General features: G+C 34.5%; 52 protein-coding genes and 2 pseudogenes (1 of these 54 running past the window's edge). 53 read left to right on the plus strand and 1 reads right to left on the minus strand.

Annotation, left to right across the window (positions count from 1 at the left end; translation table 11 throughout):
- The 31 genes and pseudogenes from NiCM35_RS05740 to NiCM35_RS05890 form a co-directional block, all read left to right on the plus strand.
- Positions 1-1,997, plus strand: a pseudogene (locus NiCM35_RS05740) (hypothetical protein); the annotation flags it as partial.
- The gene (locus NiCM35_RS05745) at positions 1,994-2,290 is read left to right on the plus strand and encodes an EscU/YscU/HrcU family type III secretion system export apparatus switch protein (protein WP_047944767.1); all 297 of its coding nucleotides are present in this window, start codon (positions 1,994-1,996) and stop codon (positions 2,288-2,290) included. The pseudogene NiCM35_RS05740 and the gene NiCM35_RS05745, both read left to right, overlap by 4 nt.
- Before the next feature lie 55 nt (positions 2,291-2,345).
- Entirely contained in the window at positions 2,346-2,777 is a 432-nt protein-coding gene (fliS, locus tag NiCM35_RS05750; RefSeq protein WP_095330263.1) for a flagellar export chaperone FliS, read from the plus strand.
- Positions 2,778-2,797: 20 nt separating this feature from the next.
- Positions 2,798-4,207 carry a flagellin N-terminal helical domain-containing protein gene (locus tag NiCM35_RS05755; protein WP_095330264.1) on the plus strand — a complete coding sequence of 470 codons (1,410 nt, stop codon included), beginning with the start codon at positions 2,798-2,800 and terminating at the stop codon, positions 4,205-4,207.
- Between the two features lie 165 nt (positions 4,208-4,372).
- Positions 4,373-4,810, plus strand: a complete 438-nt coding sequence (locus tag NiCM35_RS05760; protein ID WP_095330265.1) for a YaaR family protein — start codon at positions 4,373-4,375, stop codon at positions 4,808-4,810.
- Positions 4,811-5,089: 279 nt separating this feature from the next.
- Positions 5,090-5,344 carry a flagellar biosynthesis anti-sigma factor FlgM gene (gene flgM, locus NiCM35_RS05765; protein ID WP_095330266.1) on the plus strand — a complete coding sequence of 85 codons (255 nt, stop codon included), beginning with the start codon at positions 5,090-5,092 and terminating at the stop codon, positions 5,342-5,344.
- 21 nt (positions 5,345-5,365) lie between these two features.
- Positions 5,366-5,851, plus strand: a complete 486-nt coding sequence (locus NiCM35_RS05770; RefSeq protein ID WP_123260560.1) for a flagellar protein FlgN — start codon at positions 5,366-5,368, stop codon at positions 5,849-5,851.
- Between the two features lie 11 nt (positions 5,852-5,862).
- A complete protein-coding gene (gene flgK, locus NiCM35_RS05775; protein ID WP_095330268.1) occupies positions 5,863-7,512 on the plus strand; it encodes a flagellar hook-associated protein FlgK in 1,650 nt (549 codons plus the stop codon).
- Positions 7,513-7,557: 45 nt separating this feature from the next.
- Positions 7,558-8,703 (plus strand): flagellar hook-associated protein FlgL, encoded by a 1,146-nt coding sequence (gene flgL, locus NiCM35_RS05780; RefSeq protein WP_095330269.1) that lies wholly within the window; start codon positions 7,558-7,560, stop codon positions 8,701-8,703.
- 120 nt (positions 8,704-8,823) lie between these two features.
- Positions 8,824-9,273, plus strand: a complete 450-nt coding sequence (fliW, locus tag NiCM35_RS05785) for a flagellar assembly protein FliW (protein WP_095330270.1) — start codon at positions 8,824-8,826, stop codon at positions 9,271-9,273.
- The gene (csrA, locus tag NiCM35_RS05790) at positions 9,273-9,506 is read left to right on the plus strand and encodes a carbon storage regulator CsrA (protein WP_095330271.1); all 234 of its coding nucleotides are present in this window, start codon (positions 9,273-9,275) and stop codon (positions 9,504-9,506) included. Before fliW ends, csrA begins: the two co-directional genes overlap by 1 nt.
- Positions 9,507-9,652: 146 nt before the next feature.
- Positions 9,653-10,768: a flagellin N-terminal helical domain-containing protein gene (locus tag NiCM35_RS05795; RefSeq protein WP_433778905.1), complete on the plus strand. Its 1,116-nt coding sequence runs from the start codon at positions 9,653-9,655 to the stop codon at positions 10,766-10,768.
- 152 nt (positions 10,769-10,920) lie between these two features.
- Positions 10,921-11,511 (plus strand): DUF8042 domain-containing protein, encoded by a 591-nt coding sequence (locus NiCM35_RS05800; RefSeq protein ID WP_433778907.1) that lies wholly within the window; start codon positions 10,921-10,923, stop codon positions 11,509-11,511.
- Positions 11,512-11,526: 15 nt separating this feature from the next.
- Positions 11,527-12,534, plus strand: coding sequence for a UDP-N-acetylglucosamine 4,6-dehydratase family protein (locus NiCM35_RS05805; RefSeq protein ID WP_433778908.1), 1,008 nt, complete (start codon positions 11,527-11,529; stop codon positions 12,532-12,534).
- Between the two features lie 55 nt (positions 12,535-12,589).
- On the plus strand, positions 12,590-15,421 hold the full coding sequence (locus NiCM35_RS05810) for a 6-hydroxymethylpterin diphosphokinase MptE-like protein (protein WP_433778910.1): 2,832 nt from the start codon (positions 12,590-12,592) through the stop codon (positions 15,419-15,421).
- Positions 15,422-15,449: 28 nt separating this feature from the next.
- Positions 15,450-16,487, plus strand: coding sequence for a TylF/MycF/NovP-related O-methyltransferase (locus tag NiCM35_RS05815; RefSeq protein WP_371470734.1), 1,038 nt, complete (start codon positions 15,450-15,452; stop codon positions 16,485-16,487).
- 67 nt (positions 16,488-16,554) lie between these two features.
- On the plus strand, positions 16,555-17,979 hold the full coding sequence (locus tag NiCM35_RS05820; RefSeq protein WP_371470733.1) for a CDP-glycerol glycerophosphotransferase family protein: 1,425 nt from the start codon (positions 16,555-16,557) through the stop codon (positions 17,977-17,979).
- 24 nt (positions 17,980-18,003) lie between these two features.
- Positions 18,004-19,011, plus strand: coding sequence for a glycosyltransferase (locus NiCM35_RS05825; protein ID WP_371470732.1), 1,008 nt, complete (start codon positions 18,004-18,006; stop codon positions 19,009-19,011).
- 34 nt (positions 19,012-19,045) lie between these two features.
- Positions 19,046-20,494 carry a CDP-glycerol glycerophosphotransferase family protein gene (locus NiCM35_RS05830; protein ID WP_433778913.1) on the plus strand — a complete coding sequence of 483 codons (1,449 nt, stop codon included), beginning with the start codon at positions 19,046-19,048 and terminating at the stop codon, positions 20,492-20,494.
- Entirely contained in the window at positions 20,478-21,170 is a 693-nt protein-coding gene (locus NiCM35_RS05835) for a CDP-alcohol phosphatidyltransferase family protein (protein WP_371470730.1), read from the plus strand. Before NiCM35_RS05830 ends, NiCM35_RS05835 begins: the two co-directional genes overlap by 17 nt.
- A 28-nt stretch (positions 21,171-21,198) precedes the next feature.
- The gene (locus NiCM35_RS05840; RefSeq protein WP_123258239.1) at positions 21,199-22,137 is read left to right on the plus strand and encodes an ATP-grasp domain-containing protein; all 939 of its coding nucleotides are present in this window, start codon (positions 21,199-21,201) and stop codon (positions 22,135-22,137) included.
- Positions 22,134-22,790 (plus strand): HAD family hydrolase, encoded by a 657-nt coding sequence (locus NiCM35_RS05845; protein ID WP_433778915.1) that lies wholly within the window; start codon positions 22,134-22,136, stop codon positions 22,788-22,790. The genes NiCM35_RS05840 and NiCM35_RS05845 overlap by 4 nt, the downstream gene beginning before the upstream one ends.
- A gap of 23 nt (positions 22,791-22,813) precedes the next feature.
- Positions 22,814-23,539, plus strand: a complete 726-nt coding sequence (locus NiCM35_RS05850) for a cytidylyltransferase domain-containing protein (RefSeq protein ID WP_371470728.1) — start codon at positions 22,814-22,816, stop codon at positions 23,537-23,539.
- Position 23,540: 1 nt separating this feature from the next.
- The gene (pseG, locus tag NiCM35_RS05855; protein ID WP_371470727.1) at positions 23,541-24,590 is read left to right on the plus strand and encodes a UDP-2,4-diacetamido-2,4,6-trideoxy-beta-L-altropyranose hydrolase; all 1,050 of its coding nucleotides are present in this window, start codon (positions 23,541-23,543) and stop codon (positions 24,588-24,590) included.
- Positions 24,587-25,639 carry a pseudaminic acid synthase gene (gene pseI, locus NiCM35_RS05860; protein WP_371470725.1) on the plus strand — a complete coding sequence of 351 codons (1,053 nt, stop codon included), beginning with the start codon at positions 24,587-24,589 and terminating at the stop codon, positions 25,637-25,639. Before pseG ends, pseI begins: the two co-directional genes overlap by 4 nt.
- Before the next feature lie 12 nt (positions 25,640-25,651).
- Complete coding sequence (locus NiCM35_RS05865) at positions 25,652-26,590, plus strand: SDR family NAD(P)-dependent oxidoreductase (protein WP_123258234.1); 939 nt, start codon at positions 25,652-25,654, stop codon at positions 26,588-26,590.
- A gap of 30 nt (positions 26,591-26,620) precedes the next feature.
- A complete protein-coding gene (gene pseC / locus NiCM35_RS05870; RefSeq protein WP_433778918.1) occupies positions 26,621-27,808 on the plus strand; it encodes a UDP-4-amino-4,6-dideoxy-N-acetyl-beta-L-altrosamine transaminase in 1,188 nt (395 codons plus the stop codon).
- 122 nt (positions 27,809-27,930) lie between these two features.
- Positions 27,931-28,284 (plus strand): flagellar protein FlaG, encoded by a 354-nt coding sequence (locus NiCM35_RS05875; RefSeq protein ID WP_161798407.1) that lies wholly within the window; start codon positions 27,931-27,933, stop codon positions 28,282-28,284.
- Between the two features lie 18 nt (positions 28,285-28,302).
- Positions 28,303-30,126, plus strand: a complete 1,824-nt coding sequence (gene fliD, locus NiCM35_RS05880) for a flagellar filament capping protein FliD (protein WP_123258232.1) — start codon at positions 28,303-28,305, stop codon at positions 30,124-30,126.
- Positions 30,127-30,151: 25 nt separating this feature from the next.
- Complete coding sequence (gene fliS / locus NiCM35_RS05885; RefSeq protein WP_095330289.1) at positions 30,152-30,553, plus strand: flagellar export chaperone FliS; 402 nt, start codon at positions 30,152-30,154, stop codon at positions 30,551-30,553.
- The gene (locus NiCM35_RS05890) at positions 30,553-30,906 is read left to right on the plus strand and encodes a hypothetical protein (protein WP_433778920.1); all 354 of its coding nucleotides are present in this window, start codon (positions 30,553-30,555) and stop codon (positions 30,904-30,906) included. The genes fliS (NiCM35_RS05885) and NiCM35_RS05890 overlap by 1 nt, the downstream gene beginning before the upstream one ends.
- A gap of 48 nt (positions 30,907-30,954) precedes the next feature.
- On the opposite strand, the gene NiCM35_RS05895 is transcribed toward NiCM35_RS05890, so the two are convergent.
- Entirely contained in the window at positions 30,955-32,124 is a 1,170-nt protein-coding gene (locus tag NiCM35_RS05895) for a glucose-1-phosphate adenylyltransferase (RefSeq protein ID WP_095322054.1), read from the minus strand.
- A gap of 868 nt (positions 32,125-32,992) precedes the next feature.
- On the opposite strand from NiCM35_RS05895, the gene hpf reads away from it, so the two are divergent.
- The 22 genes and pseudogenes from hpf to bacA all read left to right on the plus strand — a co-directional run.
- Positions 32,993-33,541 carry a ribosome hibernation-promoting factor, HPF/YfiA family gene (gene hpf, locus NiCM35_RS05900; RefSeq protein WP_047943892.1) on the plus strand — a complete coding sequence of 183 codons (549 nt, stop codon included), beginning with the start codon at positions 32,993-32,995 and terminating at the stop codon, positions 33,539-33,541.
- 227 nt (positions 33,542-33,768) lie between these two features.
- On the plus strand, positions 33,769-34,218 hold the full coding sequence (locus tag NiCM35_RS05905) for an Lrp/AsnC family transcriptional regulator (RefSeq protein WP_095330290.1): 450 nt from the start codon (positions 33,769-33,771) through the stop codon (positions 34,216-34,218).
- Between the two features lie 158 nt (positions 34,219-34,376).
- Positions 34,377-34,688, plus strand: coding sequence for a hypothetical protein (locus tag NiCM35_RS05910; protein ID WP_095330291.1), 312 nt, complete (start codon positions 34,377-34,379; stop codon positions 34,686-34,688).
- A 673-nt stretch (positions 34,689-35,361) separates the two neighbouring features.
- Positions 35,362-35,541, plus strand: a complete 180-nt coding sequence (locus tag NiCM35_RS05915) for a hypothetical protein (protein ID WP_412973421.1) — start codon at positions 35,362-35,364, stop codon at positions 35,539-35,541.
- 1 nt (position 35,542) lies between these two features.
- A complete protein-coding gene (locus tag NiCM35_RS05920) occupies positions 35,543-37,153 on the plus strand; it encodes a gamma-glutamyltransferase family protein (RefSeq protein WP_123260582.1) in 1,611 nt (536 codons plus the stop codon).
- 24 nt (positions 37,154-37,177) lie between these two features.
- Complete coding sequence (locus tag NiCM35_RS05925) at positions 37,178-37,741, plus strand: chromate transporter (RefSeq protein WP_095330293.1); 564 nt, start codon at positions 37,178-37,180, stop codon at positions 37,739-37,741.
- Complete coding sequence (locus NiCM35_RS05930; RefSeq protein WP_433778924.1) at positions 37,738-38,268, plus strand: chromate transporter; 531 nt, start codon at positions 37,738-37,740, stop codon at positions 38,266-38,268. Before NiCM35_RS05925 ends, NiCM35_RS05930 begins: the two co-directional genes overlap by 4 nt.
- A 260-nt stretch (positions 38,269-38,528) precedes the next feature.
- Positions 38,529-39,215, plus strand: a complete 687-nt coding sequence (locus NiCM35_RS05935; protein ID WP_235850275.1) for a GntR family transcriptional regulator — start codon at positions 38,529-38,531, stop codon at positions 39,213-39,215.
- Between the two features lie 77 nt (positions 39,216-39,292).
- Positions 39,293-41,371 (plus strand): alpha-glucuronidase family glycosyl hydrolase, encoded by a 2,079-nt coding sequence (locus NiCM35_RS05940; protein ID WP_095330295.1) that lies wholly within the window; start codon positions 39,293-39,295, stop codon positions 41,369-41,371.
- Between the two features lie 547 nt (positions 41,372-41,918).
- Positions 41,919-43,088, plus strand: coding sequence for an extracellular solute-binding protein (locus NiCM35_RS05945; protein ID WP_433778926.1), 1,170 nt, complete (start codon positions 41,919-41,921; stop codon positions 43,086-43,088).
- Between the two features lie 60 nt (positions 43,089-43,148).
- Positions 43,149-44,279 (plus strand): ABC transporter ATP-binding protein, encoded by a 1,131-nt coding sequence (locus NiCM35_RS05950; RefSeq protein ID WP_095330297.1) that lies wholly within the window; start codon positions 43,149-43,151, stop codon positions 44,277-44,279.
- Positions 44,280-44,283: 4 nt separating this feature from the next.
- Entirely contained in the window at positions 44,284-45,147 is an 864-nt protein-coding gene (locus NiCM35_RS05955; protein WP_433778929.1) for an ABC transporter permease, read from the plus strand.
- A gap of 17 nt (positions 45,148-45,164) precedes the next feature.
- Positions 45,165-46,058, plus strand: a complete 894-nt coding sequence (locus NiCM35_RS05960; RefSeq protein WP_047943901.1) for an ABC transporter permease — start codon at positions 45,165-45,167, stop codon at positions 46,056-46,058.
- A 186-nt stretch (positions 46,059-46,244) separates the two neighbouring features.
- A complete protein-coding gene (locus tag NiCM35_RS05965) occupies positions 46,245-47,399 on the plus strand; it encodes a Gfo/Idh/MocA family protein (RefSeq protein WP_095330300.1) in 1,155 nt (384 codons plus the stop codon).
- 19 nt (positions 47,400-47,418) lie between these two features.
- Positions 47,419-47,586: pseudogene (locus NiCM35_RS05970) on the plus strand (Gfo/Idh/MocA family protein); the annotation flags it as partial.
- 774 nt (positions 47,587-48,360) lie between these two features.
- Complete coding sequence (locus NiCM35_RS05975) at positions 48,361-49,293, plus strand: Gfo/Idh/MocA family protein (protein ID WP_095330301.1); 933 nt, start codon at positions 48,361-48,363, stop codon at positions 49,291-49,293.
- 410 nt (positions 49,294-49,703) lie between these two features.
- Complete coding sequence (secA, locus tag NiCM35_RS05980; RefSeq protein WP_095330302.1) at positions 49,704-52,223, plus strand: preprotein translocase subunit SecA; 2,520 nt, start codon at positions 49,704-49,706, stop codon at positions 52,221-52,223.
- Between the two features lie 287 nt (positions 52,224-52,510).
- Positions 52,511-53,615, plus strand: a protein-coding gene (gene prfB / locus NiCM35_RS05985) for a peptide chain release factor 2 (RefSeq protein WP_123258225.1) whose coding sequence is annotated in 2 segments (ribosomal slippage) — positions 52,511-52,582 and positions 52,584-53,615 — 1,104 coding nt in all. Because the reading frame shifts where the segments join, the coding sequence is not laid out codon by codon here.
- Positions 53,616-53,860: 245 nt separating this feature from the next.
- Complete coding sequence (locus NiCM35_RS05990) at positions 53,861-54,841, plus strand: glycosyltransferase family 2 protein (RefSeq protein WP_095330303.1); 981 nt, start codon at positions 53,861-53,863, stop codon at positions 54,839-54,841.
- The gene (locus tag NiCM35_RS05995; protein WP_095330378.1) at positions 54,841-55,269 is read left to right on the plus strand and encodes a GtrA family protein; all 429 of its coding nucleotides are present in this window, start codon (positions 54,841-54,843) and stop codon (positions 55,267-55,269) included. Before NiCM35_RS05990 ends, NiCM35_RS05995 begins: the two co-directional genes overlap by 1 nt.
- Positions 55,266-56,951 (plus strand): DUF6044 family protein, encoded by a 1,686-nt coding sequence (locus NiCM35_RS06000; RefSeq protein WP_303985403.1) that lies wholly within the window; start codon positions 55,266-55,268, stop codon positions 56,949-56,951. The genes NiCM35_RS05995 and NiCM35_RS06000 overlap by 4 nt, the downstream gene beginning before the upstream one ends.
- 142 nt (positions 56,952-57,093) lie before the next feature.
- Positions 57,094-57,671, plus strand: the 5' portion of a protein-coding gene (bacA, locus tag NiCM35_RS06005) for an undecaprenyl-diphosphate phosphatase (protein ID WP_433778933.1). 223 nt of this gene lie beyond the right edge of the window; the window shows 578 of its 801 coding nt (coding positions 1-578); its start codon is at positions 57,094-57,096; its stop codon lies beyond the right edge, outside the window.

Raw genomic sequence — 57,671 nt, forward strand, 5'->3', positions numbered from 1 at the left:
AAAAAGCGATCCAAACGGTAAAAGAAACGATAATCAATAATCCGAAAATGCCGCCGGAAGTGGTTAAACAAGTAGAACAGGCAGTAAGAGAAGCAACGATAAGCCAGCGTTTAGGCCAAGAGAGTGCGGGCAGAGAGAAATTAGTACAAGCAATCACAAAAGCGGAACAAGAAGTAACGGCCCAACAAACCAAACCAATATCAACAGACCAAAGCAAAGCAGTACAAGATCAATTGAACCAAACGAAAGACCAAATAAAGCAAGAGCCAAACCTACAAAAAGCGATCCAAACGGTAAAAGAAACGATAACCAATAATCCAAAAATGCCGCCGGAAGTGGTTAAACAAGTAGAACAGATTCTTAACCAAGCAGATCAATTAAATGTAGCGTCCAAAGAGCGTATAAAAACTGCTCTTAATCAGGTTATCGATATGGATAATTCAAAAATTCCTAATGAAAAGAGTCCAGTTCAACAAAATGAGAGCAATAGAGAAGCTGCTAGGGCTAACGCGACAACTCAATTACAGTTGGATAGTATCAAACAAGCTGTTAAACAAATACAGAAGGAGCCTATTTTAGAAAAGGCACTGCATGATTTAAAGTCTGAGCTTCGCAAAAATGAAAACTTAAGTCCAGATAAAAAAGAAAAGATAGAAAAAGCAATTAATACTTCATTAGAGTTAAGTAGTAAAGGCAGAGAGATGGCATCTAGACAAAATATTTCTAAAGCTTTACAAGAAGTAGAAACAGCAATACAACAGGAAAATAAAAATTATGTAGAAGATAGTTCTCCAAAACAAGTGGAGATGGAAGAGAAACGATGGGATAGTCAGTTACAAGCCATGGGCATCTCATCAAAGGATATATTGGTAACAAAAATATCGCAAAAATTAGCAGAGGCAACACATGAGTTTAGAGATATAAAGAGAGAAATCTATCGGAATTTAGATAATGCACAAAAATTAATGGAAAAATATAAAGATTCAAGTATTCCGCAAGCATCCAAAATAATTGAAAGTACAATCGCTAAATTAGATCAAACAATTTTAAAAAGTGATTTAATGTTATATGCCGATATGCGTACCGAAAAACGATTACTCCAGGCAAGCTCACAATTAGCGGAGGCAAAAAAATATCTTTCTAATGGAAATACTGCCAAAGCAACTGAAATTGTTTCAGAGGTGAAGAAGATGGTTGAGAGTATTCAATATAAGCCATCTGAACAAAAAATTGTCCACTATGTTTCAAAAAATAGTGCGTTATTAGAAGAAGTATCTCCATTGAAAAGTTTGGTAAAACAATCTGAAGATATGGGGAGGAATTATATATTAGAAGGAGAAGAGCCTTCTTCACGACAAATGTATGAAAAAATCCGCTCATTCGGTTTAAATCGAGAGAGCGATGTAGCAAATAAACTAGTTTCAAGCCATACACCAACTAAAGAACAAGAAGATAATCTAAAGACAACATTATTGAAATTGGCAAGCAGTGAAAATTTAGGTGATGAAACAGTTAGCAGGCAGGCGGAACAGGCATTAAACAATATTAATGGTCAACAATTATTAAATAAGCAAGATTCATCTAGCCAATTGCAAAGCATGTTCTTTAATTTACCCATGCTGTTAGGCGAGAAAAATGAGAATATACAAGTATTTATCAATTCAAAATCAAAAGGAGAGCAGGTAGATTGGGAAAATTGCAATCTTTACTTTCTTTTAGAAACGAAGAAATTAGGGGATGTTGGAATTTTATTAAATGCGACAGATCGCAATCTATCTATCACCGTAAAAAATGATTCAGCAGATTTTGAAAAGAAAATGTCGCCGCTATCTAAAATTGCGGTAGATCGTTTACAAGAGATTGGTTATCAAGTTCAAAATATCCAATTTACGCATCTTACGAATCCTTCAGCTGAAGCAATAGAGAAAAAAGAGAATAAAAGGCTTGCAAGCGTTAATGAATTCATACAAGAGAAAGGAGTTAACTTACAAATATGAGCATGACAAGATATTATAATCAAAAAAATCGTTTTGAAAGAAATGGGCCAGTTGCAGCAGTATTAAAATATGACGATAAAAGTACTGCCCCTTCCGTTGTTGCACAAGGAAAGGGAGCAGTTGCTCAACAAATAATAGAATTGGCCCAAAAAAATAATATCCATATGCAAGAAGACTCCTCTCTTGTTGCAAATCTATTAGATATGGACTTAGGAGATAGTATTCCTCCTCAATTATATTCAGTAATAGCAGAAATTCTTCTATTAATTGAAGAAATGAATAAAAAATATTAAAGAAATTAAAAGTTGTTCCGATAAAAAAAACAGGAGCATTTGGAGGTGGAAAATCATGGCTAACCTTATTACAGAAGAAGTACTCTATCAAAAATCTCCACAAGAACTCACAGCGTTATTATACGAAGCATGCCTAAATAATTTAGAAGAAGCAATTGAAAATATAGAGAATAAAGATTATATCCTCGCGAATGTTAAATTAAAGAAAGCTAATGACATTGTCTGGAGACTTGGCGCTGGGATTAATTATGAGGCAGGAATTATCGCCGATCAACTAGACATGTTATATAACTATATAGCAGGAAAACTTATTGATGCCAATTTAAAAAAAGATATATCCATTATCCAAGAAGTCAAAACGATAGTAGAAGAACTACTTGCGGCTTGGACTGCAAGCATGAAAGAAAAAACACCTAAGATAAATACTGGTCTTCGCCAAAAAACATTGGCATACGAAAAAAATATCATGACATATGATAAAAATTAAAACAAAAGGAGCATATTAAAATGAAAATTAATCACAATATTCAGGCGCTGAATGCTTACCGCAATCTATACCAAAACCAATTCAATACTTCCAAAAACCTAGAAAGATTATCTTCTGGTTTAAGAATCAATCGTGCAGCCGATGATGCAGCAGGACTTGCGATTTCTGAAAAAATGCGTTCGCAAATTAAAGGCTTATCTATGGCAGAACGCAACTCACTAGATGGTGTTTCTTTAATGCAAGTAGCAGAAGGAGCAATGAATGAAGTGCACTCAATGCTTCAACGTATGCGTGAACTATCTGTACAGGCAGCAAATGACACAAATACCGATTCAGATCGTAATTCCATTCAACAAGAAATTGATCAGCTGTTAAAAGAGATTGATAGTGTTGCCGCTAAAACTGAATTTAATACACGTAAGCTATTAGATGGTTCTAGTGCAGTTGATACACAATTCCTTGATGGAGAACAGGCAAAAACAAACTTAAAGCAGGTTCCTACAGTAGTAGATCCAACTTTGGCAACAGGCAAATACGAAGTGGCAGTTTCTGGAACTCCGCAATTTGTTAATACATTAAATCAACCAGGTGCGGGAATCAGTTCCTCAGATGTTCTTACAATGGATCCAGACAGTGACTTAGCATTAGGAGAATATTCTGTGGTGGTTACAGGATATCAGGATGATGGAACAAAAAGAAGCGCCAATATTGAAATTTTTGATCCAAGTGGATTTTCTATTGGCCAGCTTGCAGCAGTAGTAGGTGAAGATGGAAAAACTGAGACAATTGGAACAGAGACTGGCAAGAAAATAAAGATAGACACAGCACAAATTACTGGAAATGGTACAGCTAAAGTTCAAATAGAATCTAAAGTTACATTATCTGTTTCTAAAGTGAATGGTGACGATTCTACTACTCCAATTACTTTCTCTAAAGAGCTTATTACAAGAAATGGAGAAGTTGAGCACGGCGGATTGAAGCTATCTTTTGGAGCGAATGTTAAAGAGGGTTCATCACAATTTGATTTAACAAACAAAGCTCTAACATTCCAAATTGGTGCCAATACAAATCAGAATCTGAATATTGATATCCCGCAATTAAGCACTGTAAAGCTGGGGATTAATAATTTGAATATTCTTTCAAATGATGATGCAAGCAAATCAATTTTCAAAATCGACCAAGCGATTAACCAAATTTCTTCCATTCGTGCTAAACTAGGTGCTACCCAAAACCGTTTAGAGCACACAATCAGCAATCTGCAAGTAACAAATGAGAACTTAACATCTGCAGAATCTCGTATCCGTGATACAGATATGGCTCAAGAAATGACCGAGTTTACAAAAAATAATATCTTGAATCAATCAGCTCAAGCGATGCTGGCTCAAGCAAATCAATTACCAAATGGAGTTCTACAGCTTCTACAATCGTAATTATTAAATCAAAGCTAGTCCTGGTAAAAGATGGACTAGCTTTTTTCTTTCTATTTTATGATAATATAAATGCTATATGTGTGTAATAAATATAAAATTAACTACATTAACAATCTTCTCTTGGAAATCTAAATATATTTATAATTATGAAAGGGAGGTTTATATATGGAAGTACAAAGAGTATCGAGGACAAGTACGGATAAAATAAAAAGTAAAGATAATTTGCCGGCAGAGAGTATTTCTTTTCAAGAAGTTATTTCTAAAAATCGTCAACAGGCAGTTTATGACAAATTAACAAAATTAGTAGAAGAAATTGAGGGACAAGGGAAAAAATTATCGGAACACCGTACGGTAGATGATTTGCGCAGATACAAAAAAATGGTAAAAGATTTTATGGATGAAGCGGTTAACAATGCTTTGAAACTAGAAGAGCAGAGTGGTTTTAATCGAAGAGGAAGAACGAAAGTATATAAAATTGTTAAAGAAGTGGATAAAAAGCTGGTGGACTTAACCAATACCTTATTAGACAAAGAAAAAAACGGTTTAGATATATTACAATCAGTTGGTGAAATCCAAGGTCTTTTAATTAATATATATACTTGAATAAGTAATTAGAACTATTGCGGCAAGTGAATTCCCAGGAATTCTATGCTGCTTTTTTATTATATCGGGATATTTTGACTAAATTGAACATGAAATATGAATAGACTGGTTAGAATAGAAATAGGAATATCAGTCTAATTTGTATAAAAACAAGTTTTAGTCTTTAAAAGGAAAAATTTTGACCGATATAGAAGATAGAAGAATAAGAACTGAAAGATGAGTATAGTAAATTTCCATATATGAAACATAAGGTCAAATTTTCTGTAGAGGAGTGTAAAAATGAAAATTAATAATTATAATCCGGTAAATATGAATCCATATAAAAAGCAGATGGAAAAAAATGCAACTGCACAAAACATAAAAAAAGAAGACAAAGTGGAAATATCAAAAGCTGCGTTAGAACTTCAAGGTACACAAGATGAAGTAAGACTAGAAAAAATTCAAGAGCTAAAAAAGCAAATTAGTGAAGGAACATATCAAGTAGATTCAAAAGAAGTTGCTGAAAAAATTCTATCATTCTGGAAAAAGAGCTAAGGAAAGATAGGAGGATTTCGGATGCAGACCGAAAAGATTGAAGCTTCGTTAAAAGACATACTTTCCTTGCATGAAGATCTGTTGCAACTTTCTTTTGAAAAAAAAGACATCCTTATTAAAGGCGATACAGATCAATTAAGAGTAATCACAGGCAAAGAACAAAAGTATATTAAAGCTATTCAAAAAAAGGATCAAGAATTGCAATTGAATTGTAATAATTTTTTAGGTAATGAATCAACGCAGACAACATTAAATGATGTTATAAAAATGGTTGACGATCAAACGAAAGAGATATTAATGGAAATAAAACAGAAACTGGTAGAAGTGCTGGGATTAATAAAAACGCAAAATGACACAAATCAACAACTTATTAACCAATCCCTGCAATTTATTGAGGTCTCTCTTGATTTATTAAAGCCAGATATAGACACATATAATTACAATCGGTCAGAGACGAAAAATCCTTATCAAAAAGAAGGATTTTCGATATTTGAATCAAAGATTTAGGAGGAGAATCAATGGTTTCAACCTTTATGGGCTTAGAAACTGCAAAGCGTGCTTTGACAACACAGCAATCAGCTATTGCTACAGCTGGGCATAATATTGCAAATGCTAATACATTAGGCTATACGAGACAAAGAGTAAGTTTAGCTGCTACACAAGGATTTCCTACAGTTGGTCAGAATAGTCCGGTAATGCCAGGTCATTTGGGGACTGGAGTTCAAGCTGATCAGGTTGAACGAATTAGAGATAGCTTTGTAGATATGCAATATCGCAAAGAATCTAGTAAATTGGGATATTGGGATTCGAAGGCACAAATGTTATCACAAATGGAAAATGTTATGGATGAGTTATCTGGAACAGGGATTTCGAATAGTATGGATCAATTTTGGAATTCCTTACAGGATTTAGCGACAGAGCCAGAAAATGAAGGGGCAAGAAGAGTTGTTAGAGAACGTGGATCTGCTTTGGCGGATACGTTTAAATATATGTATTCTTCTTTAAAAGCAATTCAAAAAGATAATAGAAATGAATTAGAAAATACAGAAGATAATATTAATAGTGTGTTGAAGCAAATTAATCAATTGAATCAGCAAATAGGTGCTGTGGAGCCTAATGGCTATTTGCCTAATGACTTATATGATGAACGTGATAGATTGCTTGATTCTCTTTCTACGATGATGAATATTAAAGTAGAAGCTAAGTCCAGCGGCGGATTAGCTCGGGCAAGTGCTGAGGGACTTTATGATGTATACATGGCAACACCTGAGGGGGATATCTTAACAGATTCTAATGGTCAGCCTATTAAACTAATAGATGCATCAACAAGAACAGCAAATGGCATCCATATCCAATTTGATAGTAGAGAAGAATTAGACAGCCCAGTTACCTCTTTTAAATTTTTTAAACTAAATGATGACCCGACTGCTAAAAGTAAGTTTGATGGAATAGAAACGGATGCTGATGCTGATGCTGCAAATGGTGTATATACTTTAAACGATTTCAAGGCCTTAAATAGTCAAGGGAAGCTGAAAGGCGTAATTGAAGGTTACGGTTATATGGAAGGCGGAGAAATAAAGGGCACATATAATGCTATGTTTGACGATTTAGATGAAATGGTCTATACGTTTGTAACAGCTTTTAATGAGGTTCACCGAAGTGGATATAGTTTAAATGAAATAGAAGATGGAACTGCCAAAGATATTGACTTCTTTAGTTTTACAGATAGCAATATAACAGCTGATAATCCAAAAGGAGCAGCTGGTAGTATTGTATTGTCCAAGGAAATTTTGGAGGATGTAGATAACATAGCAGCTGCTACAGAGTCCTCTGCTGGAAATGGAACAAATGCCTTAAACCTTTCAAAAGTAAAGGATTCGATTCTTGATTTTGGCGGGAATAAAACAAATGTCCAAGCCTTTTATCAAGGGGTTATCGGCAAATTAGGAGAACAAGCTTCTGAGGCAAATAGGATGGAAAAGACTTCAGGAATATTAAAGACTTCAGTTGAGCAATCAAGAATGTCTGTAAGTGGTGTATCAATTGATGAAGAGATGGTAGACTTAATCAAATACCAGCAGGCATATAATTCAGCGGCAAGAATGATTACAATCGTGGATGAAATGCTTGATAAAGTTATTAATGGAATGGGTGTCGGAGGAAGATAAAAACTTCTATTTCCTAACTAATTAAAACTAGGAGTGTAATAGATAATGAGAGTAACTCAATCAATGCTTACCAATAATAATATGAAATACATTAGTAATAGCTATAAGGATTTACAAAGGCTTTCTGATCAAATTACAACGGGGAAAAAAATAACTAGACCCTCTGATGACCCTGTTATAGCTATGAAAGGGATGCGTTATCGTACACAAGTATCGGAGATAAAACAATATCAGCGCAACCTTAATGAAGGATATAACTGGATGGAAAATGCTGATACAGCTCTAGATAGCTCGAATCAAATTTTAAAAAAAATTAGAGAATTGACAGTGCAAGCGTCAAATGATACGTATGATGAAACGGCACGTAAGAATATTGTCGATGAAATTACCACATTACAAGAACAGTTAGTAACATTGGCAGAAACAAAAGTAGGGGATAAGTATATTTTTAATGGCACTGATACAGCTTCCTCTCCCATGAATTTAAATCAAATAGATATGGAATTTGAGGGGTTTCAAGCTGGTTTAGCAGATGGGTCTATTAATCCTTCTGAATATGTAATAAACTATCAAGGAAATAAATATACCTATGATAGTACAGATAATATGTTTAAAAATAAAAATGGCTCTTCGATTGAAATTGATGGAAATACAGGAGAAATAACATATACCTATCAAGAAGAATTACCATATAAAGATGGAGAAACAGTTGCTGCTGAAAAGAAAATAGATAGTGGAAGTATTGTTATTTCAAAAGATACTGCTGTTTCGACGAATTCAAATCAAGTGCTATTAGAAGTCTCAAAAGGTATATCTATCCCTGTTAACATAACTTCAAGTAATGCTTTTTCATTAGATATGTTTGGTGGAATTGAGGCAATTAAGAAAATGATCTTGGACCCCGATGCAACAGGCAAGGAAATTACTAAATCATTAGATGCAATTGATGGATATATAACGGATGTTGTTTCCACACAGTCTCAATTAGGAGCACAATTGAATCGTGCTGAAATGGTGGAAAGTAGATTGAAGAAGCAAGAGGTTGTTGCGAATCAAACACTTTCTGAGAATGAAAATATGGATTTTGAAGAAGCTGTGATGGGCTACTTAACACAGCAGCTGGTTCATAATGCATCACTTCAAGTAGGAGCGCAAATTATGCAAAGATCATTAGTAGACTTTTTACGATAAGCTGTCCGATTGGATAGCTTTTTTCCTTTATAATAGAATTACCTATAGATAGGATGGTAAACAGAATTTTTTTTTTACTGGATGCAAATAATAAATTAAAATGAGAATGGTGGTAATAAAGTGGAAATAAAAACGAAATTTCATGGGAATGTTGCTATAGAAAAAGAAAAAATAATTCGATTTGAACAAGGATTACCTGGTTTTGAAGAGGAGAAAGAATTTTATATATTGCCTTTAGAAGGAGGAGCAGACCTTTTCGTACTTCAATCAGTAGCAACCCCCTTATTAGCTTTTGTCATGATAGATCCATTTTTGTATTTTAAAGAATACGCAGTGAAAATTTCCGATGAGGTAAAAGAGTTATTAAAAATACAAGATACAAAAGAAGTAGTCATCTTTTCTCTATTAACCATTAAAGAAGAGCTGAAAAGCATTACAGCTAATCTTCAAGGACCAATTGTTATAAATGATAGGCTGAAAAGAGGCAAGCAAGTCATACTAGTAGATTCAGATTATCAAACCAAACATGAACTTTTTCTTTTCAAGGAACAAAAGGAGGGTTCTAAATAATGCTGGTATTAAAACGGAAAGTAAATCAATCGATAAAAATTGCAAATGATATTGAAATAACAATCCTAGCAATTGAAGGAGAGCAAATAAAAATCGGAATCGAAGCACCGAAACATATTGAAATACATAGAAAAGAAGTCTATGTTGCCATCCAAAATGAGAATAATGAGGCGGGAATTGCCTCTGTTGATTTCGTGAAAAATCTTACTAATCAATTAGGAAAAAATAATTAGATTTTTATTGTTAATATACTAAACATAAATAATTCCCTGACGATATATTTAATAGAACGGCAATTCAAGAAGGCGGCCGACTTTTTGAAATGACCGGCTAACCACATGGATGTGGAACTATTTATATTCAGGGAGGAAAACAAATAATGATTATCAATCATAACTTATCAGCGATGAATACTTATCGCCAAATGGGTGCAAACCAAACAAATGCTTCTAAATCTATGGAGAAATTATCTTCTGGTTTACGTATTAACCGTGCAGGAGACGACGCAGCTGGTCTAGCAATTTCTGAGAAAATGCGCGGACAAATCAGCGGTTTAAACCAAGCACAACGTAATTCTCAAGATGGTATTTCTTTAATCCAAACAGCTGAAGGTGCTTTAAACGAAACGCATTCAATTCTACAACGTATGCGTGAACTTGCTACACAAGCAGCGAACGATACAAATACAGATCAAGACCGTCAAGAGCTACAAAAAGAATTAAATCAATTAACTTCTGAAATTAACCGTATTGGTAACAATACTGAGTTTAACCAAAAGAAATTATTGAATGGTTCACAAAGCTTAAGCAGCGGAAGCAGAGTAGCAACTGCTGGTAATACAGCTAGTGGAAATGGTTTACACTTACAAGTTGGTGCAAACTCACAACAAAACTTTACGGTTGATATTTTTGATATGCGTGCAGAAGCACTTGGAATTGCTGGTTCTAAGGGTACATCTGCTCAAATTGGTAAAGCTGATTTAGCTGGTCAAAAGAATAAATGGGATGATACTATTGGTACTGAAAAGTATACATCTGCTAGTGGAGCATCGATAACAGGAAAAAAAGTTCTTACTGAGAATGGAACAACTATTGGTGCTGAACTTGTTGCTAAATCTTCTGATGCTAAATTTGCTTCAGGTGCTGCAAATAAACTTACAGATGCTGGTAATGATACTGGTGCTGAAGTATATGCTTTAGATATCAGTGATCATAAAAAAGCTACTTCTGCAATTTCAACTATCGATGCAGCTATTAATCAAGTTTCTGCTGAACGTTCTAAGCTTGGAGCATTCCAAAACCGTTTAGAACATACAATCAGTAACTTAGGTAACTCTTCTGAGAACCTACAATCTGCTGAATCTCGTGTACGTGACGTAGATATGGCAAAAGAAATGATGGAAATGACTAAGTCTAACATCCTTTCTCAAGCATCTCAATCTATGCTTGCTCAAGCTAACCAACGTCCACAAGCAGTATTACAATTATTAGGTTAATAATCTTAAATGACTACCGGATTTCGGTAGTCATTTTTTGCTTTTATAACGCCTCGATACCTTTCCTTCCATTATTTATCTTCTGTTTTGTTATTCAACTTTTTGAAATAATACCGATATAGTAAGTAGAATACATTGTTGGGGGTTACTAAATGGAATTACATCTATCCAGTGAAATGCTTATTTATGAAAATAGCGTGAAAAATATAGATATACTTATAGAAAAAATTAATGAGGACTTAGAAAAAAACAAATTATACTTTAGTCACTTAATTATTAATGGAAAAGAAGTTTATAGTGATTTTGAAGAACAAATTATGGAGCAAATCAATACAATTAAAAAAATAGAATTAGTAACGAAAACAATTGATGAATTTATTAGCGATTTAACGGTATCATTAAACGAATATAGTAATCGCGCTATCCCAAGTATTAAACAGCTTACAGAGCAATTTTATCAATCTCCAACAGAGGAATCATGGGGCGTACTTCAAGATTTATTGGAAGGCTTAAATTGGGTGTATAGTACGATAAAGAGTATGGGAAATACGGAGTTAAATGAGTATAAGGAAAAACTATTGAATGTCGCTAATCATTTCGAAGTTGAATTGCCTAACCTGCTGGATGCAATTGAAAATCGTGATTACATCTTAATTGGAGATATTATTTCTTATGAAATTCTCCCACAATTTGAATCAATTGAATCAATCACTGAAAAGACATTTCAGATTATAAATAAATAGAAAAGAGTTAATTAAATGGATAATAATCTATACTATCGTAAAAAGATTTTGATTATTGGCGGAACAGGAACAATAGGAAAGCAGCTTTTAATAGAACTTTTAAAGTGTGAACCGGAAGTTGTTCGGATATTTAGCAGAGATGAGTATAAGCAATTTGAACTGCAGCAAGAGTTGGGAAGTATATCTAATATTAGGTATTTAATTGGTGATGTTAGAGATCAACAGAGATTATTAATGGCAATGGAAGATATTGATTTTGTATTTCACTTAGCAGCAATGAAACATGTGCCTGCTTGTGAATATAATCCTTTTGAAGCAGTGAAGACAAATGTTATCGGAACACAGAATGTCATTCAAGCAGCATTAGATGCTGGTGTGAAAAGAGTCCTATTTACAAGTACAGATAAAGCGATTGCTCCTACTAATGCATATGGAGCAACAAAATTAACAGCGGAAAGACTTATTTCTGCAGCTAATTATCAAAAAGGACCCAAAAAAACCATTTTTAGTTCTGTGCGATTTGGAAATGTAATGGGTTCAAGAGGATCGGTTATCCCTTTGTTTAAAAAGCAGATTTTGAAAAAAGGGTATATAACTATTACCAACAAAGAAATGCTTCGTTATATGATGACTCCATCTCAAGCTATTTCGCTTATCCTTGAAGCAAATGAAAAAGCAATTGGTGGAGAAGTTTTTGTATTGAAAATGCCAATAATTAAATTAGGTGATTTAGCTGAGATTATAATGGAAGAAATCTCAAATAAATTCGAATTAAACAATAGAGTTGAAATAAAAGAAATTGGCTTAAGGCCAGGGGAAAAAATGTATGAAGAACTCATGACAGAAGATGAAATAAGAATTGCATACGAAACAAATAATATGTATATAATTCCTCCAACATATACCAAATACAAGATAGATCATGCTAGTTATCTAATTAAAGAAATACCTATTGTTTCTAAAGAAAAAGCAATAGAAAAAGAAATATTGAGAAATTGGATATTAAAGGAAATGATTATCTGATTTGGTTTAACGAAAAACATTTTAATTAACAATTAATAATAAAGGATATGATAGTTTGAAAAGCAAAAATTTATCTGTTTTAAGAGAATATAATCCAAGTCTTTTCAATTTAATCAATATAGATTCAATAGAAGATGATGATACGAGTTATCAAGTAATTGAAACACGAACAGGAATTCCTACTATACAAGTAAATAAGGAAGGCCGTTCACGATTTGTTCATAGCAAATATGACCCGAAAAGTGAAGCGGAAAAATTTATTGAACAGTTCCAAGAGAATATGGGTGATTATGACCATGTATTATTCTATGGTGTTGGGTTAGGTTATCATATTGAGGCTTTTACAAAGCGTAATCCCATGTTTAAATTCTCTATTTATGAGCCTAAAATCAATATATTTAAATTATATGCTGAACATGTAGATATACCTTTATACAGAATAAAGAATATATTTGTCGAAACATCGAGAGAAGCGGGCCGAAATTTTTTAATAAAATTAACAGAAGAAATACAGGAAAGAATTTTATTAATTATTTTACCGAGTTATCAACAAATTTTTAAAGATGAATTTGCAGACTTTATGGAAGACTTTAAAATGGCAGTTGAATATAAAAAACAATCAATTTATATCGATACTAAATTTAGTACTAGGTGGACAATAAATAGCCTTTTAAATTTTTCTACAACGATAAAAACTCCAAACATCTTAAATCAAACATATAAAGAACTCTTTAAGCAAAAACCTTTAATCATTGTTTCAGCTGGTCCATCTTTAGAAGAAGAATATGAGAATTTAAGATATATAAAACAACATAAACTAGCCTATATTTTTGCTGTTGGTTCTGCTAATAAGGCGCTAATAGCTCAAAATATCATACCAGATGCAGTAACTACTTATGATCCTCAAGGTCATAATCATAATGTGTATTCAAGTATTATAGAAAAAGGTATTGAATCTATTCCTATGATATATGGTACGAGCGTAGGATTTGAAACGTTAAATTTATTCCAAGGTCCGAAGTTGCATATGTTTACAAGCCAAGATACTGTAAGTAAATATTATTTGCAAAATCAAAATGGAATGAACTTTGAATTTATCGAAGATGCTCCAACAATTGCTTCTGTGACATTCCAATTAGCAGCTAAATTAGGGTGTTCTCCAGTAGTATTTGTTGGTCAAAATTTAGCATACAGAAATAACCAATATTATTCTAAAGAAGTTCAGTATAAAGATCGAGGCAGGTCTTTTCAATTACAAGAAACTGATCGAACTAAGACTACTCTTGTAAAAGATGTATATGGAATGGATATAGAATCCTCTCCTTCCTTCATTAATATGCTAGAGAACATGGAGTACTATATTGCAAAATATAAAAATGTCGAGGTAATAAATACAACAAATGGTGGAGCTGCAATCGCAGGCACTGAATTTATACCATTAAAAGATTTTACTAAAAATAGACTGCATTCTCCTGTGGTGCAAGAAAACTGGTTTAAAAATACGCAAAAAGAATATAGTGAAAATCACATATTGAAGTATATAAACAAAATGGAACAATCCATGGAGAATTTTCAAAAGTTATATAAGGAAATTCTAGTTGTATTAAGTGATATACAAAATAAACTAGTGAAGAAAAATGGTTCGCAACTTGCAAAGAAATTCCAGAAGTTTGATAAAATAATGAAAAAAATCATTATGAATGAGTGTTATATTACTTATATTTATCCGATAAATCGTTCTCATTTTCAATCATTAAGCTTAAAGGCTGCAAATATAAGAAAACAAAGTAATGATATAGAAAAAGCAAAAGTTTTAATTGAGTCTTTTAGACCGTTTTTAGAGAGATGTAATGAAACAATTGAGCGGATTACTGAACTTATTTTAAGGGAACATTATCAGCTATATAAAAATATAAATCATAAGTGTTATAAATATTATGATGTAAATAATGGATGTTTTAGTTTTACAGGACATGTAAAAAAGAGATATAGAAATAGTGGAATTTACTTATTTAAACAAGAAACTAATACAGATTACTCCACAATAAAGTTTAGATTTACCGGTAAGTATCTGCGACTTATAGGTAGAAAAGTCACAGACAATAGCTGTATACAAGTATTAATTGATGGTGAGGCTGTTAATAGCAGTACTAAAAATATTAGCGAAATTAAAGCTAGTGTTTTTGAAATTAGTAATCTTGAAAACCAAGAGCATCAGGTTGAAATCCGTTTATTAGAGAAATCTATATTCTGGTTTTTAGGTGTAGAAGTGGAAGAAAACGAAAGAGTACTAAATGTAAATGAAGTAACTACGATAGATGAACTAGAAATCGGTAAAAAAATTCGCTGCCACTATACTGCAACATATAATAGAATTGGAACATTTGATAATCTTGGAAAAGAAACAGTTGATTTTATTCCAAACGAGTCAATGGGAAATCCGAATGGAGATTTTTATTTTATTATGGTAGATGAAGATGGAGCTAATAAAAAATTAATTGCTGATCGAAATATCCAAAATTCTGTAAGTTTTAAAAGGCTAAAAGAAGGTCTTGATCAAAATGTTCATATTGATAATTTATTGAATACAAGAATTCGGTTGCCTCAAGTTAATAGAGATATTGATGAATGGATTTTATATATCCAAAATTCAAATTTGAATAATACTATCGTAGCCAATGATGAAACTGTCTGGAATCATGAAAGAAATGTAGATAAGTCATATGGTTTACATAGTTATATAGATGAGGAAGGTAAAGCAGCTGCATATAGCTGTTATACAAACAACGAAATGAATATTATTAAAGAAAATACCCTTTTTGAAATTGATGAAAAAGATATTCAGAGACTATTGGGTTTTAGACCAGCGCTAATTATAAAAAAATAAAAGTATAAAATGAAAGATGGTAATCCAATTGGAAAAAATCAAAGTGTTTATTTTCGGAACAGGATTGGGAGCCGAAAAAATCTTAAAGTATATCAATACAGATCAAGTATCAATTGAAGGATATATTGATAATAAAAAATTAGTTGAAAAAGTGGAATATAATAATAAACAAATCATATCGCCAAACGATTTAGGGCAATATGATTTTGACTTTATTATTATTGGAAGTTCTACTTACGCTGAGGAAATGCAAAATCAATTGCTGAAATTGGGAATTGATAATAAAAAAATAATCATTCCTTTGCGTCGAACAATGCAGCAAAAACAGTTTAGTGAATTCTATGTGAAAAAAAATCAAGAATATGAGAGATATAAAAAGGCCTTAAAACCTGAATACTTGCCTGAGATATTTAATGACTTTGGGCTATACTCCATAAATCAAGGTATTAGGGAAAGTCGAAAGATCAATTTAATAGAATATCCAGACTATGCCTTAAAGGGAAATGATTATGTTCGTTTATCTACTCTTGAATTATTATCACGTGAACTTGAATATAAGCAAGTAAAAGGAAGCATAGCTGAATTAGGAGTATATCAAGGCGACTTTACAAAAATTATTAGAGATCTATTTCCTCAAAAAAAATTCTATTTATTTGATACATTTGAAGGCTTTTCAGAAAAAGACATACATTTGGAAGAAATAAATAATTATTCTATAGCTAAAGCTGGAAGATTTGAGGATACTAATTTAGAAATTGTTTTGAAAAAAATTAAAAATCCAGACAATATTATTGTAAGAAAAGGCTACTTTCCTGAGACTACTATTGGATTAGAGGATGAATGCTTTTCCTTTGTCAGCATTGATGTAGATTTGTACCAGCCTACATTAGAAGGGCTAAAATATTTTTATAAGCGTTTATCAAAAGGTGGCTATATTTTAATTCATGACTATAATTTTGATAAATATAAGGGTGTAAAAAGTGCTGTGCGAGATTATTGTGAAAATGAAAACATCAGTTATACTCCAATTAGTGATTATTTTGGAAGTGTTTTAATTACGAAATAGTTGCTTGAATGAGTCATATCCTTAAAATAAATACGTTAAACGTTATATTAATAGTGAAGGTGTATGTATGAAACTTAATATTATTATTTTTGGAACTGGTAGTAGTTCAGAGAAGCTCTTGGAGATTCTTGATTTTGCTAAAGTGAATATTATTGGCTTTAGTGATAATAACGAAAGTAAGCATAATTTGACCTTTCGAAACCATGTTGTTTTCCCAGCTAGTGAAATAGTAAATCAAAATTTTGATTATGTCGTTATTGCAAGTCAATTCTCAAATGAGATATATAGCCAATTATTAGATATGGGAATCCATCATAAAAAAATAGTTCCAATGGATATAGCTGTCCATCATTATAATATGACTAAAAACTATAATGAAATCTTAAAGTCTATTACTCTCGCTAACAAACCTAGTGGTCGAAAAATAAAAATAGGCATTATAAATTACAATTATTCAAATTATAATGGATATGCTTTATATAAGTATATGCCTATAGAATTTAAGGGAAAATACGATGTATCTTTAATTGAAGAAAAAAATATGGGAGAGCTTATGGGCTTTGATGTTTTGTGCTCTTCTCATTTTGATGGTTTGTATGATGGAAGTCATATAAATATTGAAATGTGGCATGGATTTCCTCTGAAAAAAATGGGATATCTTCAGGAAAGTGGAGTAACAGAAGACGTAATTAATCATATTAAGCAACGATCAGACCAAATTCAATTAATTATGTCTTATTCCCAACTTTATAGTACCTTTTTTAATAGTTGTTTTCCAACTAATTCTAACAAATATAAGATAACTGGGATGCCGAGAAATGATTTGCTATTTGAAAAAAACAGTTTGGGAAAATTGGAAAAAGTAGTAGAGCAGAATTTAGACTTTGCTAATATAGTTTTCTATTTGCCAACATGGCGGAAAGGGAAAAATTCACAAGTTGAAACTAATAAAGAATGGAAAAAGCTAATAGGGTTTAAAGATGAAAGTAAAAAGAAACTAATTAAAATGTTAGAAGAAAAAAATCTCTTTCTAATAGTTAAACTACACCCTTATGAGTATAACCAATTTAAAGATTTAGAGATTTTTAAAGAAAAAAGGATATTTCTACTTTCAGAAGATATATTGAAGATGAATAAAATACATCTATATGAATTATTAGGCTGTGGAAAACTATTAATTACAGATTATTCATCCATATTTTTTGACACTTTACTAATTGATTTACCAGTAATTTTTGCACCAACAGATTTGGATGAATATACAGAAAATAGAGGATTCATGTTAGAGCCTTATCAATATTTTACTCCTGGTCCTACAGTTAATAGTTTTGAAGAGCTTAAAAGTAATATTTATTCCTTAATAGATGGTATTGATCCATATATTGATCATAGAGAGAGAATAAGGAATTTAGTGTTTAAGTTTTTGGATAATAAAGCTAGTCAGCGAGTATGGGATAGTATTGATGAATACTTAATGGTAAAAAGCCTTTGAATTTATAAAAGAGGGTGAAGCTAATTGGTACAATTAACAGCTCTTATGTCAGTATATAATGGTGAAAAACATATCAAGGAGACAATTGATAGTGTTTTAAACCAGTCTTTTACCGATTTTGAATTTATTGTTGTGGATGATGGCTCCAATGATGGAACAGTTGATATCCTAAAAAGTTATAAGGATAATCGGATGAAAGTTTTCTTTCTGGAAAAAAACGTTGGTATACCAAAAGCGTTGAATTTTGGTATTGATAAAAGTATCGGAGATTATGTAGTGAAAATTGATGCCGATGATGTTCAGCATCCAGAAAGATTTGAAAAGCAGTTATCTTTTATGTTAACTACTCCAAAAATGGCCCTATCTAAAACTCTTTGTGAGTACTTCCCAGATACTTTGGAAATAGAAAAAAGTCAAAGATACAAGACATTTAAAAAATATATAGAGCCATATAAAAATTCAACTTTAAATGAAGAACAAATAGCTGAAAGATTAAAGTGGTTTTGTTGTATATCTCATACAACAATGATGATTAAATTGGAGGTATTAAAAAAGTATCGTTATCGTAATCTTCCCTTGTTTGAGGATTATGATTTATTTTATCGACTTAATGAGGACAAGTTGTTAATGGGAAGTTTAAATGAATTTTTAGTTAAGATAAGAGTATCTTTAAATTCTACAACTGTCCGAAAAAAATACACATTAGATGAATGTGCGTTTTTAATCAAGGAAAAGCAATTAAATCAATTTAAAAATAATCAGTCAATCTATATTTGGGGTTCTGGAGAATTTGGAAAGTCAGTATATGAGGTATTAGTTAAGCGAGGTTGGCATTTACGGGGGTATATTGATTCGAACCCTGAATTACAAGGGAAGCTTATTGATGGCATGGAAGTGTATTCACCCGATATTATCGATAATAAAAAAATTAATAAAGTAATAGTTGCTTCTCAGCCAGGAATGTTTCAAATTATTGATTATCTTCAACAATTTGATTACCAATCAGAAGTGGACTTCATGGTATATAGATAAGAACACTATAAATACAAAAGGAAGAGATTATGCTTTGAAAAAAATAGGAATAGCTTGTACGAACATTTTCCATTATATACATCTTAAACGGATTGCTATAGAGCTTAGGAAAAATGAAATGGAAGTAATGTTTATCATTTATACTCCTAGACACGTAAATGGGCGATTTGAAAAGCTAGAAGAGTACTTTCAGAATAATGACATAAATTATTGTAGCTTTGAAGAGGTGTTTGGTAATCAAATTTCATTCGATATGATTATTGCCCCATATTTTTTACCAGGATTTCAATTATTGGATAATAAGATAATAAAAGTTAGATGTCTTTATGGTTATGCTAAGGACCGTTGGAATTATGCTGAATGGAATAAGGGATTTGATCTGATTTTAAGTTATGGGCAATATGCTGAGGAAAGATTAGCAAAGTTCAGCAAAGTTATAAATATAGGTCATCCAAGAAATAGAGAGAGTTATAAACAAGAACTACTAGATATACAAGGGAAGGCTTTTAGTAGAACATTAGTGAATAAGCCTATTGTGGTCTATTGTCCTACATGGGCAGATTTATCATCTTTAAACCTTTTTAGTACCTCGCTTGAGAAATTAAAAGAAAATTATACAGTTTTAATAAAATTGCACCATGGTAATGTGCTTTCCGATAATAACATAAAAATGGATGAATTTCTAAAGTCAGAAGATGTCTTTATATTTGATGAACAGTATGACCTTTTTGATTTGTTGAGTCAATGTGATGCTGTAATCAGTGATCATAGTGGAGCAATTTTTGATGCAATGCTTTTTAAGAAGCCTATAGTATTGTTGGACCCTTATCAAAATAAGGGGAATACTGGATTTACCAATTTGCAAAATATGAAAAATATAGCGGTATACACAAAAGAAAAAGAGGATGAAAGTAACTTAGAAAGTCTTGATATAAAGGTCAGAAACATACTTCCTCATACACAAGATATAAATAAATTACTAGATTTGATAGAAACTTCTATGAAAAATGAAGAAGTTCCTTATTCTGGTCTTTTAAAAGAATTATATAGCTTCAATGATAGTAAAGCTCCTAAAAGAGCGGTGAATGCATTGAAAAAGATATTGGCTTCTACTGAAATACAATCGAAAGATGCTAAAGATTTTCATATATTAGATGATGAAAAGATTTATCATTTTATTCTCCGCAATAAAAATGATCATTTAGCAATTTGGGGAGCTGGAGAAATTGGACAGGTTTTGTATTCTTGGATCACAGCAAAAGGCTTCGATATTTCTAGCATTTATGATTCAGATATAAATAAACACGGGAAATTGGTGCAGAACACTGAGGTCATTCCTCCGCAAGTAAAAGGAAAGATATTAATAACTGTTGCGAGCCATCAAAAAGAAATAATCTCTTTTTTAGAAAACGCTGGTTTAAGAAGTGGAGAAGATTTTATTTCAGTATTTCGGAGTGTAAATAGTAATGAAAATAGTCAGTAATTACAGGACGTTTAGATCTCGGTATGTAGTTCAGAAAAGAAGACCAGAAGAATATTTTTTTAATAAATACTACGCTCATTTAATTGATCCATTCTTTACAAAGCTTGTATATGATTTGCGGTTAAAACCAAATACAGTGACTATTATATCGGGCCTTTTAGGTGTTGGATCAGGAATATCAATGATGTTCCAACAATTAATATTGGCCGGAATACTATTGCAGATACACCATATTATTGACGGAGCTGATGGGAATTTAGCACGATTAACTAACCAATGTACAGTATTTGGAGCAAAATTAGATGCATATACAGATCGGCTTGTAAGAGCTGTTGTTTTAATTGGAATTATTCTAGCAACAAATGAACCTATGTGGATAGATGGATTATTAATTTTGACATTTGTTATTGATCATCTAGCAGTTCAAATCTATATATTGCCGTTTATTAGAAAATACGGAGTAATTCGGTCGAAATGGAAACAGTGGTTTTTAACTAGAGGGGTTATCCCTTCTTTTGATATATTTACTATTTATTTTTTGATTTCTTTGTTTGCGATCATGAACGAATTAGATATACTTATCTATCTATTAATAATTTTGAAGAATCTAGATTGGATTTATAGAGTATGGGAGTGTGTAAAAACTTCCATAATTTATAGAAGGAAAAAACTTTAAGAAATTAAATTTAGGAATGTGATATATATTGAATAAGATTCTTATAACGAGTATTTCAAGTAAAGTACCTTTAATAAGTTCAATCAGAGATTCTGCCAATTTAAAAGAAATATATATTATTGGTGCTGATATAAATGAACATGTTGTAGGAAGTCACTTCGTTGATGAGTTTTGGCATATGCCTAAACTGGCAGATATGTCTGTAAACGAAATACTTAATTTTTGCAAAAAAAAAGGTGTGAATATAATCTTTCCTACTAGAGATGGCGAATTGAAATACTTTGCCGAACATTATCAGGAGTTTAAGCAATATAATATCAGTGTGATGGTTTCTGATAAAAGAAGTATTGAAATAACTCAAGATAAATTCCTTTTTTTTAAAGAGTTACGCAAGATGGGATATCCAGTGATAGAAACAACAAGGGATATTAATGCTTTAAAATGCTCTACATTTGTAGTGAAAGAGAGATATGGATCAGGGTCTAAAAATATGCTTATAAATATAAATAAAGAAGATGCCATAAGTGGAGCAAATTATTTGGAAAGTCCCATCTATCAACCTTTTATTCAAGGTAAAGAGTATAGCGTAGATGTATATGTAAATAGGAATGGTAAAAGTAAAGGAGCGATTGTACGAGAAAGAGTAATGGTTGTGGACGGTGAATCACAAATTACTCGTACCATAGAGAACGAAAAGTTAACTAATTTGTCGATGAAATTAGCTGAAGATTTAGGGTTAAGTGGTCATGTTATGTTTCAAATTTTACTGGACAAGCATAATAATCCACAGATTATTGAATGTAATCCTAGAATAGGTGGGGCTTCAACATTAAGTATTAGAGCTGGTTTATCTAGTTTTCAATGGTTTATTTTAGAATCAAATAACGAGAATTTAGATAATTATCCGTTTATACAATGTAGCAAAGACTTGACATTAATTAGATATAAGAAGGATTTGATTTTGTGAAGGTGATAGTTTTTGATTTAGATGATACGCTTTATGATGAGCTATCATATGTAAAGAGTGGTTTTCGTGAAGTCGCTTCCTTTATTGAAAAAAAATATAATGTAGCTGCATTGGAAACTAATAAGTGGATGTGGTCACGTCTTCAAACACACGGAAGAGGTAGTATTTTTGATGATGTATTAAGAAATTATGGAATTTATACAAAGAAAGTTGCCAAAGAATGTTTATCGGTTTATAGAACGCATAAACCTAATATTTCATTGTCAAATAATACTTTGATATTTTTAAAGAGTATTTCTAGTTATCCTCTTTATATTGTGACTGATGGAAATAAAATTGTGCAGCATAATAAGTTAGAAGCGCTAGGTCTTTATCCGATAATGAAGCATTGTTATGTAACTCATCGATATGGAAAAAAGAATGCGAAACCTTCACCATATTGCTTTACACATATAATGAGACAAGAAAAAGTAGAAGCTCAAGATATTGTTTATGTAGGAGATAACCCGAGAAAAGACTTTGTTGGCATAAAGCCTCTTGGCTTTAAAACAATTCGTATAATGACAGGGCAGCATAAGCATATTGAGATGCCAGAAGAATATGAGGCTGATGATCGGATAGAAACTTTGCAGGACTTAAAGTTTTTTCTGTAACAATAATTGTAAGGTGGTAAAAAATGAAGACGATTGTAATTATTCAGGCTCGTATGGGATCATCAAGATTACCCGGGAAAATATTAAAACCTCTTGGAGAAGTAAATGTTTTAACTTATGTAGTTGAAAGATGTAAAAGAATTAGAGGAATTGATCAAGTTATTATTGCGACTTCAACACTTGCTCAAGATAATATTGTAGAAGAATGGTGTTTAAAACAAAATGTTTTATGTTATAGAGGATCTGAAACGGATGTGCTTGATAGATATGTAAAGGCAGCACAACCATATCAGCCAGATATGGTAATGAGAGTGACTGCGGATTGTCCTTTTGTTGATTATAATCTAGGTAGTAAAATGATTGAGAAAATGACAAAGGATAGGAAAGACTTTATACGGATTAATGGTAACTTACCTAGAGGCCTGGCTGTAGAGTTATGTTCTTATTCTTCATTATTATATATACACCAGCATGGAAGGGAAGAACGACATAGAGAACATGTCACCTACTATGCTTATGAAAATCCATCTGAATTTACATGGACTGAGATAGAAGCTTTGAAAACAATTCAAGAGCCATCCTTAAGAATAACCTTGGATACGAATGAGGATTATGAACTTTGTTGTAAAATTGCCGATTATTTCTACAATGACACTTTAATATCAGCAACAGATGTCGTGAAATACCTCGAAGAACATCCAGATATCGCAAAAATTAATTCTCATATTAAACAAAAGCCGGTTATTTAATATGATAGAAAATGTTGTTATTCGAGCTGATGCATCTTATCTAATTGGTTCTGGCCATGTAATGCGTTGCCTTACTTTAGCCCATATGCTAAGAGAAGAAGGAATAAAAGTTTCCTTTATATGCAATAAGGCAGAAGGGGATTTGTCTGAATTAATTATTCAGCAAGGATTTCATGTATATTTAAATCTTATTGATGATAGTAAGAAAACGGATCATGTTGTAAAAATATTAAAAAAAGTAAATTGTGATTTACTAATAATTGATCATTATCAAATTGATATAAAATGGGAAAAAGAAATGCGTTTCAACTTCCCTAACATGAAAATTATGGTAATTGATGATTTAGCAAATAGAAAGCATGATTGTGATATCTTACTTGATCAAAACTATGTTAAGGATTTTATGACTAGATATATAAAATTAGTTCCAAAGGAATGCAAACAGTTATTAGGTCCAAAATATTTACTTTTACGACCAGAATTTTATAAAAAAAACTCAAGAAAACAAAAAAAAGATAAACAAGTTCTTGATATATTAATTTTTTATGGAGGCTCTGATCCAACAAATGAAACAGATAAAGCTATTAATGCCTTATCTGTTCTAGATACTTCAAAAATAAAAGTGCATGTAGTTACTGGACAATCTAATATTAATAAGGAACATATTAGAGAAAAATGTGAGATGAATGGTTATTACTATTATTTACAAATTGACTACTTAGCTGATTTAATGAGACAAGCAGATCTTTCTTTAGGAGCTGGAGGAGTAACCATGTGGGAAAGATGTTATCTTGGTCTGCCATCAATTGTCACAATAGTAGAAGAGAATCAAAGAGCATCGGTAGTTGCGGCTTCTCAGTATGGGGCAATTTGGAATATGGGCTGGCATATTGAAGTCAAAGAAAATGATTTATCTCACATGCTAGAAAATATTTTAAAAGGAAAAGAAAAGTTGGAAAAAGTTAAGGAAAAGGCAAGAAATCTGATGAATGTTAATGAAACATATGTAAAAAAACCTGTAATTGAGGCTATTATGGAGGAAAAATCATGAACAATGAAATAAATATTGCTGGCAGGATGATAGGGGAAAATCACAAACCATTTATTATAGCTGAAATGTCCGGCAATCATAATCAATCTCTTGAAAAGGCACTTCAAATAGTAGAAGCTGCAGCAGAAGCGGGAGTTGATGCTTTAAAACTGCAAACTTATACTGCAGATACTATGACATTAGATGTAGATAACAGTGATTTTATGATTGATAATCCAGAAAGTTTATGGAAAGGCCAAACTTACCATGATCTGTATAAGAAAGCATACACTCCTTGGGAATGGCATAAAGAGATTTTTGAAAGATGTCATCAGTTAGGATTAATTGCTTTTAGTTCACCGTTTGACGAAACGGCAGTTGATTTTCTTGAAACGTTAGATGTCCCATGCTATAAAATAGCATCATTTGAAAATACTGACATTCCACTTATCCAAAAGGTTGCAAAGACAGGTAAACCAATAATCATTTCTACTGGTTTGGCAACTGCTGGGGAATTAGATGATACGTTAAAGGCTGCCAGGGATGCAGGAGCTAAAGATATAATTTTATTAAAATGTACAAGTACGTATCCAGCATCTCCTGATAATTCAAATTTATTAACGATTCCTCATATGAAAGATTTATTTCAATGTGAAGTAGGCTTGAGTGACCACACGATGGGAATAGGAGTAGGAGTAGCAAGTGTAGTTTTGGGAGCAACAGTCATTGAAAAACATTTTACTATTTCAAGATCTTCTGGTGGAACTGATGCTGCGTTTTCAATGGAACCTGATGAAATGAAGGCGTTGGTTTTAGAAACTGAAAGAGCATGGAAAAGCTTAGGGAAAATTAGTTATGGCCCCACTAAAGATGAATTGCCATCACTAAAAGATAGAAGATCTCTATATATTATTAAGGATATAGAAGAGGGAGAAGTATTTACTAAAGAGAATATCCGACCTATCCGTCCAGGGTATGGTTTACCTCCAAAACACTTACAAAGTATTTTAGGAAAAAAAGCGAAGAGTACTTTAAAAAAAGGAACTCCGCTTCAATGGGATTTACTGTAGAAAGGAGACATTATGAATATTCTATTAACAGGCGGAGCAGGCTTTATTGGCAGAGCTGTGGCAAAGAAGTTGCTGGCAGATGGACATAAAGTCTGGATTTTAGATGATTTATCCAATGGCAGTGAGAAAAATATTGAGGAATTTAAAGATCAACTGGAGGAATTCATTATTGGCGATATTAAGGATGAGGCATTGCTAGAGAAATTGTTTGCTAAAACATCCTTTGATATTTGCTATCATCTTGGAGCATCGATTAATGTCCAAGATTCGATTGATGATCCTCGAACAACTTTTAACAACGATACTATCGGGACTTTCTATGTATTGGAACAGTGTAGAAAAACCAACACAAAGGTTGTGTTTATGAGTACATGTATGGTGTATGATCAATGTACCGATGAAACAGGGATTACAGAACAGCATGCAATTAAACCAGCTTCTCCTTATGCAGGAAGTAAAATTGCAGCGGAAAATATGGTATTGTCTTATTATCATGCTTACGGTTTGCCAACTGTTGTAATCCGTCCGTTTAATACATATGGACCTTTTCAGAAAACTGGAGGAGAAGGTGGCGTAGTAGCTATTTTTCTGAAGAAAAAAATAGCTGGAGAGCAGCTTCATATATATGGTGAGGGAACGCAAACAAGAGATTTATTATATGTGGAAGATTGTGCAGAATTTGTTGTGAATGCTGGATATTCAGATGCTGTAAACGGAGAAATTGTAAATGCTGGCTTAGGAAGAGACGTTTCTATCAATGAACTGGCCCTTAAAATTGTTGGAGATTCGGACCGTATTAAACACATTGAACATATTCATCCGCAAAGTGAGATTCAAAAGCTTTTATGCAATTATGATAAGGCAAAACAATTATTAAATTGGAGCCCTAAGTATACCTTAGAAGCAGGATTAAGAGAAACGGAAGAATGGATTAAAAGTCACCTGATGTAAGGTGGCTTTTTTCCAAAGGAGGAAAATGAAATGGAATTAGCATTGTATGGAGGCCAACCAGTAAGACAGGACTTTCTGTCATATGGCCAACAATGGATTACAGAAGAAGATGTACAGGCAGTTGTAGAAACATTGCAAAGTCCTTATTTAACACAGGGTCCTAAAATTGATCAATTTGAACAAGCGATAGCAGAATATGTCGGCACAAAATATGCCGTTGCTTTTATAAATGGCACAGCTGCTCTGCATGGTGCTTGTTATGCAGCTGGCATAGATGATGGAGATGAAGTCATTACGACCCCAATGACATTTGCAGCGTCCGCCAACTGTGTTCTTTATATGGGAGGAAAACCAGTTTTTGCGGATATTGATAAACAAACTTATAATATTGACCCAATTAATATCGAGAAACTGATTACCTCTAAAACAAAGGCAATTATTGCTGTAGATTATACAGGACAGCCGGCGGATTTAGATGGAATTAAAGCGTTATGTAAAAAGCATCATTTAGTTTTTATAGAAGACGGTGCACATTCGATTGGCGCTTCTTATAAAGGAGAAAAGGTTGGCTCTCAAGCTGATATGACGATGTTCAGCTTTCATCCTGTTAAGCATATAACGACAGGTGAAGGTGGCATTATTGTCACTAATTCAGAAGAATATGCAAAAAAACTTCGATTATTTCGGTCACATGGCATCACGAAGGATACTTTAAAAGGGGATGAGGGACCATGGAGCTATGAAATGGTTGATTTAGGTATGAACTACCGAATGACAGATATACAAGCTAGTCTTGGATGTTCCCAATTAAAAAGACTTGATAGTTTTGTGAAAAGACGCAGAGAGATTGCTAATCAATATACAGTTGCTTTTCATAACATTCCGAATGTAGTGGTACCTTTTCAAGAGGCAGCTGGTGAATCAAGTTGGCATTTATACATGCTTCGATTGCGATTAGAGAGTTTAAGGGTAGATAGAAAGACAATATTTGAAGCTTTACGTGCTGAAAATATAGGTGTGCATGTTCATTATATCCCAGTCCATACTTTAGCTTATTACCGAAACTTAGGATATAAGAAGGGAATTTGTCCTAACGCTGAACTCTACTATGAAGAAGCGATTACACTTCCTTTATTTCCGAAAATGACAGAGGAAGATGTGCAATCTGTAATAAAAGCAGTGCAGAAAGTAATAGGCTATTTTTCGAAAGAAAGGTAATTTTCCTTATTTATCCCATTTTATTTACAATTGAAATAACTTTTTGTTAATAAATGTTTAGAGTATCCGATATAAAAATTAAAGGATCTGATAGAGGAGCTGTTATATGGATGAAATTGGAGATGAATCAACAACAATCGACTATATCTAACTTAGTGAACTCAACCAGAAATGATAATGAAATTAGCTTAAATAATAGGGACTACACCAAATTGGTGGATACTCTTTCAGAAGAATCGACTAACATTCTGAAAAAAGAGAAAGCGGAAGAAATAGTAACGAGTATCAATGAATTTTTAAAGCCACATTATACTTCTATAAATTTTAAGGTCCATGATGAAACAGAACGCTATTATATAGAAGTCGTTGATAAAGCTACAGAGAAGGTTATAAGAGAAATTCCATCTAAAGAACTTTTAGACATCTATGCAAAAATGACAGAGTTTATCGGAATATTTATCGATAAAAAGCTTTAAATTATAGGAGGATTTATAATGAGTGTAAATTCAATAAAATTCACCGGTCTTGCCAGTGGACTTGACACACAATCGATTGTCGATTCATTAATGAAAGTGCAGCGTATGCCCCTAGACAAACTAAAACAACAAAAGCAAATTTTAGAATGGCAACGTGATAATTACCGAACAATGAATGCAAAATTAAAAGAGTTCGATACATTTATATTTGAAGGTATTTCCAAACAATCAAATATGATGAAAAGAACTGCTGTTTCTTCGAACAAGGATATAGTATCAGTAAGTGCAAAAGCGAATGCGGGGAATGTTTCCTATAATATCTCCGATGTTGTAATGGCAAAGTCCGCTAAAGTACAAAGTGCAAATAAAATTAGTAATAGTACGTTAGATCCTACCAAGAGTTTACTTTCCCAGCAAAGCAAACTCTCTGATGACTCAGGAATTCAATGGAAGGGAGAAAGTTTTTCACAGACTTTAACAGGACAAGGAGACGAAATATATCTAGGTGGTACTTCCTTATCTGGATTTCCTGATTCAATAACTGTCACAGGAGGGACCGATAAAACGTTTAAAGTTCAGCTGATAGAAGGAGATGCTCCAGAAAAAGGCACTAGAGCAGCTGATACTGTATATGTTAATCCAGCCACCGGAAAAATGACATTTGGTGAAATTCTTCCAGAAAATAGCACGGTAACAGTGAGTGGGGACAATCTTAAGAAGAACAGCTATATTGAGTTTGATATTCAAACAACAAATGAAGATGGTACAAAGAATAAGCAAAGTTTTAAAATTGATGGCTCCACTTCATTAAATAGTATGTTTAGTAAAATTAACAGTTCTAATGTCGGGATCAGTATGTTTTATGACACTGGTACAGATAAAGTAGTCGCCCAACGCACAGATACTGGTATACTAAATAATGGAGCAGAAGAAATTGAGTTTTTGGGAAAGGATGCAGAATTTTTTACTAAAACTCTGAATTTAACTGAAAAAACTGCTGGGTCTGATGCTGAATTCACTATTAATGGTTTAAAAACTACTAGAAAATCCAATACCTTTACAATGAACGATGTTACCTTTAATTTAAATAAAAATACTACTGCTGGTGAAAGTGTGAATGTAAATATTCAAACTGATACAGATAGTATTTTTGATACGATAAAATCTTTTGTAGATAAATATAATGAAACAATCGGTGCTGTTAATACAGAACTTACTGCTCAGCGTTATTCAGCTTTTCAGCCTCTTACAGAAGAACAGAAGGCGGCAATGGGTGAAAAGGAGATTGAGCAATGGGAGGAAAAGGCGAAAAGTGGCTTACTGAAGAGAGATCCCCTTTTAACCTCTGGTTTAAATAAAATGAGAAACTCCTTATATGCGTCTGTAACAGTTAATGATAAAACAAAAACAATTGAAAAATATAATCAGTTGGCTGAAATTGGAATCACTACTTCGAAGGACTATTTAGAACGTGGTAAGCTAGAAATTAATGAAGATAAATTAAAAGCAGCAATCGAAGATAATCCAGAAGCGGTATACCAGTTATTTATGGCGGATGGCCCAACAACTGATCAACAAGGATTAGCGAGAAGGTTAAGAACGGATATATCAGATACAATGAAACAAATTGAAGAAAAAGCTGGTAATACGTTTAAAACGGAATATAATTATACCATTGGTAAAGATATGCTGCGAATTGATGATAATATTGAATCAATGGAATATCGATTAAAGCAAATAGAAGATCGTTATTGGGCACAGTATAACGCAATGGAAAAGGCTATACAAAAATTAAATAATCAATCTTCGCAATTAACAGGCTTTTTTGCACAAAATGGATAATAATAACTTAGGGGTGAGTAAGTAGATGGCAGTTAATCAACCATACCAAACCTATAAGCAGAATGCAGTCAATACTTCGTCTCCCGGTGATTTGACTCTTATGCTGTATAATGGTTGTTTGAAATTTATTACATTAGCGAAAAGAGCTATTGAGGATAAAAATATTGAAAAACGAAATGAAAATCTGGGTAAAGCACAAAATATCATTAATGAGTTGATGATTACATTAAATTTAGAGATCGATATTTCTAAAAATATGCTCCAAATGTACGATTATATTTACAGAAGGTTAGTGGAAGCTAATACTAAGAATGATATTAATATATTAAATGAAGTCGAAGGTTATGTTATCGAATTTCGTGATACTTGGAAGGAAGTAATAAAAATAGCGAAAAAAGATATTGGACCTTCCAATGGATTAGCATAATGAGTCAATTAACTGACTATAAAGAGTGTACGAAAAAGCTGCTTGGACTTCTTACGATAGAGGAAGGAACGATAGAGGAAAGAGAAGCTGTTATAAAGGAAATAAATGATTTATTAGAGAAGAGGGAAGAACTATTAAATCAGCTTCCTTTATGGCCGAAGATTAATGAAGCAGATAAAAAGGAAATGATAGCTTCAGAGAAACTTCTGAATGACAAGATGCTTTCTTTGCAAGGGAAAATAAAAACAGATTTAAAGCAGCAGCAAGTGAGAAAGAAAAGGATTAATCAATATAATGATCCGTATGGTGGAAATATCTCTATAGATGGTATGTTTTATGATAAGAAAAAATAAAAAGGTTGTTGCCAATTAAGGCAACAATCTTTTTATTTAATATTATATTCAAATCACTCTAGACAACCCAACACGGGTCTGTTTATTCTCAATACTTTCACCGATCAAAATAATTTCTGAATCAGCGTCCTTTGGTGCAATAATGCTGTGATCTCCCACTGTTACATTGCATGCTGTTACGCTTTTTTCAATGACAGCATTTTCGCCGATAACGGTTCCAGGTAGGAGTACGGAATCTTTGACGATTGCTCCTTTTCCGATAATGACATCATTGAAGATAACAGAGTTTTCAACAGTTCCATAAATTTCGCAGCCTTCACTGATAATGGAGCGATTTACGGTAGCGGAAGATTCGATATAGGACGGGGCGTAGCACTGTTCGTGGGTAAATACGGTCCAGTCTTTGTCATTTAGAAAGATATTGCTTTCCTTTGATAATAAGTCCATATTTGCTTCCCAGAAGCTGTCGATTGTCCCAACGTCCTTCCAATAACCTTTAAATGTGTAAGCATGTAGTTTGCGGTTATCTGTCAGCATGGCAGGAATAATATCTTTTCCAAAGTCCTTAGAAGATAATTCGTTCTTTTCTTCTTTTTGTAGATAAGATTTAAGCGTTTTCCATTTGAAAATATATACACCCATGGAAGCTAGATTTGATTTAGGATTAGATGGCTTTTCTTCAAAGTCGACGATTCGATTATTGGTGCCATCTGTGTTCATAATACCGAAACGATTTGCTTCCTCCCAAGGAACCTCCGTAACAGAAATTGTTGCATCTGCCCCTGTTTTGATATGCTGCTGCAGCATTAAATTATAATCCATTTTGTAAATATGGTCACCAGAAATAACGAGAACATAATCCGGGTTATACTGGTCAATATAGGATATATTTTGATAGATAGCATGGGCTGTACCATCATACCAGCGTTCTTCTGTACCACATTGGTATGGAGGGAGGATGCTTAGTCCGCCATCTCTGCTGTCCAAATCCCAATCTTTTCCGTCTTTAATGTAATTTTGCAGTACATGCGGCTGATATTGTGTTAATACACCAACAGTATCTATTCCTGAATTACGGCAATTACTTAATGTAAAATCAACAATACGGTATTTTCCCCCAAAGGGTACTGCCGGTTTTGCTAATTCTTCTGTTAGTTTTTTTAGTCTTGTCCCTCTTCCGCCAGCCAATAGCATTGCAATACATTTTTTATTCAAAATAGATCCCTCCAGTATGCGTTATCAAAGTTCATTTGTTAGAAATTCAAAAGAAAGTAATTTATTACTTATTTTACCAGGAAGATTTCAAATTTTAAGAACACTTCTTAAAAAAGCAAATGTTCTTTCCTTTCTTATCAAGTAGATCTATTTCGGCCTATAAACGATCGTCTTCCCACAACTTGTAATAGTACTCTTCCTCTTCCATTTCCTTTAGTTCTAATTCAGGCTGATTCTGTAAAATTGCTTCACTCATTCTTTTACCTCCAGGTTAAATTCTTAATGTGTTCATTGTAGCAAATATAAAACATTGAATTGTAAAAATATTTTGATTAATTTCGCTAAAACTCGACACCGACCGAATAAGTAATACTCATAATTCCATCTATTGTTAGGAATATAGGCTTCTTCTCATAGATTATGTCGAAATGTTTTTCAAAAGGGAGAATCTTTGTATAGATATTTAACTTCAATAGCCTCTACTTTTGAAATAGAAAATACTGGTTATACTAACACTTGCCTATCTTCTTTTTTCAAAGAACTAGTTCTTTTTACTAGGTGGTAATCAGTCACTTTATTTTCGTACGAGCTAAACGTTTTGATTATGGTGTATATATAACCGCTGTTAATCGATTTGAAACATTTTCTAACATAAAAATTTGTTGAAAATAATTTTTGATAGAATAATAGTAAGCGTTTGTATTTAAAAAGTTCACAATTTTGTCGAAATTTCTTATCGTTTTAGCAGGATTTTGCCAGGGTATGATAGAAATAGATAGTATAGTCAAAATAATTCCTTATATGGTATATTTTCATTTCCTATAAGGAAAAAATAAGACTTGCACTGGAAACTATAAAGGAGGAGTAACTTATGAATTTCAACATTAGAGGAGAAAACATTGAGGTAACTCCAGCAATTAGAGAGTATGTCGAAAAGAAAATCTCTAAATTAGAAAGATATTTTTCTGAATCACCAGATGCACAAGTAAATGTGAATTTAAAAACGTACAATGATAAAACATCCAAGGTAGAGGTTACAATTCCAATGTCCCAGTTGCTGTTACGTGCAGAAGAAGATCATATGGATATGTATGCAGCTATTGATTTAATCTCTGATAAATTAGAAAGACAAATAAGAAAACATAAAACAAAAGTAAATCGTAAGCATAGAGAAAAAGGAAATCTGAATGAACTATTTGGTTCTTACGAAAGCACACCAAATGTGGAGGAAGAAGAACAGGAGCTAGAAATTGTCCGCCAAAAACGCTTCAATCTAAAACCAATGGATAGTGAAGAAGCAATCCTGCAAATGGATTTACTAGGCCATAACTTTTTCGTTTATACAGACGCAGAAACTAACAACACCAATATCGTTTATAAACGGAAAGATGGGAAATACGGCCTGATTGAAGCTCAATAATAATGGATAAAGCCTGCAGTGATTACATTGCAGGCTTTATTCTATATGTTGATATAACACAAGAAAATTCGTTATCCCCCCAAGTCAATAGACAATTCAACTAAATATTCCATTCGTGCTTGTCATTTACTTTAGAAAGTTTGAAAATTCTAAAGAATACTTTCTTATTTCCTATCTACAAGCTATAATGAAACATATTTTATAAAGAGAAGATGCGTGGTGATTAAATGAAATTAGATGCAATAGATAAAAAAATATTAGAATTACTAACAGCAAATGGCAGACTTTCCTATGTGGAAATTGGCAAAGAGCTGCAATTATCTCGCGTGGCTATAAGAGAGCGAGTCAGCCAACTAATCGAAAATGGAGTGATTGAAAAATTCAGTGCTGTAATCAATTCGGAAAAAGTAGGCAAAACAGTTTCTGCTTTTTTTGAAGTAGACTGCGAGCCAGCTTCCCTCATTCAAGTAGCTCAAACACTAGCGGAAAATCCTGTGGTGGCTAGCTGCTATCAAATGACGGGGCCAAGCACCTTACATATGCACGTTCTCGTCGAAGACTTCGAAGCACTAGAAAGCTTTACAAACAACGAATTATATTCCTTAGAAGGCATCACAAGAGTGGAAAGCCATATTCTTCTAAGAAGGTTTAAAAGTAGAAATGGTTTAAAAATTTGAAGCAAATACCAAACAAAGATCAAATTTATTATGTTAATCTTTTGTTTGGTATTTTATTGTCTTCTTTTTTCCAAAGTCTATCCGAATTAATTTCCATAATTAAGAAAAAGCATGATAAAATACATGTATATTATAAAAATTAGAAAGGTTGTTTATATTTGGAAAATAAAATCAACACACCAAAAAAGTACAGTATAATTAGTTATATTGCTCTTGCCATTGGTATTATTTGTGTCTTTATTGTTTTTGTCACACCGACAAGAATAGCTAATAACGGAAATGCGGTTGGTGATTATATTACATTTATTCTTACGGGTACAGGGATCCTATTATCAATCATTGCAATGATGAAGAAAACAGAGAAAAAGGTAATCCCTATAATATCTTTCATATTTTCCTGTTCTTTGTTTATATTTTGGATCATCATTTTTATCCTCTTGTTTACTGGTCAAATTGATTTTGCGCCTTAAGAAGAAAAGAAATATTGCTTTCTTCTACTTGTCTATTGTCCTCCGCTTCCTGACGAAAAGCGGAGGATAATAGATAATTACTACAAACCTTCCTACACACCAATTCATATAAATGAATTACATGTCTTGCCATTACCAAACCTTCCTAGCAAATCGACCTTCTTAAATAGCTATATTGTGAAATATTGGAAACCTCATCGATTCTCTCCGAGAAATTCACAAATTAAAAAAAATCTCCAACAAAAAATATAAGTGTATGTACTTTCTTGAAATAATATTGATCTTTTTACATCCCTACTAATCTGAAGGGATTCAAGCAACTAAATTACTATAAGAAAATAACAGTAGTATAAAAATACTGAAAAAATAATGATTATTAAAAGAATTCACCTCACATGCTCTCTAGTAATTTCCCCTCAATACTTTGTGAAAAATATATTATTATTTCGAAAAAATAAATATTAGAGGTACGAAAGGATTCTTTTGTTTTCTGTAAATACAGAATATATATAATTATTAATTTTTTTAGAAAAATGACTAGAATTCTGTTTATAACTGTCTTATAATCATGAATATTAATTATTTTCTTTCGTTTGTTAATCAAATAAAGTGATTTGATTTCCTTCTGAAAGTTAAAATTGGATATTTTTACAAAGAGGGGAAGGTGAGATGATTGATCTCCATGATTATTAGAAGGTTATTTCAGCTTGTACTCTCCCTTATAGAGATATGTCCATTCCATACACGCTGTCCGATAGCAACAGATCTATGCAAACAAGCAAAGCCAGAGTGGCAAGAAGCAGAAGTAAATCACTTTGTTGCCTGTCATTATGTCGGAAAGGAATTGAATTAAGATGAAACTAGATTACTTGTATCACCCTTATCCTTCTCAGCGAAATACTGTTTTTGCAAAAAGGGGAATGGTTGCTACGTCGCAGCCTCTTGCTGCTCAAGCTGGTTTAGAGATTTTACAAAAGGGCGGAAATGCGATTGATGCAGCAATTGCAACAGCCGCGGCATTAACAGTAGTGGAACCAACTTCTAATGGAATCGGCGGAGATTCCTTTGCACTTGTATGGTTCAAGGATAAGCTGCATGGATTAAATGCGAGCGGACCTGCACCAAGCTCTATTTCCATTGATTCGTTAAAAGCAAAAGGGCTAGAAAAGATACCAACTTATGGCGTTATTCCAGTAACAGTACCAGGTGTTCCATCTGCCTGGGCGTCACTTTCAGAAAAGTTTGGGAAATTACCTTTGAAAGAAGCATTGGCACCAGCTATTCGTCTTGCTGAAGAAGGCTATCCAGTTAGCCCAACTCTCGGAAAGTATTGGAATCTGGCCTATAATCGCTTTAAAGAAAGTTTTCAAGGAGATGAATATACGCCTTGGTTTGATACGTTTACTCCTAATAGAAAAGCACCACAAATTGGGGAGATTTGGTCATCACCAGGTCATGCTTCTACATTGCGCTCTATTGCAGAAACAAATGCAGAGAGCTTTTATCGTGGGGAATTAGCTGATAAAATAGCACAGTTTATGAAAGAGCATAATGGCTATCTTCAAAAAGAAGATTTAGAGCGTTATTATCCTGAATGGGTGGAGCCAATTTCTGTTTCTTATAAAGGTTATGATGTTTGGGAAATCCCACCGAACGGGCAAGGATTGGTCGCATTAATGGCACTTAATATTGCTAAAGGCTTCAAGTTAACAGAGAAGGATACTGTTGATACATACCATAAACATATAGAAGCAATGAAGCTTGCATTTACGGATGGAAAAGCATTTATTACCGATGAAAAGGAAATGCCTCATACAGTAAAGGAATTATTAAGCGAAGAATATGCTGCTTTAAGAAGAAAAAAAATTGGCGACCAAGCCATTACACCTGAACCGCTATCACCTCCAAAGGGAGGAACGGTTTACTTAGCCGCAGCAGATGAAGAAGGAAATATGATTTCCTATATTCAAAGTAATTACATGGGCTTCGGCTCAGGAATTGTCATTCCCGGAACAGGGATTAGCATGCAAAACAGGGGGCATGATTTTTCCCTCGATCCAGCCCATCCCAATGCATTAAAACCGGGGAAAAGAACCTATCATACAATTATCCCTGGATTCCTTACGAAAGATAATAAGCCAATCGGACCTTTTGGGGTGATGGGCGGTTATATGCAGCCACAAGGTCATTTCCAAATTGTCACCAATACAATCGACTTTCATTTGAATCCACAAGCGGCTTTAGATGCACCGCGCTGGCAGTGGACGGAAGGGAAGAAGATACTAGTAGAGCCGCATTTTCCTAACTATTTAGCTCAAGCACTTGCAAGGCGGGGACATGAGATTCAAACGGCTACAGAGTTTGGACATTTCGGCAGAGGACAGATTATCTGGAGAGATGAAGAAACAGGTGTATTAATTGGAGGAACAGAATCAAGAACAGATGGAACGATTGCCTCCTGGTAAAGCTGCAGAAAGGTTGTTGAGTTTATGACACATTGGCATCTATTTCTTGCTTTTTTTCGAGTAGGGATTTTAGGATATGGCGGTGGTCCTTCTTCAATTCCTCTTGTAAAAAACGAAGTAGTGGATAAATATAAATGGATGACAGATGATGAGTTTTCTGATGTTTTGGCATTAGGAAATGCGTTGCCAGGACCAATTGCCACGAAAATGGCTGGTTATATTGGCTGGCAAGTAAAGGGCGTATTCGGGATGATAAACGCTATTATTGCATCTGTTGTTCCGACGATATTATTAATGATTGTTTTATTAACTTTTTTAAATTCCTTTAAAGATAAGCCTTGGGTATTAGGAATGACAAAGGCTGTTGTTCCTGTGGTTGGTGTAATGCTAGGGGTATTGACAGTAGACTTTCTAAAGAAAGTAAATAGTCATTTTCGTCTGAAGATGACTATTGGGTTGATGGCCGCAAGTCTTATTCTTTTAGTCCTTCTCCAAATCCATCCCGCGATTGTCATAGGAGTTATCATTGTCGTCTCTCTACTTAGCAAGAAGCAAAAAGAGGAAGTGAAAGAGGTGAAGGCATCATGATTTTTTGGCATATTTTTTTGGCATTTTTTCTTCCGGGTATTCTTGGCTATGGAGGGGGACCAGCATCGATCCCTTTAGTGGAAAAAGAAGTGGTCGATCGGTATGGCTGGGTAACCGAAAATGAATTTAGTGAAATACTGGCAATGGGAAATGCACTGCCAGGCCCGATCGCGACTAAAATGGCAGGTTATATTGGATATCAAGAAGGTGGAATAATTGGTGCGAGTATTGGGGTTATTGCAACGGTTGCACCGTCCTTATTATTAATGATTGCCTTATTACGGCTGTTAATGAATTTTAAAGATTCACCTAAAGTAAGTTTGCTGACAAACTTAGTGAGACCTGTGATTGCTGTCTTACTCGCCATGATGACGATTAGTTTTTTCCAGAATTCTTATCATGGAATAGGAATCTTGCAAACTGTATTTCTTGGAGCTGTCAGCCTGATTTTATTGGAAAAGGTTAAGGTTCATCCAGCTTATGTGATAGCGGGTTCTCTAGTGTATGGAGCAATATTCTTGGCTTAAATGAAAATGCAGAAAAACTCCCTATTAATATGGGAGTTTTTTGATATTGTTAATGTTCATAGTTTAATGCAATTGAGATAATTTTAAAAATTTTAATTCTTCATTCCAAACTGCAACCGCCTATTTTCCCTATATCATAAAAATTTAAATAGTCAGAAATGCAAAATTAGTCTAATAAAAAGGATTGAAATTCCAAGGGAGTCCTTTTATAATGAAAATACGAACTACCATACTAGTATGATTAGAATACCGAGGAAAAGGTGAGTATAATCGTTTCGATTTGGAAAAAGGAAAATATCTCTACCAGAGATTTTGTGTATGAATCATTAAAAAATAGAATTACAGAATTAGAGTTAAAACCAGGGCTAAAGATTTCTGAACAAGAAATCGCAAGTGAGTTAAATGTAAGTCGTACGCCTGTAAGAGAGGCCTTCTTAAAGCTGTCACAAGAAGATTTGCTGGGGATATATCCGCAAATTGGTACGATTGTTTCCTTGATTGATTTAGAGCTGGTGGAAGAAGCAAGGTTTGTCCGGGAAAATATGGAGAAAGCAGTTGTGAAAGAAGTTTGTCAGGTTTTTAAACAAGAGCAGTTATTTAAATTGGAATCTAATATTGCCATGCAGGAATTATGCTTAAAAAATCAATCCTACCATCAATTATTGGAATTGGATGATCAGTTCCATCGTTTATTATTTGAGGGATGTAACAAGCTGAGAACTTGGAAGATGATTAGAAAAATGAATAGTCACTTTGACCGCTTGCGTGTGCTTCGAGTGGAATCCAATCTGGAATGGGATATGCTTGTTTCTCAGCATAAAGATATTTTTCAGTTTATAAAGGAAAAGAAAGCAAGCGAAGCAGAAAAACTAATAGGAATACATTTAAACTTAGTTAACTTTGAGAAAGAGGAACTAAAGAAGACGTATCCTGATTATTTTCGTTAAAATGAACAGAATCTAACCTAACCTTTTCACAGAATTTTAATCAATCTTTATTGGTTAATTATAGGAGGATTAAGTAAATGGAAAAAATGGTGGATAAAGAAAATCAACAATTCGTAACCAATAGTTATCATTGTTGGCTACAGTATCGTAAAATAGAAAACGCTCATCAATACAGTAATATCGCCTCTATGATTGGAATAGCAGAAGATACACCCATTATTAATTCTGCTGCAAGGGAACTCCAGAATGCAATTAAATCCATGTTAGACGTTAATCCAACTCTTCAACCATATACTTCAAAGAAAAGCTCTATTATTTTAGGTACATATGAAAGCGTTAACTTAAATGATTACGGAATTTCATCCACGTTATTTGATGACTTAAATGAGGAAGGCTATTTATTAAAAACCACTGAAGATAATAAACAGATGTTATTAATTGGAAAAACAGATAGAGGCGCATTATATGCAGCTTTTCATTTCTTAAGAATTTTACAGCAAGAAGAGCCGTTAATTGGCTTAGAAATAAAGGAAGCACCGCAGAATCAGTTGAGGATGATGAATCAATGGGATAACATGAACGGATCCATTGAACGTGGTTATTCTGGAAAATCAATCTTTTTTAATGATAACGATTTCAATGAGGATTTAACAAGGGTAAAGGATTATGCTCGTCTTTTATCATCTGTAGGTGTCAATGCTATTTCTATTAATAATGTTAATGTATGGAAGGTAGAAACGAAATTGCTTACAAAGGAGTTTTTACCTAAAGTAAAAGAGGTAGCAAATATTTTAAGGTCTTATGGAATAACTACCTATTTAAGTATAAACTTTGCTAGTCCAATAGAGTTAGGAAACCTGGCGACTGCTGATCCACTTGATAAAGAGGTAGAAAAGTGGTGGGCGAGAAAGGCAGAAGAAATTTATCGCTATATCCCTGATTTCGGCGGTTTTGTGGTGAAGGCAGATTCAGAGGGCAGACCGGGACCATTCAGTTATGGAAGAGGCCATGTTGAGGGGGCAAATGTTTTAGCACGAGCATTACAGCCTTTTAATGGAAAAGTAGTATGGCGTTGTTTTGTCTATAATTGCTTACAGGATTGGCGTGATAGAAAAACAGATCGTGCCAGAGCTGCGTATGATCATTTTAAGCCGCTTGATGGGCAGTTTCTTGATAATGTCATTTTACAAATTAAAAACGGACCCATGGATTTTCAAGTGCGGGAACCAATCTCTCCACTAATAGGTGCTATGAAGGAAACAAATCAAGTTGTGGAATTTCAAATTGCACAGGAATATACCGGTCAACAGAAGGATGTTTGCTATTTAGTACCACAATGGAAAGAGGTGTTAGATTTTGATACCTATTCGGATGGAGAAGGATCGACCGTTAAATCAATCGTAGCTGGCACACTTTATAACTATAGCCATAGTGGCATTGCTGCTGTCTCCAATATTGGCAATGATATAAATTGGACTGGAAATACTTTAGCACAGGCAAATCTCTATGGCTTTGGCAGATTAACATGGAATCCTGACTTAACGACAGAAACAATCACTAATGAATGGATTCAATTAACATTTGGGGAAAATCCAAAAGTTGCAAGTGTTGTTAAAGAGATTTTACTTTCATCATGGAACACATATGAAAATTATACTGCCCCCCTTGGTGTTGGCTGGATGGTTAATCCAGATCATCATTATGGTCCGAATGTAGACGGATACGAATATTCCAAATGGGGTACCTATCACTTTGCAGATCGTGATGGAATTGGGGTAGATCGTACAATGGAAACGGGAACTGGCTACGCAGGGCAATATTTTGGACCAAATGCACAACGATACAATTCTTTAGAAGATTGTCCAGATGAGCTTCTGCTATTTTTCCACCATGTCCCATACTTACATAAACTTAATTCTGGAGAGACGGTCATTCAGCATATTTATAATACCCATTTTCAAGGGGTAGAAGAAGTGGTGATGTTTATTAAGAAATGGCATGAATTAGAAGGAAAAGTAGAGGATTGGATTTTTAAAAATGTGCAAGAACGTTTACAGCTGCAGTTAGAAAATGCAAAAGAATGGTGTGATCGCATTAATACGTATTTTTATAGAAAATCAGGAATTGCCGACGAAAAAAATAGAATGATCTATTAATTAGTACCACTCTTCCCCGCAAAATCGACTTTTACACCTAAAGAAAACAAAGGTGGAGGAACAGCTGCGCTTAAAGACCAATTTGGTCACCTTTCAATTAGTGGGGGGCAACAACTCCACTGATTGATCATGTTTAATAGAGGAAGTTAAATCGTGAAAGCTAAAGCATCCAAAAAACCACCCTTTTTGAATAAAACAGATTCATTTAACAGTAGTTTTAAAACAAATCATTTCTCCCATTGTTTACACAGCGCAAAGATCTTTCAAAATAGAATCGTAAACTTTAAGCATAAATCTTACGATAAATAATAATTAAACTTCAAACTGCCATACTAGTATATTCTTCTTGAGTAAAAGAAGGATATAGAACGAATATCTTGAATTTGTATAATTGTAATCGTTTGCAATTATTTTAGCGTTATACGATGCCGAGGTTACTTAAAGGGGGTGATTCTTAGAAGGGGAAACAAAATACATCTTAGTCCAGTAACAATTCTGCATTTTTATTTGCGAGCATTAATAATACAGGAGAATTGGGGGGATTATTTTGAAAAAGCATAGATGGCTTTTTTTAACAATAATCATGACAATTAGTTTATTACTATCTGCATGCGGAGGAGCTGAAAAAAGTTCTGGAGGAAAAAATGGTAAAATAACGCTTACGATTTATTCGGCCGCTGGTGGAGATGAATACTATAAGGATATTGTTATACCGATGTTTGAAGAAGCAACAGATGGAAAATACAACGTGGAATATGGTCGAGGTACACCCCAAGAAGTAATCAACAAAATAAAAACCCAAGGTAAAAATGGAACCATTGATCTAGTGGTGACTGGTTTAGATGGTCTTCCACTTGGCATTAAAGAAGGCTTATGGGAAAAGATATTACCCGAATACTCAGAAGAGACTCATTCTGCAGAATGGAATGGAATTGGTCAGGAGTATATTGATAAATTCGAAGGCTATGGTGCACCAGTTACAACTGGTTCTGGTGGTCCTATCTTGATGTATAACACAAAAACAGTTAAAAACCCACCGAAAACATATGAAGAATTAAGAAAGTGGATTAAAGAAAATCCAGGAAAATTTACATACCCTGCAGTTCCATCTAGTGGTCCAGCACGAGGATTCTTCTTTGGTCTTATTCAAGCAATGGGAGAAGATTTAAATAATCCAAGCTCATTAGATAAAACGTGGGATTATTTAGAAGAAATTGGAGAAACGATTGAATACTACCCAGCAAAAACATCTGACTCCTTTGATCTTCTTTATGAGGGAGCAGTAGATATTGTACCGCACATCCCATTCTGGTATGCGGATAATAAAGCGATTAAAACAATCCCGCCGCATATTGAAGCTGTGAAATTGGAGGATGCCAAACAAGTTATCGATTCTCAATTTTATGTAATGGTAAAAGATTTACCAGAAGATCGTAAAAATGCTGCGCTCGAGTTTCTAAAGTTTGCTACTTCGAAGGAAATACAAGCACAAGGATATGTTCGAGGCTTCCTTCCAGCAAATAGTCTAGCAACACCTGATATGCTAGAACCTAAATATCAAAAATCATATGAAACTCTAGTGGAGTCCGTAATGCCAGAGTTTAAAGAAGGCGACAAAATGAAAGTTCCAGACGGAGAATGGATACTATTCCCAGACTTAGAAGAGACCAATGAATTATACGGTCTTTGGGAAGAAAAAATTCAAGCACTCAAATAGGAAGTATTTTCCCTAGTCTCTTGTTTGCTAGAGACTAGGGAGAGAAGGAGGAGAATTAGTATGGAACAATCAGTATTGGCAAATACGGAGTCGGCAGCATCTAAAGCAATCAAGAATACGACAAGTACAAAGGTTGAAATCAAGAATTTAACAAAACAATTTGGTGAATCAACAGCTGTGAATAATGCGAATTTGACCATTGAAAGCGGCGAATTTATGACATTCCTTGGACCGAGCGGCTGTGGGAAAACAACTATTTTATCGATGGTATTAGGAACCCTTGAGCCGACTTCAGGAGATATTCTATTTAATGGCTCTCCGATTAATCATATTGCTATGAATAGGCGAGATATTGGCATGGTTTTTCAGAACTACGCTTTATTTCCTCATATGACTGTTTCTCAAAACATCGCATTTGGTTTAGATATGCGCAAAGTAGAAAAAAAGGAAAAAAAGCGCAGAGTACAAGAAGCAGTGGAGATGGTTCAGCTAAATGGACTGGAAAATAGATTTATTAAAGAGTTAAGTGGAGGACAGCAGCAGCGTGTTGCCCTTGCAAGAGCACTAGTTATTCGCCCAAAGGTTCTATTATTAGATGAACCATTAAGTAATTTGGATGCAAAGCTTCGTAAAGATATGCGAATTCAAATTAAAAAAATTCATGATGAACTAGCGATCACCACCATTTATGTAACACATGATCAAGAAGAAGCATTGTCGCTTTCCACCAAAATAGCAGTAATGTCTAAAGGGGAAATTCAACAGCTAGGCACTCCAAAGGAAATTTTCGGAAAGCCTAAAAATCACTTTGTTGCCAATTTCTTAGGCTACGCTAACTTTATTAAAGGAAAAATTGTCAGTAAAAATAATGATCACTTTATTTTTGAATCAGATGCAAAGCTTCGTTTGGAAATAAAAGGGGATGGTCGCCATCAGGTAGGGGATAGTGTACTTCTAACAATTAAGCCAGAAATGATTGAAATTGTCTCAAATGATCGAATCGGAGCCAATGTAATAGAAGGGGAGATATTGGTTGGGGATTATGTTGGAAGCACTACTGGCTATGAAATTAAAACCAAAGATGGTTCTATTTTGAAGACCAGTGTTTTAGGGCTGGATCCTTATAAGGCCCACCAAAAAGTAAAGCTATATTTGAATCCCGCTAAGATTATTATTTTGGATGAGGGGTGAAAACATGAATCATCAGGCAAAACCGAAAAAAAGTGATTATTTAATGCTTCTGCCGAGTCTGTTTCCAGTACTTTTGATATTTGTTTATCCCTTAATAAGAGGGATTATGATGACGTTCCAAGAAAATGGAACCTCTCATTTCACGATGGGTAACTATATTGAGTTTTTTACAAATCCAGATTATTATCAAACTATTTTTCGAACGCTTGCTTTAGTGATTCCAGCAGCATTTCTAGAGCTATTTATTGCTTTCGCGATTACCTATTATATAAGAGGAAAGATGAAGGGCAAAGGAATAATTGCCGGATTAATTATTTTCCCCCTTACATTAGGTTCCTTAATTATTGATATGGCGATTATTTCATTTTTCAAGCCAACAGGCTGGTTCAACACGATTCTTTTACAAATTGGCCTTATTGATGAGCCAGTCAGACTTGTCTATAACTATACTGGTGCATTTATTGCTTGTGTTATTTTGGGTGTGGCATTCCTTGCTACTAATTTCATCGGGATGATGGATTCCATTGACCCAAATTTAGAAAAGGCTTCCAGATCGCTTGGTGCCAGCGAATGGGTTACATTTAGACGAGTATTTTATCCACTTATTCGTGGTGGGGTTTTAAGAGTATTTGCTTTAAATATTATTATGCAGATTGGTGTGTATACCTCTGCCGTGATTGTAGGTAACCCTGCATCGGCAACCCGGACATTTGCTGTAGTTGCTTTCGAAGAGGCGATGCGAAACTTTAACTACAGTATGGCTAATACAGTTGCTGTAGTAATGGCAATTACGCAATTAGTAATCCTGGCAATTGTGTTTGCATTACGTAAACGAGGATTCGTCGGTTCAGCAAGTACATTTAAATAACAAAGAGGTGAGATGTAGTGAGAATTGTGGAGAATACCATAAAGGGTGGTATAAACAATCCTACGGAAGCAAGTGTACCTAAGAACAGTAAAGTGGCAGGATTACTCAAACTACTCTATAAATTTCTAACATGGCTTTTAATAATAGTATGTATTACCTCCATTATTGGGATGACGATCGCGGTATTATTAACTGCCTTTGGAACAGAATGGTATGGTACTTTCCTTCCAGCGGGGTACACAGTGGACTGGTTTGTTCAGGCTTGGCAGGTTTATGAAATAGGGCATTTTTATAAAATAACCTTACAAATTGTTGTAACTGCGACCATTATATCATTGTTGCTAAGTATTCCAACTGCATATGTATTGGGGCGTAAGTCATTTCCTTTTAAAGAAGGCTTGATTAGTTTCTTTCAGATGCCTTTTACCTTACCAGAACTTGTTTATGCTATACCTGTTGCTTCCATTTTTTATTCAACAGGTCTAGCGGAAACAATTCCTGGCTTAATATTAGTTAACTTAATTGTCGGTATTCCGTTTTCTGTTTTCATTTTGCTTCCATTTATGGAGTCGCTGGATCCAAGATTGGAATGGGCTGCTGAATCCTTAGGTGCAACTAAATTTAAATTATTTAGTAGAATTGTTATCCCGCAATTAGTCCCTGGGTTAACGGCTTCTGCCATTAATATTTTCATTCGTATGTTTAGCACATTTACCATTATCCTATTAATCTCCGGACCGAAGACACAGACATTAAGTGTCATGGTATTTAGTGTCCTTCAAGGAGCAGGTTCCCAGCCGCAGCCAATGCTTAATTCACTAGCATTAACATTAATGTTTCCCTTATTGTTATTTGCTTTTATAAGTTTATGGATTTCCAGCTTTACCCAAAGACGGCTTGGTAAAAAATAAAATGGTAATTCGCTGATTCCGAAAAAAATATTTATGTGAAATAGTCGTATAGAATTACTTAGAAGCATTTCAAACAAAGAAGACTGCTAGACTTATATGAAACGTTAAGAAGGTATTTCGAGGAGATTAACAATTCTAAATCTCTTTTAACAAGAATAAATAGATTAAGGAAAAGGAGAGGGTTTTGTGCTAAATGTAGCTATTATCGGTTCAGGAGCTATTTCATCTGCTCATATTGAAGCATATCAACAATTTCCTGAGCGCTGTAGGATTGTTGCCTTATGTGATTTGTATCCTGAAAAGGCAAAAAAACAGGCCGAAGAATTCCATTTGAATGCAACCGTGTACGAAGACTATCAAATGATGCTGGAGCGAACAGACATTGATTTAGTTTCGGTGTGTACGCCGCCTTATACTCATGCAAAAATTGCCATTGATTTTCTTGATGCTGGAAAAAATGTATTGGTGGAAAAACCAATGGCTTCTTCTTTAGAAGAGTGTGATGCCATGAATGCAGCGGCAGAAAGAAATGACAAGTTATTGTCCGTTATTTCGCAAAATCGTTTTCAAAGTCCAATGATGAAGTTAAAGAGCGTACTTGATACGAAAATGATGGGACCAATTGTCCATACACAGGTTGATTCCTTTTGGTGGCGCGGGCATAGCTATTATGATTTATGGTGGCGAGGTACTTGGGAAAAAGAGGGTGGTGGTTGTACCTTAAATCATGCAGTCCATCATATTGATATTTTTAAATGGATGAATGGAATGCCTTCAGAGGTAACTGCTGTGATGAGTAATGCCTCTCATGATAATGCGGAAGTAGAGGATATTTCTGTTGCTATTTGCCGTTATGATGATGGCAGCCTTGCACAAATAACAAGCTCTGTTATCCATCATGGAGAAGAACAGCAGTTAATCTTTCAGGGTAAAAATGCTAGAGTCTCCGTACCATGGAAAGTAAAAGCGTCTAAATCAAAGGGAAATGGCTTTCCAGTAGCGGATACAGAACTGGAAGAAAAAATTCAGCGCTATTATGAGCAGCTAGATGATATTCCATATGAAGGGCACCCTGGTCAAATCGATGATGTGTTAACAGCGTTGGAACAAGGAACAGCAGTGCTAGTAGATGGAGAACAAGGCAGACAAACACTTGAGCTTATTTCAGCAATCTATGAATCTGCGAGTACAGGGAAAACCATTAAGCTGCCATTAACAAAAGATAATTTATTCTACACAAGAGAAGGTACACAGACAAATGCAATTCATTTTTACGAAAAGAAAACAGCCGTTGAAAATTTTGAAGATAATGATATTACGGTAGGCGGTAAATATGAGTAATATGAAGGAGGAGAAAAATGTGAATAAAAATGATGGAATGAATTATGCGCCGAAAGGTCAAGTAAATAAGGTAGTCGAAGAAGGGGAATTTCTGTTTGCTGCGATTGGCTTAGACCATGGGCATATCTATGGGATGTGTAATGGATTAATAGAAGCAGGCGGCACGTTAGTAGCTGTTTATGATCCAGGTGCGACACGTTTCTAACGGAAAAGGTTAGACACTAAGGTTCTTTAATCACCTTAGGAGAACTGATTTCTCGATAGGTGGAATGAAGAGGTAACGCTCTGAAACGCCTACTCTAATACTCCGACATGCCATTTCTATGGTTAAATAGATTGGTATGAAGCTCGGTGAAGTCGGCAGAGAGATACCGTAAGTTGATAAGGGGCTTTCCTTGTCAATCACGAAAGCTGTCTAGCGGTAGATGGTGTATCCTATATGCCGGGAGTCCATAAAGTATCTATGGTTAGAATGAATAGGGATATACTGACAAATCTCCGAATGTACGGTTCTAGACATAAATGCTGTAGAAATGCAGCAGGTGGCAAAATTGCGATCGTATGGGTGGGTAATTAAGAATCTGGATTATGAAAGCCCATAGCTTGTTACAGGCAAGTTATACATACAGGACCATAGGAGAGACCTAAGGATATATGGGAAGGATAGAGAAATTGGAACGTGGAAAGCGGAAGGATGTGGAGGCATTAACCTGCTTATGAAGCAGTTCTGTATATAAAGGGGAACAATCTAACCTATTAAAACAGATTAACCTTTCGTGAGAGTGGAGTCACAGTACCTATGAAACCATGATAATAAATGGGGGAGGGATAGGCTCTAGTTGGAAATTTCCAAGAATGCTAGATACATAATAAATAACACACGATTCTTTTGGAATTTTCAATGGAACGCCGTGTGAGATGAAAGTCTCATGCACGGTGTGAAGTGGGGGAAAAGCTGGAGATGGCCTCAAAGGTTTACCTATCACTATATGCTGAAAAAGTGCAAAAATTTATCCAAATCTATCCACAAGCAAGGGCAGCAGCGTCAGAAGAGGAAATCCTCCAAGATAAAACGATTCAGCTTGTAGCAAGTGCGAATATTCCAGTCCAGCGTGGCCCACTAGGGTTAAGAGTATTAGATGCTGGGAAACACTATTTTGTGGATAAACCTGCTTTTACTACAATGGCACAAGTCGAGCAAGCAAAGCAAAAGGTAGCAGAGACAGGTCTAAGATGGGGGATTTATTATAGTGAACGATTACATGTAGAAAGTGCCGTATTTGCTGGTCAATTAATAGAAGAAGGAGCGATTGGCCGGGTTATTTCTGTAATGGGCACAGGGCCACATCGTGCTAATGTAAATAGCCGACCTGACTGGTTCTTTGATCCAGAGCAATATGGCGGAATTTTAACGGATATTGGCAGTCATCAAATCGAGCAATTTTTGCATTATGCAAATGCGAAAAGTGCGAAAGTCCTCCATAGTACGGTTGCTAACTATCACTATAAGCAATACCCAGAATTTCAGGATTATGGGGATGCAACCTTGGTGGCAGATAATGGCGCTACCTTTTATTTCCGTGTCGATTGGTTTACTCCGGATGGGCTGGGAACTTGGGGAGATGGCCGTGTGACAATTATTGGGACAGAAGGCTATATTGAAGTGCGAAAGTATATTGATATAGCACGCAGCAAGGAGGGGAACCATTTATTTTTGGTAAATGGAGAAGGAGAAAAATACTATCAATTAAGCGGTAAAGTAGGCTATCCATTTTTCGGTCAATTTATTTTAGATTGCATAAATGGCACAGAAAATGCGATGACACAGGAACATGCCTTTACTGCTGCGGCATTATGTATTGAAGCACAGGAAAAAGCGATAAAAATCGAATAGGTCGATTAAAAGAGTGTTAGTGAATTGGCGATAGGCAAAACAAATAAAACGAGAGTGCAGAATAATATTCATGCCTCTCGTTTTATTTGTTTTGTGTCCGTTTGCTTGATAGAGTGCTTTGTTTTACTAGGTATAAGTTGTCACGCTATTGTGGAAATGGTAAGATGTATAGATGATACTAGTTTCATTTTAAAGAAAAATGGGTATTTAGCGATCATTTTTCTTCTATAATATATAGTATTACGTCAGTCTTATAGATAAATAATCAAAAAATGGATTTTAAAGGATGAAATCACAGGATAAGTTAACAAAGAAGACAAATATTTTTCATCTGTTTTTAATGATAAAAAGATAATCTTCCCAATAACTAGTGCGATTTCTCATTATAATAGAAAAAGGAGCGTTTTTTAATGCTTGGAATTTTAAATAAAGTATTTGATCAAAACAAACGCGATATTAAAAAATTAACTAAAATTGCGGATAAGATTGAATTGCTTGCAGATGAAACAGCAGCATTATCGGATGAGCAATTAAAGGGAAAAACAGAAGAATTCAAGGCGCGATTCCAAAAAGGTGAAACATTAGACGACTTATTGGTAGAAGCATTTGCAGTTGTTCGAGAAGCAGCAAAGCGTGTGCTTGGACTTTATCCATACCCTGTCCAGTTAATGGGGGGAGCATCCCTTCATGAAGGTAATATTTCAGAGATGAAAACGGGGGAAGGTAAAACGTTAACTGCGACAATGCCTGTATATTTAAATGCTCTCTCTGGTAAAGGGGTCCATGTTGTTACAGTCAACGAATATCTTGCTACTCGTGATGCGGCAGAAATGGGACAATTGTATAATTTTCTTGGCTTAACAGTGGGGCTTAACTTAAATGGCCTTTCAAGAGAAGATAAGCAAGCTGCTTATAATGCAGATATTACTTACGGAACAAATAATGAGTTTGGTTTTGACTATTTGCGTGATAACATGGTTCTTTATAATGAGCAGAAGGTACAAAAACCATTGTATTATGCTGTAATCGATGAAGTCGATTCTATTTTAATTGATGAAGCACGTACACCGCTGATCATTTCCGGTTCCGCGCAAAAATCAACACAGCTTTATGTTCGTGCCAACATTTTTGTCAGCAGCTTAAAACCAGAAAAAGATTATACGTATGATGAAAAAACAAAGGGTGTTCAATTAACAGAAGAAGGAATGTCCAAAGCAGAGCGTGTATTCCAAATTGAAAACCTCTTTGATGTTTCCAATGTTGCGATTAACCATCATATTACCCAAGCGCTAAAAGCCCATGCAAGTATGCATAAGGATGTAGACTATGTGGTTCAAGATGGCGAAATTGTCATTGTTGACCAATTTACAGGTCGTCTGATGAAAGGTCGCCGCTACAGCGATGGCTTGCATCAAGCAATTGAAGCAAAGGAAAACTTAGAGATTCAAAATGAAAGTATGACCCTTGCAACCATCACATTCCAAAACTATTTCCGTATGTACGAAAAGCTTGCAGGGATGACTGGTACAGCGAAAACAGAAGAAGAAGAATTCCGCAACATTTATAATATGAACGTTGTTGTTATTCCAACAAATCGTGAGATCGTTCGTGATGACCGCGCAGATTTAATCTATGCTTCTATGGATGGGAAATTTAGAGCGGTAGTGGAGGACATTGCGGAGCGCCACAAAAAAGGCCAACCAGTACTTGTTGGTACAGTTGCGATTGAAACATCTGAAATTATTTCTAAATATTTGACGAAAAAGGGCATTCCACATAATGTCTTGAACGCGAAAAACCATGAAAGAGAAGCGGAAATCATTGCAACTGCCGGAGAACAAGGTTCCGTCACAATCGCAACGAACATGGCAGGTCGTGGTACGGATATTAAACTTGGTGAAGGTGTAAAAGAATTAGGCGGATTAGCCGTTATCGGTACAGAGCGTCATGAAAGTAGACGTATTGATAATCAGCTTCGTGGTCGTTCTGGTCGTCAAGGAGATCCAGGGGTTACACAATTCTATCTTTCGATGGAAGATGAATTGATGCGCCGTTTTGGTTCCGATAATATGAAAAATATGATGACAAGACTAGGCATGGATGATTCTCAGCCAATTCAAAGTAAAATGGTCTCTCGTGCTGTAGAATCTGCCCAAAAACGTGTTGAAGGAAATAACTTTGACTCACGTAAGCAATTGCTACAATATGATGATGTTCTTCGTCAACAACGTGAGATTATCTACTCACAACGTAACGAGGTATTAACTTCGGAAAATCTGCGCTCTATTGTAGAAAATATGATTAAATCATCATTAGAGAGAAATATCCAAGCGCATACTCCAGATAATGCTGATAGAGAAAGCTGGGATTTACAAGCGATCGTGGATTATGTAAGTGGAAATCTTCTTAACGAAGGCGAAGTAGAAGTAAGTGATCTTCGCGGAAAAGAAGGCGATGAAATCGTTGAATTCATTTTTGCGAAAGTACTACAAAGCTATAATGAAAAAGAAGAGAAGCTTTCTCCTGAGCAAATGCGCGAATTTGAAAAAGTTATCGTGCTTCGTGCAGTAGACAGCAAGTGGATTGACCATATTGACCAAATGGATCAGTTACGCCAAGGTATTCACCTTCGTGCATATGGACAAATCGACCCGCTTCGTGAATATCAATCAGAAGGTTTTGCTATGTTTGAAGCAATGGTTATTGCCATTGAAGAAGATGTCGCTAAATATATCATGAAAGCAGAAATCCGCAATAATCTGGAAAGGGAAGAAGTGGCAAAAGGCCAAGCAGTAAACCCGAAAGAAGAAGGCGGCGACAAGAAACCAAAGAAAAAGCCAGCAGTAAAACAACTAGATATTGGACGTAACGCACCATGCTTCTGTGGAAGCGGCAAGAAATATAAAAATTGCCATGGAGCAAATTTATAAAAGAATTTCGTGAGCAGCCTATCTTTCCTTTTAAGGAAGGATAGGTTTTTTTTCTTGGTTTTGGTTTGCGGAGCAAGTTTGTAGGTGAAAGGGAGAGTCGCAAGTAAAGGTGGTGAAGCCGCAAGCATATAAAAAAAACGCACAACTATTTCTCTTTTTCCTCCAGTAAAAACATTATCCACCATGAAATTAACAGGAAAACATGCATTTTTTTGCAAAAAGCCATATAATACATAAAGGAAGTAGTAAACTACCTAGTACTATAATTTATATAAAGGGTGACATGAATGGAATTAGCAGATATTCGTAATGAGTTAGAAAAGATAAATGTAACACTAGAAAACTTTAGGGGGTCTCTTTGACTTAGAAAACAAAGAGGCACGTATTGCTATGTTAGAAGATGATATGCTTCATCCTGATTTCTGGAATGATCAGCAGGCTGCTCAGACCGTCATATCAGAAAGCAATGCATTAAAAGATCAAGTTCATGAGTTCTATAAATTAGTGGAAACTTTTGAAAATCTTGAGTTAACATATGAATTGGTTAAAGAAGAAGACGATGCTGAACTTCGTGCGGAGTTAGAAGAGGAGCTTACAGAATTAGTTGGTCGTTTAAGCCAGTTCGAATTAAATTTATTATTAAGTGGACCATATGATAAAAACAATGCCATCTTGGAACTTCATCCAGGAGCTGGTGGAACAGAGTCTCAAGACTGGGGCAGCATGCTATTACGTATGTATACAAGATATGCAGAGAAAAAAGGCTTCAAGGTGGAAACTTTGGACTATTTGCCAGGGGATGAAGCTGGGATTAAAAGTGTAACATTGGCAATTAAAGGCCATAATGCTTATGGGTACTTAAAAGCAGAAAAAGGGGTGCACCGTTTAGTTCGTATTTCCCCATTTGATTCATCTGGACGCAGACATACAAGCTTTGTTTCTTGTGATGTAATGCCTGAGTTTAATGATGAAATCGAAATCGAAGTGCGCACAGAAGATTTAAAAATTGATACGTACCGTGCAAGTGGAGCGGGTGGTCAGCATATTAACACCACGGACTCTGCTGTACGTATTACACATATTCCTACAGGGGTTGTTGTTTCCTGTCAAACAGAACGTTCCCAAATAAAAAACAGAGAAACAGCCATGAAGATGTTAAAAGCGAAATTGTATCAACGTAAAATTGAAGAGCAAGAAGAGAAGCTTGCGGAAATCCGTGGGGAACAAAAAGAAATCGGTTGGGGCAGCCAAATCCGATCTTATGTTTTCCATCCATATTCCATGGTGAAAGATCACCGCACAAATACAGAGGTCGGGAATACACAATCTGTTATGGATGGTGACCTTGATATCTTTATTAATGCTTATCTTCGTTCAAAAATTAATGCTTAATAAATGAAGCCAAATTCTGGATGGATTAGTATGTGCTAATCTATCCTAGAATTTGGCCTTTTTTATTGGGAGTTCAGGAAAATGTATCCGTTATCACTAGCTATTCACTATTTTTTACATATTTTTCATATAATTTTTTCCAATTTATGAAACTATTCTACAGTTTGTTCGTCTTACTTAAGTGGGATAATTTAAAAGGGATATTTTATTTTGAGCAATAAACGGAAAGAAAAGAGGTAGTACAAATGCAAAAAACAATATTAACCATTGCGGTACCATGTTTCAATGAGGAAGAGGTATTTGAGCAGACAATGGGGAATCTACGTACTGTTTTGCGCGATTTAATGGAAGAAAATTTAATCAGTGAACAAAGCCAATTATTGTTTATTGATGATGGCAGTAAAGATGCGACATGGGAGAAAATAGAAAATGCAACTTTGTTTGATCCTTTAGTTAGTGGAATTAAGCTATCAAGAAATTTTGGCCATCAGCGGGCACTATTAGCTGGTTTGGAAGAGGCTGTGAAGTTTTCAGATTGTGTAATAAGCATTGACGCTGACCTTCAAGATGACACGGGTGTAATCAGAGATTTCATCATAGAGTATTTAAAAGGCAATGAGATAGTTTATGGGGTAAGAAGTAAGAGAGAAACAGATACTTTTTTCAAAAGAAATACTGCCCAAGGCTTTTATCGTTTAATGGAGAAAATGGGATTATCCCTTGTTTATAACCATGCTGACTACCGATTATTAAGTAAAAGAGCGATTGAGGAAATGCTGCGCTTTAAAGAGTCTAACTTATTTTTAAGAGGGATTGTCCCTTTACTAGGCTTTAAATCAACAAAGGTTTATTATGAGCGAAAGGAACGAGCTGCAGGAGAATCCAAATATCCGTTCCGTAAGATGATTGCTTTTGCTTTAGATGGAATCACTTCTTTTAGTGTCAAGCCAATCCGACTTATTACCATACTAGGTTTCTTATTTTCTGTTATTAGCGTATTTGCTGGTGTATATGCCATTGTTCAAAAATTTATGGGACATACAGAATCGGGATGGACTTCTATAATGATTTCTGTTTGGCTGCTTGGTGGATTAATGCTAATGAGCATCGGTTTAATTGGTGAGTACATAGGAAAAATTTATGAAGAAGTGAAGCAGCGTCCACGTTATATTATTGAAAGCAATCTATGCAAAAAAATAGAAAAAAGATCAAAGGTACAATCTTGATGAAGGATAAATCATTTCTTATATTTTTAGTAGTTGGTCTTATGAATACTTTTATTGGTTTAACGATGATTTATTTATGCTTAACCGCCTTTCATTTCGATTATTGGGCCGCAACTTTTATAGGAAATGCAGTAGGAGCATGTGTGAGCTACTTTTTAAATAAGCGATTTACATTCAAAAGCAATGCCGCTCTAGGAAGCAGTGGACTTCGCTTTATTGCCGTAATTTTAGCCTCTTATCTGCTGGCATATAAAGCAGGATTAGTGCTGGTTGAAATGCTGCTTGGTGAATGGAACATTTTCGCTTCCTATACCGATGAAATCGCCGTTTTGTTTGGAAGTGGCTTCTATACTTTGTTAAATTATGCTGGACAAAAATATTTTGTTTTTCCAAAAAGATATCAACAAAATTCTAGGAGCGTCAAATGAATTATCTAAAAAGAGAAAGAAAGTTTTTTTATATAGCAATTGCCATTATTTTCGTATGGGTACTTCCTTATTTTGTGTTAAATGAAGATGCACATATGCGTGTACATGATAATCTAGATTCTAATTTAGGCTGGTATGAGGTGATGAAGGATAACGGAATTGCCTTCTCGCCATTACATACACCAGTGGAACAAATTATGAATGGGGAATTTTCACGAGACACCTATTATTCAGAGTATTATGCAATGGTGTTTCTATTTCAATTCTTGCCACCAGTCATTGCCTATGGCCTTTGCCAAGCAATAACACATTTTGTTGCTTTTATTGGCATGTATTTATTATTAAAAAAATATGTGATGAAAGAAGAGCATAATAAAGCTTATATCTTAACTATTGGTGTGGCGCTTGCCTTTAGCTTAACACCCTATTGGCCGTCAGGAATGCTTAGTATTCTTGGAATGCCTCTTGCTTTATGGAGTATGCTGAATATTTATAAGGGTGAAAGAAGCTGGAAAGATTTAGCCGTTTTAACGCTGCTTCCTTTCTTTTCCACCTTTGTTATCGGCTTTTTCTATTTCCTAGCTGTCATGGGACTGTTCTGGCTTTATGACTTTGTGCGGAATAAAAAAAGCAACTGGGCTTTATTTTTTGCTATTTTGTATATGACAATGGTTTATTTGGCAATCGATTATCGCCTTGTTGCTTCGATGATTGCCCCGATATCCGATGAATTAACGAACAGAGATGTATTTTACCAATCAAAGTTGGATTTTGTCCAAACCTTAAAGCTTGTAGGAAAAAATTATGTCATCAGTCATAATCAAGATCGTACCATTCATCAATATATTATTTTACCGGTGACTATAATTGGATTACTTTTTGTTCTTTTGAAAAAACAGTGGCGAGAAAATAAACTTTACATAGGTCTTCACCTATTGAATATTGTCTTATCCACATGGTATGCTTTTTGGTTTTTTGAAGGCTGGCAGCCATTAAAAGAGAAGTTTGGTATTTTAACAAGCTTCAATTTTGCGCGCTTCCATTATCTGCGCCCAATGATTATATATGTTTTATTTGCTCTTACCTTAAAAATGTTATGGAAGAACCGTAACATGGGACGAAAGTTAGTCTATGTACTGATTATTGGTCAATTACTTGTGTTAGTACCAACAAATGAACAAATCATGTACAAAAATCAACCAAGCTATAAAGCGTACTTTGCTACAGATCAGTTTACTGACATAAAGAAATACATTGGAAAACCGCTTGACCAATATAGAGTAGTGAGCATCGGTATTCATCCGAATATAGCACAATACAATGGCTTGTATACCCTTGATTCCTACAGCAATATTTATCCACTAGATTACAAGCTTCAATTTAGGAAAATAATAGAGCCAGAGCTTGATAAAAATAAAGCACTGAGAACTTATTATGATGACTGGGGCGGGAGATGCTATATTTTCGTCGATGAACTGGGCAAGAATTATCAATACTCAAAGCGATCTAATAAAGAAATCAATCATTTACAACTAAATGTTGAGGCGTTGAAAGAGATGGGTGGCCAATATATTCTCTCAGCCGTTCCGATAAATAATGCAGCAGAAACTAATCTCACCTTTATGAAGGACTTTGAATCAAAAAATAGCAATTGGCATATTTATTTATATAAAGTGATGTGAAAGAGTACCTGACTTCTCCTAATCAAGAAGAAGTCAGGTATTTTTTTATTTTTGATTCTAGATAGGAAGGTAAAAAAATATATTAAAATGGACAGGCGTTAATAGCCACTTTTACACATACTGTTCTTATAGGAGGAGCTTCATGGAGATTATCATTGCTATTATATTAGGAATAGTGGAAGGATTAACCGAGTTTGCACCTGTTTCATCAACAGGACATCTTATATTGGTAGCACATTTACTGGAATTCACAGGAGAAAAAGCAAAAACATTTGAGATTATTATTCAGCTAGGAAGCATTCTTGCCGTTGTATTTGTATTTTGGAGACGGATTTTAAGTATTCTTGGAATGAAAAAATGGCAGACAGAAGAGGATGTTGGGACATTAAGTATTTTTCATCTCGCAATTGGCATTATCCCGTTTGGGGTAGGTGGCATCCTGTTCTATGATTTTATTAAGGAAGTGCTTTTTCGGTCAGGAACGGTCGTGATAACCCTTATAATTGGCGGCTTACTGATGCTTGCAGCTGAGAAATGGAAGCCACGTAAGCCTACAGCAGAAACACTTGATGAGGTTACTTATCGGCAAGCCTTTACAGTAGGAATGTTTCAGTGTTTTGCATTAGTACCAGGGTTTTCTCGTTCTGGAGCGACTTTATCTGGCGGGGTTCTTGCTGGAATGAGCCATAAATCAGCATCTGAATTTACATTTATTATGGC

Origin of the sequence: Niallia sp. M35 (genome assembly GCF_050971705.1) — a bacterium.
Lineage (GTDB): Bacteria > Bacillota > Bacilli > Bacillales > Cytobacillaceae > Niallia > Niallia circulans_A.

Coding starts and splice junctions, on each gene's coding strand:
- NiCM35_RS05940 (WP_095330295.1), top strand. CDS start 39,293: ATGGAAAAAATGGTGGATAAAGAAAATCAACAATTCGTAACCAATAGT.
- NiCM35_RS05820 (WP_371470733.1), top strand. CDS start 16,555: ATGAAACTTAATATTATTATTTTTGGAACTGGTAGTAGTTCAGAGAAG.
- NiCM35_RS05995 (WP_095330378.1), top strand. CDS start 54,841: ATGAAGGATAAATCATTTCTTATATTTTTAGTAGTTGGTCTTATGAAT.
- NiCM35_RS05800 (WP_433778907.1), top strand. CDS start 10,921: ATGGAATTACATCTATCCAGTGAAATGCTTATTTATGAAAATAGCGTG.
- NiCM35_RS05865 (WP_123258234.1), top strand. CDS start 25,652: ATGAATATTCTATTAACAGGCGGAGCAGGCTTTATTGGCAGAGCTGTG.
- flgM (WP_095330266.1), top strand. CDS start 5,090: ATGAAAATTAATAATTATAATCCGGTAAATATGAATCCATATAAAAAG.
- fliD (WP_123258232.1), top strand. CDS start 28,303: ATGAGTGTAAATTCAATAAAATTCACCGGTCTTGCCAGTGGACTTGAC.
- hpf (WP_047943892.1), top strand. CDS start 32,993: ATGAATTTCAACATTAGAGGAGAAAACATTGAGGTAACTCCAGCAATT.
- NiCM35_RS05955 (WP_433778929.1), top strand. CDS start 44,284: ATGAATCATCAGGCAAAACCGAAAAAAAGTGATTATTTAATGCTTCTG.
- NiCM35_RS05990 (WP_095330303.1), top strand. CDS start 53,861: ATGCAAAAAACAATATTAACCATTGCGGTACCATGTTTCAATGAGGAA.
- NiCM35_RS05770 (WP_123260560.1), top strand. CDS start 5,366: ATGCAGACCGAAAAGATTGAAGCTTCGTTAAAAGACATACTTTCCTTG.
- NiCM35_RS05875 (WP_161798407.1), top strand. CDS start 27,931: ATGAATCAACAACAATCGACTATATCTAACTTAGTGAACTCAACCAGA.
- NiCM35_RS05805 (WP_433778908.1), top strand. CDS start 11,527: ATGGATAATAATCTATACTATCGTAAAAAGATTTTGATTATTGGCGGA.
- pseI (WP_371470725.1), top strand. CDS start 24,587: ATGAACAATGAAATAAATATTGCTGGCAGGATGATAGGGGAAAATCAC.
- NiCM35_RS05905 (WP_095330290.1), top strand. CDS start 33,769: ATGAAATTAGATGCAATAGATAAAAAAATATTAGAATTACTAACAGCA.
- NiCM35_RS05890 (WP_433778920.1), top strand. CDS start 30,553: ATGAGTCAATTAACTGACTATAAAGAGTGTACGAAAAAGCTGCTTGGA.
- NiCM35_RS05755 (WP_095330264.1), top strand. CDS start 2,798: ATGAAAATTAATCACAATATTCAGGCGCTGAATGCTTACCGCAATCTA.
- flgL (WP_095330269.1), top strand. CDS start 7,558: ATGAGAGTAACTCAATCAATGCTTACCAATAATAATATGAAATACATT.
- NiCM35_RS05925 (WP_095330293.1), top strand. CDS start 37,178: ATGACACATTGGCATCTATTTCTTGCTTTTTTTCGAGTAGGGATTTTA.
- NiCM35_RS05850 (WP_371470728.1), top strand. CDS start 22,814: ATGAAGACGATTGTAATTATTCAGGCTCGTATGGGATCATCAAGATTA.
- pseC (WP_433778918.1), top strand. CDS start 26,621: ATGGAATTAGCATTGTATGGAGGCCAACCAGTAAGACAGGACTTTCTG.
- secA (WP_095330302.1), top strand. CDS start 49,704: ATGCTTGGAATTTTAAATAAAGTATTTGATCAAAACAAACGCGATATT.
- csrA (WP_095330271.1), top strand. CDS start 9,273: ATGCTGGTATTAAAACGGAAAGTAAATCAATCGATAAAAATTGCAAAT.
- NiCM35_RS05920 (WP_123260582.1), top strand. CDS start 35,543: ATGAAACTAGATTACTTGTATCACCCTTATCCTTCTCAGCGAAATACT.
- NiCM35_RS05975 (WP_095330301.1), top strand. CDS start 48,361: ATGGCCTCAAAGGTTTACCTATCACTATATGCTGAAAAAGTGCAAAAA.
- NiCM35_RS05795 (WP_433778905.1), top strand. CDS start 9,653: ATGATTATCAATCATAACTTATCAGCGATGAATACTTATCGCCAAATG.
- NiCM35_RS06000 (WP_303985403.1), top strand. CDS start 55,266: ATGAATTATCTAAAAAGAGAAAGAAAGTTTTTTTATATAGCAATTGCC.
- NiCM35_RS05835 (WP_371470730.1), top strand. CDS start 20,478: ATGAAAATAGTCAGTAATTACAGGACGTTTAGATCTCGGTATGTAGTT.
- NiCM35_RS05930 (WP_433778924.1), top strand. CDS start 37,738: ATGATTTTTTGGCATATTTTTTTGGCATTTTTTCTTCCGGGTATTCTT.
- fliS (WP_095330263.1), top strand. CDS start 2,346: ATGGCTAACCTTATTACAGAAGAAGTACTCTATCAAAAATCTCCACAA.
- NiCM35_RS05760 (WP_095330265.1), top strand. CDS start 4,373: ATGGAAGTACAAAGAGTATCGAGGACAAGTACGGATAAAATAAAAAGT.
- pseG (WP_371470727.1), top strand. CDS start 23,541: ATGATAGAAAATGTTGTTATTCGAGCTGATGCATCTTATCTAATTGGT.
- NiCM35_RS05950 (WP_095330297.1), top strand. CDS start 43,149: ATGGAACAATCAGTATTGGCAAATACGGAGTCGGCAGCATCTAAAGCA.
- fliS (WP_095330289.1), top strand. CDS start 30,152: ATGGCAGTTAATCAACCATACCAAACCTATAAGCAGAATGCAGTCAAT.
- NiCM35_RS05745 (WP_047944767.1), top strand. CDS start 1,994: ATGAGCATGACAAGATATTATAATCAAAAAAATCGTTTTGAAAGAAAT.
- flgK (WP_095330268.1), top strand. CDS start 5,863: ATGGTTTCAACCTTTATGGGCTTAGAAACTGCAAAGCGTGCTTTGACA.